The following is a 55,953-nucleotide window of genomic DNA, read 5'->3' as shown; positions in this document are numbered from 1 at the left end:
TCCCCCGCATTTCCCGAAGTCGAGCCGCACCATGCCCACAGCCATCGCCACCACTTTCCCCGAGCGCTTCGACGTCATTGTCGTTGGCGGCGGTCATGCGGGCACCGAGGCTGCCCTGGCTGCGGCACGCACTGGCTGCAAGACGCTGCTGCTGACCCACAACATCGAGACGCTTGGCCAGATGAGCTGCAACCCGTCCATCGGCGGCATCGGCAAGGGCCATCTGGTGAAAGAAGTCGACGCGCTTGGCGGCGCCATGGCCGAGGCGACGGACGAGGGCGGCATCCAGTTCCGCATCCTCAACGGCAGCAAGGGCCCGGCCGTGCGCGCGACGCGTGCGCAAGCTGATCGCGTGCTCTACAAGGCGGCCATCCGCAAGCGCCTCGAAAACCAGCCGAACCTCACGCTGTTCCAGCAAGCCGTTGATGACATCGTGCTGGAAGGCGATCGCGCCACCGGCGTCATTACGCAGATGGGCATCTGCTTCCATGGCAAGACGGTCGTGCTCACCGCCGGCACCTTCCTCAACGGCCTCGTGCACATCGGCCTGCAGAATCACTCGGCCGGCCGCGCGGGCGATCCGCCATCGATCACGCTGTCGCATCGGCTGCGCGAAATGTCGCTGCCGGTCGGTCGCCTGAAGACCGGCACGCCTCCACGCATCGACGGCAAGACCATCGACTTCTCCGTGATGAAGGAACAGCCGGGCGACACGCCCGAGCCCGTGTTCTCCTTCCTCGGCTCGCGCGAACAGCACCCGCGCCAGCTGCCGTGCTGGCTGACCAACACCAACACGCGTACGCACGACATCATCCGCGCCAACCTCGACCGCTCGCCGATGTACTGCGGCGTCATCGAAGGCGTCGGCCCGCGCTACTGCCCGTCCATCGAAGACAAGATCCACCGCTTCGCCGACAAGGACAGCCACAACATCTTCCTCGAGCCGGAAGGGCTGACGACGCACGAGTATTACCCGAATGGCATTTCCACCTCACTGCCCTTCGACGTGCAGCTGGAGACCGTGCACTCCATCAAGGGCATGGAAAACGCGCACATCCTGCGTCCCGGCTACGCCATCGAATACGACTACTTCGATCCGCGTAACCTGAAGAGCTCGCTCGAAACGAAGAGCATCAACGCCCTGTTCTTCGCCGGCCAGATCAACGGCACCACGGGCTACGAAGAAGCCGCCGCGCAAGGCCTGCTCGCCGGCCTCAATGCCGCACTGCAGGCGCAAGGCAAGGACGCCTGGTGCCCGCGCCGCGACGAAGCCTATCTCGGCGTGCTGGTCGACGACCTCATCACGCGCGGCGTCACCGAGCCGTACCGCATGTTCACCTCGCGCGCCGAATACCGCCTCAGCCTGCGCGAAGACAACGCCGACCTGCGCCTCACCGAACACGGCCGCCGTCTCGGCCTCGTCGACGACCGCCGCTGGGACGCCTTCTGCAAGAAGCGCGACGCCATCGCCACCGAAGTCGAACGCCTCAAGACCGTATGGACGCGCCCGCAAGCGCTGACGGAAGAAGAAATGCAAACGGCATTCGGCCAGCCGCTGGAGCGCGAGTACAACTACTTCAACCTCCTGCGCCGCCCCAACGTCACCTACGCGCAGCTCATGGCGCTGAGCGGCTCACCGACCGACGTGCTGATCGACCCGCAAGCTATCGAGCAAGTCGAAATCTCGGCGAAATACCAGGGCTATATCGACCGCCAGCTCGACGAAGTCGCCCGCACCGCCGCGCAGGAAAACACCCGTCTGCCAGCCGACTTCGACTACAACGACGTGCACGGCCTCTCGAAGGAAGTGCAGCAGAAACTCAACCAGCACAAACCCGAAACCATCGGCCAGGCCTCACGCATCCAGGGCATCACGCCTGCAGCGATTGGCATCCTGCTGGTGTGGTTGAAGCGTGGTGAGTTGCTGGCCAAGAGCGACGTAGCAGCGTAGGGCGGAACGCCTTTGGCGGGTCCGCCAGCCGCCCTTGGGGGGGCTCCAAGCAAGGCATGCGGATGCCAAACCGGCGGAAGAACCTCTTGTGGAGTTCCGCCCGGCTTTACTTACTTGATGAACCCCAGATAGATGTACCCGGCGAACTGCCCGCCGTTGAAGTTCGACCAGCCCAGGCCCGTGTACAGCGGCCCCATGAAGGTGTCGATGCCGAGCCAGACGGAAGCCGACGGGATCCATGGCGTGCTGGTGCCAGTGAGTGTCTGGTTGTACATGCGGCCGGTTTCCAGCGATGCGCCGAGGTAGGTGCCGCTGCCGAGGCCGGTGGTAAGCGGCGCGACCTGACGGTAGCCCATGATGCGCATGAAATCGCTCTTGTTGCCGATCAGCTGGTTGTTGCGCAGGCCGGAGAGTTGCAGGAAGCCGCCAAGCTGGGTGTAGTCGGGGCCTGTGCCGTCGGAGGCGGAATGGCGTAGCGATAGCCGCGTAGTGGTGTTGTCCAGCGTGAAGGCGGCATCGCCGTTGAGCGTCAGCTCGCGCGAGTTGGCGCGACCGTCCTGCGCGGACGTGGCCGAGCCGATGCGGTAGCTGAGGTTGGCGAGATAGCCCCGGCGAGGGAAGCGCGGGTTGTCGAGCTGGTCGATGGTCAGGCTGGTCTGCAAGCCGTAGTCGCGCCCGTTCACACGCGTGCCCGCGCCGGAGCCCGTTTCGATCTCGGCCACGGTGTAGCGCGTGTAGGGTCCGATGCGCGCTTCGCCGAAACGCCCGAGCGATAGCCCGAGGTCAATGGCCGACATGCTGCTGGTGTAGTTGACGTCCCAGATGTGCTTGCCGTCCTGATCGTAGATCGGAATGCTGTCCGACCTGGCCGATGCGTTTGGCGCGATAAAAAAGGCCGAGCGCGCAATGGGCTGGAAGAACTCGGTGGACAGGCTGTTGTTCAAGCCGAGCTGGATGTCGTTACGCCATTGCGCGCCCCAGCGGTTGAGCCAGGTCATCTGGTAATTGCCAAGGAAGGAGATATCCGCCGTGCGATGCGTATCGAAGCGCAGCTCCGTACCCAGGCGCAGGTAGTCGGGCCCGACCTCGCGTTCGATCGGCGTGATGGTGGCAATTCTCTGGCCGCCTGAGTCGCGCAGGAAGTAATTCACCTGGTCGAACTCGCCGGTCTTGAACAGCTCGTCGAGTCTTTCCATCAAGCCTTTCTGCGTCTTGGGGAGGTTGTCGCCGCCGAGAGCTTGTTGCACGATTTCCTGCGGCACGATCTTCGTCTTGGCGACCTCGATACGGTCGTAGTCGGTGCGCAGGTTGGCGAGGTAGCGCTCGTTCAGCCGGGCATGCCAGCGCGCGTAGCTGGCTTCGTCGACCGACAGTTCGCGCAGACGCGTCAGCGTGCTGTCGTCGAGCTTGCTGGCGCGATCGATGATGGCCGGTGCCTGGCCGAAGCTGCCCGCCGTGAAGCCCGTCAGGTCGGGCTGGATCAGGATGTCGCGCTGGCCGAGCAGTTTGCGTTGCTCGATGACGTTGCGATTGGTCGTCACGTTCATCGATTGCGTGACCACATCCAGCAGGCTGTGAATGTCGCTGGCCTTGAGCGTAGGCGTGCCGACGTCGACGGCGATCACCACGTCGGCGCAGTGTCCCTTCAGGTCTTCGATGGGCAGGTTGCGCACGAACATGCCGTCGACGAGATAGTCGCCATCGAACTCGACCAGGTCGAAGACTCCTGGCACGGCCATGCTGGCGCGCAAGGCCAGTGACAGGTCGCCGCTCTCGAAGACCTTTGCGTCCCCGGTGATGAGATTTGTCGAAACTGCCTTGAAGGGGATTGCGAGATCGTTGAACGAAGTTGCGTAGGCGTCCTGCGTCAATTCGCGCAGGAAGCGCTCGATGTTTTGCGAGCCGATGGCACGGCGCGGCAGGTGCAGACCATCCTTGTCGAGGCCGAAGGTCACGTCGGCCAGATTCTTGTAGTCGTTGATCTTCAGTGAGTAAGGCAGGGACTGACGTTGCGGGCTGCCGTTGAGGATCTGGCTCCAGTCGGCATTCCTTACCCTGTCCGTGATCTCGGCCAACGGGCGTCCCGTGGCGTATATGCCTCCGACGAGTGCCCCGGCACTGGTGCCGGCAATGCAACTGATCGGGATGCGCAACTCTTCCAGCTGACGCAAGACTGCCAGATGCGCCAACCCGCGTGCACCACCCCCGCCCAGTACCACGCCGATGCGCGGGCCGGGTGCCGGTTCGATTTTCTTTGCGCTGTCCTGTGCGCAAACCGGCAGGGCACACAGGCCGGTGAGGAGGCTACAAGCGATGCGGCAAGACCAGTCCATGCGAATCCCCCTGCTGACGACGCCACTCCACGATGGCTCGAATTGTTGAAACACGCTGTCAGCATATCAAGGCGCAGGCCAAAGTTCTGCCAAAAGAAACCAGCGGAAAGTGCTCGTCAGCGGGCGTTATGTGCCTTCCTGTCGATTTCTGGCTCGCATGATGCTATTTTCGCGCCCTGCCTTCTGAATTCCACGCATCACGCGTCGCTGTCCGTCAGCCGCGTGGCTGACCAGCGCGGGCCTGCCCGTTGCCCGCCATCAAGGATTGAACGTGACATCCGCCCAGCGCCTAGCCCAGCATATTGCCGCCCTCAACCTGGACCTCGATCAGGTCGCGCGCGACAAGCTGCTCGCCTATGTGGCCCTGATCCTCAAATGGAACAAGGTCTACAACCTCACCGCGATCCGCGACGAGATGCAGGCCATCGACCTGCACATCGCCGATTCGCTGACCCTCGTGCCGCATGTCAGCGAGGACCGCATTGCCGACATCGGCGCCGGCGCCGGCCTGCCGGGCATCGTGCTGGCCATCTGCAAGCCCGAGCTGCAGGTCGAGCTGGTCGATACCGTCGATAAAAAATGTGTCTTCATGCGTCAGGCGGCGGGCACGTTGGGCCTCAAGAACGTCAGCGTGCACCACGTACGCGTCGAGAAATGGCAGCCATCGGCGCCGTTCCCGGCGATTTCATCCCGCGCTTTCGCGGAACTCGTTGATTTCGTGAGCTGGACCGACCATCTGCTGGCTCCGGGCGGCCGCTGGCTGGCCATGAAAGGCGTGTATCCTTCCGACGAGATCGCGCGCTTGCCCGCCGGGGTTCGGGTCAGCGAGTCCATCCCCTTGAAAGTGCCGGGCATGGACGTGGAACGTCACTTGATCATCCTTCAAAAACACAGTTAACGAGGCTGCGATGGCCCGCATTTTTGCAGTTGCCAACCAGAAGGGCGGGGTTGGCAAGACCACGACGACCGTCAATCTTTCCGCCGCGCTTGCCGCTCATGGCCAGCGCGTACTGCTCGTCGACCTCGACCCGCAGGGCAATGCCACCATGGGCTCGGGCGTGGACAAGCGTGCCGTGCCGGCCACTGTGTATGAAGTGCTGGTCGGTCTCAAGAAACTGGTTGACTCGCGCGCCCGCTCCGAAGCGGGTGGCTATGACGTGCTGCCCGCCAATCGCGAACTCGCGGGCGCCGAAGTCGAGCTCGTCGAGATCGAGAATCGCGAGAAAAGACTGAAAGACGAATTGGCCACCGTCGATGCCGACTACGACTTCGTGCTGATCGACTGCCCGCCTTCGCTATCGATGCTGACCCTCAACGGCCTGTGCTCGGCGCATGGCGTCATCATCCCCATGCAGTGCGAATACTTCGCGCTGGAAGGTCTGTCCGATCTCGTGAACACCATCAAGCAGGTGCACGCCAAGCTCAATCGCGATCTCAAGATCATTGGCCTGTTGCGTGTCATGTTCGACCCGCGCAGCACGCTGGCCCAGCAGGTCTCGGCGCAACTCGAACAGCACTTCGGTGACAAGGTCTTCAAGGCCGTCATCCCGCGCAATGTGCGCCTCGCTGAAGCACCCAGCCATGGCCTGCCCGGCGTCGTCTTCGACAAGGCGGCCAAGGGCTCGCAAGCCTATCTTTCCTTTGCTGCCGAGATGATCGAGCGCATCAAGACCGTTTAACCGTACGAAGATCCAATCGTGACACCACCGAAACTCAAAGGCCTCGGCCGCGGCCTCGACGCCCTGCTTGGCGGCGACACCCTTCCTGCTGACAACGTCGGCAATCTCACTACGCTGCCGGTGATGGATCTGCAGCCCGGCAAGTACCAGCCGCGCACGCGCATGGATGCGGGCTCGCTCGAAGAGCTGGCCGCGTCGATCAAGGCGCAGGGCCTGATGCAGCCGATCACGGTTCGCCCCGTCGGCAGTGGCCGCCACGAGATCATCGCCGGCGAGCGCCGCTGGCGCGCTGCGCAGATCGCCGAGCTGACGGAAGTGCCGGTCATCATCCGCGACATCCCGGATGAAGCCGCGCTGGCGATGTCCCTCATCGAGAACATCCAGCGTGAAGACCTCAACCCGCTCGAAGAAGCGCTTGGCATCCAGCGTCTCATCGATGAGTTCGGCATGACCCACCAGCAGGCCGCCGACGCACTCGGCCGTTCGCGCCCGGCGACGTCCAACCTGCTGCGCCTGCTGCAACTCGGCGAACCCGTCCGCGAGATGCTGATGGTGGGCGACATCGAGATGGGCCACGCCCGCGCACTGCTGGCCCTGCCAGCGGCCGAGCAGATCCTTGTCGGCAACCAGGTCGTTGCGAAGCGTCTGTCCGTGCGCGACACGGAAAAGCTCGTGTCGAGCAAGCTGGCACCGAAGGATGAAAAGACCGTCAAGCGCGCTGCAGCCAGCCAGGATCTGCTGCGCCTCGAGACCGACCTTTCCGACAAGCTCGGCGCAACGGTGAAGATCAAGGCCAACAAGAAGGGCGCCGGTTCGGTGACCATCGATTTCGGTAGCCTTGATCAGCTGGATGGTTTGCTGGAGCGTCTCAAGTAAGCGCCACATGAGCGACCTGTGCGTCATCTTCGATCTCGATGGCACGCTGGTTGATAGCGAGGGCTTGTGCAATCAGGCCTACCTCGATCTGCTGCCACAACTGGCGGGGCACGGCATTACGCTCGATGAGCTTGTCCTGCGTTTTCGTGGTCGCAAGATGGCGCTTATCGTCAGTGAGCTGGAGCAGATTCTCGGCACGACGCTGCATTCGGACTTCGTTCCCGAATACCGTCAGCATGTCGCGCACCTCTTCTCTACCTGTCTGCAACCGATGCCGGGCGTGCCGGAGATGCTGGCGCAACTACGCTCGCCCTTCTGCATTGCCTCAAGCGGCCCGCTCGCCAAGATCCGTGATGCGCTGACCGTTACCGGCTTGCTGCATTTTTTCGAGGGCCGTATCTTCAGTGCTTACGAAGTTGGTTCGTGGAAGCCGGACCCCGGACTCTTCCTGCATGCGGCGCAAGCCATGGGTACCGAGCCGGGGCGTTGCGTCGTGGTCGAAGACAGCCCGGTGGGCGTGGAGGCTGCGCAGGCGGCAGGCATGTTCGCCTTGCAGTACCTGCCTGGCACCGAAGAGGCGCATCCTTACGCCACGCTATTCAACGATATGAGCTTGCTACCGACATTGCTGCATCAGCGGGTCATGCACCTGCATGAAGGAGCGGGTCTTGAGTCCTGAAGTCTTCAACCTGCTTGCCAGCCTGCCCGCCACCGGCGACAGCGAAGACTTCCAGACGCTTCTCGAAACCGACCTCGTGCGCATCGAGCGCATCGTGTCGGACGGCCAGCGCAGCGAGCCTGACTTCTGGTACGACCAGCCGCATGACGAATGGGTCATGCTGGTGCGCGGCGAGGCGGTGCTGGAGTTCGAAGGCGGCGAGATGCGTGAGTTGCGCCCGGGCGACAGCGTCAACATCCCCGCGCGCTGCGCGCATCGTGTGGCCTGGACTGGCCCGCGCACCGTGTGGTTGGCGATTCACGTCTTCGGCTGAAGACACGGCAAACATGGGTGGAGGCAAGCATGAGTGAAAGCTGGTTCCACTGGGCGCTGATGTCGGCAGTCTTCGCCGCACTCACCGCCATCTTCGCCAAGCTCGGTCTGCAAGGCATCGATTCCGATTTCGCCACCCTGATCCGCACCGTGGTCATCCTGCTGGTGCTCGGCGCCATCGTCCTCGCGCTCGGCAAATGGCGTAACCCGTTTGCGCTCGAACCGCGCACGCTGCTGTTTCTCGTGCTTTCCGGTCTCGCTACGGGCGCTTCATGGCTGTGCTATTTCCGTGCGCTCAAGCTGGGCGAGGCTTCGAAAGTGGCGCCGGTCGACAAGCTGAGCCTGGTGCTGGTCGCCATCTTCGCGGTGATCTTTCTCGGTGAGCGGCCGGATGCGCGCAGCTGGCTCGGTATCGCACTGGTCGCGCTCGGCGTACTCATCCTCGGCTTCAAACGTTGACCTGCCGCGGGCCGGCGTGGCCTCGGCGAACTCATGGAGACAATGAATATGCACCTCAAAAGACGCGTTTGTATCCTCGCCTTGCTGACAGCGCCGCTGCTGGCGGGCGCCGCAGGCTTGTTGGACTCCCTGAGCAATGCCGATGCTTCGTCGGGCCTCAAGCAAGCGCTCGAGCAAGGCGCGACCCAGGCCGTCGCCACCCTCGGGACCAAGGATGGTTTCCTGGCGAGCGACCTGTACCGCATCAAGCTGCCGAAGAACTTCAAGACGGCCGAGTCCATGCTGCGCATGATGGGGCAGGGCCAGATGCTGGACGACCTCGACGTGGCCATGAATCGCGCGGCGGAGAGCGCGGTTGCCGAAGCAACGCCGCTGCTTGTCGGCGCGGTGAAGCAGATGAGCGTGCAGGATGCCAAAGGCATTCTCACAGGCGGTGATGATTCGGTGACGCAGTACTTCCGCAGCAAGACCAGCGCAGCGCTGACGCAGAAATTCCTGCCCGTTGTGCGCCAGCAGACCTCACGCCTGCAGATCGCCGAGCAATACAACACGCTGGCGAAACAGGGTGCGGCGATGGGCCTCGTGAAACCGGAGGAAGCCAGCGTCGAAAGCTATGTCACCAACAAGGCGCTGGACGCGCTTTACCTGCGCATCGGTGAAGAAGAAAAGGCGATTCGCCAGAACCCGGCTGCGGCGGTCGGCAGCATCGCGAAGAAAGTGTTCGGCGCCATGGGTGGCAAATGAGGCGAAAAGTGACGGGCCGGTCTTCAGTCGATCACGCGATAGGTACGTAGCGACACCAGGTAAGCCGCAAGGCTTGCCATCAAGCCGACCACCATGCCCCATGCGAGGTGGCGCGTGCTGTCCCACAACAGTGGCGACACCACGCCGGCCACGGCCGACATGATCAGGGTCTGGATGAAACCCTGGCAGCTGGCCGCCATGCCGCGCCGGTGCGGGAACATGTCGAGCGCGCGCAGGGTGAGCGTGGGCAATGCGACGCTCATGCCGAAGGTATACAGCGTGATCTGCGGGATGCGCGTGGCGACGGAATCGGCCAGCGCGTAGTTCAGTGCGAGGTTGATCAGCATGGCGGCCGCAGCGATGCCGTAGGCAAGGGTGATCGTGCCTGCCGCGTGCAGGCGGCCTGCGAGTCTCGCCGATACCGCCGAGCCGAGGATCATGCCGGTCACGATGGGCACGAACAGGTAGCCGAACTGCGTCTCCGTCAGGCCGAGATGGTCGATCAGGAATACCGGTGCCGACATCACGTAGATGAAGAAGCCGCTGAAGAACAGCGCCATCGACAGGCACAGCATGATGAAGGGCAGGCTGCCAAGAATGCTCTTGTAGCCGGCCAGCAGGTGCGTCGGGTGCAGCGACTGGCGCTTCGCTGCTGGCAGCGTCTCCGGCAGCCATTTCCAGGTCATTGCAATCAGCAACAGGGCAATCACGCACAGCATGTAGAAGATCGCGCGCCAGCTCAGCGCGGTGGCCAGCCAGCCGCCGAGGATCGGGGCAATCGCCGGCGAGACGGCGAACACCATGGTCACATGCGACATCAGGCGCTGTGCGGCGATGCCATCGAACAGATCGCGGATCACGGCGCGCCCGACGATGACACCAGCGCCCGCCGACAGGCCTTGCAGGATGCGGCCGAGCCAGAACAATTCGATATTGGGAGCCGTCGCACACAGCAGCGAGGCCAGCACGAAAACGGCTTGGCCGACGATGATCACGCGCTTGCGCCCGACCGCATCGGAAATGGCACCGTGCCACAGCATCATGAACGAGAAGGGCAGCAGGTAGGCCGTCAGCGACTGCTGCAGTTCCAGCGGCGTGGCATGCAGGCCGGCCTCGATCGCGGGGAACGCCGGCAGATAGGTATCGACCGAGAACGGGCCAATGGTGTTGAGTGCCGCGAGCAGCAGCAGGAGCATTACGTAGGGGATCTTCATGAGGGGCCTGCCGGAGGACCGACCACTCTACGCTTCCTGCGTGCCTAGATAAACCCGCCAACGCGCACAACATTCATGCGCGGAGCGGGACAATTGACTCAGGTCATCCGCATCGATGGCTAGCGCGCATCGCCGCGCAGGCGCGCAACTTCCAGCTGCAGGCTGAACGGGTCGGCAAAGTCGCTGGCGCGGGCTGACCCCACATTCAGTTCGACACGGCTCCAGACCCCGCGGCGTAATGCCCGCAGCAGGCTTGAGCCCGGCTTGCGCGCGAAGGCACTGTCCCACAGGCCGCACAGGGCCATCGGCACGACCGGCACCGGCGTGCGCTCGAGGATTTTGGCGATGCCGTTCTTGAACGGCGCGATCTCGCCGTCACGCGTGAGGCCGCCTTCGGGAAAGATGCCGACCAGCTCGCCCGCGGCCAGCGCCGCGGCGATCTCGTCATAGGCCTTGTCGAGCTGTGTCGCATCTTCTCTGGCCGGTGCGATCGGAATGGCGCGGTTCTCGCGGAAGATGAAGTTGGCGACTGGCAGCTTGTAGATATTGTGGTCCATCACGAAACGGATCGGCCGACGGCAGGCTGCTGCGATGATCACCGGGTCGACATAGCTGACGTGGTTGCAGATGAGCAGCGCGGGGCCTTCTTCCGGAATGTTCTCGATGCCGTGGGTACGCAGCCGATATACCGTATGCATGAGCATCCAGGCGAGGAAGCGCATCAGGAATTCCGGCACCAGCTTGTAGACGTAGATCGCCACCGCTACATTCATCAGCGCGGTGATGAGGAAGATCTGCGGAATGCTGATACCGCTGGCCAGTGCTGCGCCGGCGAAGATGGCGGACACCACCATGAACGCGGCATTCAGGATGTTGTTGGCGGCAATGATGCGCGAGCGCTCTTCCGGCCTGGAGCGAGACTGGATCAGGGAGTAGAGCGGCACCGTGTAGAAGCCGCCGGAGACGCCGATCATCACCAGGTCGAAAATCAGGCGCCAGTGATGCAGGTCGGAGAAAAATGCGCCGACGCCGAGAGCTTGCGGCGGCACCGCCGGGCTGGCCAGCCACAGGTCGATGCCGAACAGCGTGAGCCCGATCGAACCGAGCGGCACGAGACCGATCTCGACGTGCTTGCCCGACAGGCGTTCGCACAGGAAGGAGCCGAGTGCGATGCCGACGATGAAGGTTGCCAGCAGGGCTGTCGCGAGTTGCTCGTCGCCGCCGAGTGTCAGGTGAACGAAGGATGGGAATTGCGTGAGGAAGATGGCGCCGTAGAACCAGAACCACGAAATGCCCATCAGCGAATGGAACACGGTGCGATTGCCGCGCGCAATGCGGATATTGCGCGCGGTCTCGGAAATCGGGTTGAGATTGATTTTCAGGCCGGGCGCCGAAGGGGGGGCTGCCGGAATGAAGCGGCTGGAGACGTAACCTGCAATCGCGACGACGATGCAGGTAACGCCTGCGAGCATCGGGCCTTCGGGTTTGATGGAGATCAGCACGCCGGCGGCGATGGAGCCGACGAGGATGGATACGAAGGTGCCGCTCTCGACCCAGGCATTGCCCGCAACGAGCTCATTCGCGTGCAGATGCTGCGGCAGGATGGAATATTTGAGCGGCCCGAAGAAGGTCGAATGCAGACCCATCAGGAACACTGCGGCCAGCAGCAACTCGATATGCGAGGTCGCAAAGCCGGCTGCGGCCGTAGCCGCAATACCGATCTCGATGAACTTGATGATGCGGATCACGCGCGCCTTGTCGTACTTGTCCGCGACTTGCCCTGCCATGGCTGAGAACAGGAAGAACGGCAAGATGAAGATGCCGCCAATCAGCGGCACGACAATGGCCGGCTCCAGCCCGAGCACCTTGCCGCTATGGAACGCAACCATCAGGCTGAGCGCGTTCTTGAAGACGTTGTCATTGAACGCGCCAAGGAACTGGGTCAGGAAGATCGGCCCGAAGCGCGGCGCGAAGAGGAGGCCGGAGGGGGATTTGTTGTCTGTCGTCATAGTAGGCGCCGTTAGCCCCCCTCTCCCGCTTGCGGGAGAGGGGCTGGGGGAGAGGGTTCGCTGCAACCCTCCACTGCAACTCTGATCTTCTCAAGTACAGCTTCTGTCTGGTCAAGTACTTCATTGTTCCAGAAGCGCAGAACCATGAAGCCTTGTTCATTCAGGTATTTGTCCCGGACATCGTCATAGGTTTTCGCTCCCGCATGTTGGCCGCCATCTACTTCGACAATGAGTTGCTTTTCAATGCAGATGAAATCGGCGATGTATGGACCGATTGGTTTCTGACGCTTGAACTTCAGGCCAATGAAACGATGGGCGCGCAGGCGATACCAGAGGCATTGTTCGGCTTTGGTCTGCGCAGTGCGCAAGCGCTTCGCATTATCAAGGTGTTCTGGGTCCATTGGTCGTTCCCTCTCCCCCGGCCCCTCTCCCGCGAGCGGGAGAGGGGAGTGGTTACGCCTTCTCCGCCCACACCTTCAAGGTCACATAGTCCGTCTTCCCCGTGCCCAGCAGCGGCAGCGCATCGACAACAACAATCTTCCGCGGTACGGCCAGCTCCGGCCAGCCGCCGGCCTTCGCCGCAGCCTGCAAGGCTTCGCGCGTCAGCGCTTTGTCCGTCGTAAACAACACCAGCGCCTCGCCCTTTGCAGCATCCGCGACAGCACTCGTCGCATGCACGGCGTTCGGCGAGGCCTGCGCAGCCAGTTTCTCGACCGACTCCAGCGACACCATCTCGCCAGCAATCTTGGCGAAGCGCTTCACGCGGCCAACGATCTTCACGAAGCCATCGGCATCGATCTCCACGACGTCGCCGGTGTTGTACCAGCCCTCACCGGCTTCGGACGCTGGCGTCTCCAGCACGCCGGGCTTGTCGACCTTGAGATAACCCGACATCACGTTGGGCCCGCTGACGTGCAGGATGCCGCCGTGCTCGATGCCTTGCACCGGCATCAGCCGTGACTGCAGGCCCGGCAGTAGCTGGCCGACGGTGCCTGTGCGATAGGCCATCGGCGTGTTGACCGCCAGTACGGGGGCTGTTTCCGTGGCGCCGTAGCCTTCGAAAATGCGCACGCCGAATTTCTCGAACCAGGCGGCGCGCACGGGCTCGGCGAGTTTCTCGGCGCCGGCGATCACGTAGCGCAGGCGGAAGAAGTCGTAGGGGTTGGCGTGCTTGGCATAGTTGCCGAGGAAGGTGCTGGTACCCAGCAACACCGTGCAGGCACGGTCATAGGCCAGTTCGGGAATGATGCGGTAGTGCAGGGGCGAGGGGTAGAGGAAGACGTTTGCGCCATTCAGCACCGGTAGCAGGCCACCTGCGTTCAGACCAAAGGAGTGGAACAGCGGCAGCGCATTGAGGATCTTGTCGTCGACCGAGAATTCGATGACGGCGCGGATCTGCGCGACGTTGGCGAGCAGGGCGCGGTGCGACAGTACGACGCCTTTCGGTTTGCCTTCCGAGCCCGAGGTGAACAAGACGACGGCCGTATCCTCCGGGTCGGCCGTCTGCGTGGCAAGGCGCGGGAAAAGCATGGCCCAGCCCATTAGCCAGAGCTTGTCGCCAAGGCCCATCCCGGCGCGCAGGTCTTCCAGGTAGAGGATGTGCACGCCTTGCAGCGCGGCGATCTTGTCTTCGAGTTTCGCCTGCGCGAGGAAGGCGCGCGAAGTGACGATGTGGCGGATTGTCGCGGCCGTGCACGCTGCCTGCATGCCGTCGACGCCGGCCGTGTAGTTGAGCATGGCCGGCACGCGGCGGAAGGCGTTGAGGCCGAAGATCAGCCCCAGCGTCGGTGCGAGGTTGGGCAGCAGGATGCCCACGCGCTCATCGAGCGCGGTCTTGCCGGCGACGAGGCGGCCGAGGGCCAGTGCCATCTTCAGCAGATCGTTGTAGCTGTACTCGGTCTGCTTCATGTCTTCGATGAGACGACGCTTGCGACCGTAGCGCGACATGGCGTCGAGCAGCGCGCCGAACAGGGTCTGCTGGGGGCGGCTGGAAAAAATCATGTTCTGCATCACCCGGCGCATTGCTTCGCCGGCACGGCGCCGACGCTCACGTGCGGTATTGCCCGCCGGCATGTCGATGTGCGCGGCTTCGCAAACGGTCAGGGAGATCTTCGGGAACAGGCGACGCGGGGCCTGGCCGGACAGGCGCGAGAAGAAGGTACGCGCGGCACCATCGATGCGGATCGGCAGGATCGTTGCGCCGGTCTTTGCGGCGACGAAGGCCGGGCCGTCGTACGTCTTCATCAGGCTGCCCGTCGTCGTGATGCGCCCCTCGGGGAAGATCACGACGGGACGACCGCTTTCCAGCAGGCGGATGACTTTCTTCATGGCCAGCGGGCTGGTCGGGTCCACCGCGAGGTAGTCGCAGAGCATCAGCACCAGCTTGAAGAAGGGATTGGCGGCCACGCCGGTATGCACGACGAATACCGGGTTCTGCGGCAGCCACAGGCCGAGCAGCAGGCCGTCGAGGAAGGATTCGTGATTGGCAATGATCAACAGGCGCTCGGCCTGCAAAGCCGGGTCGCCGCGCAGATCGACGCGGAACAGCACGCCGGTGATTCGGCGCAGGACGGCACGGATGATGGGACGAAGAAAATCAGGCATGGGTTTTCCGTTCAAGACTGCTTTTTTTGTGGTCAGTGCAGGTGGTCTGCACGTGCTGCGTCATTGCCGACCTTCCCCCCGGCAGCAAGAAGATACAGGCGAAGGCGGGCGCCGTGTTGCGCGATGCGAGCTGCATGTGACGATGCGTCGATGGCTGATGTCGGGACGTCAAACGCCGTATTTGTGATCGATAACAACTTTGTTTTTGGCGCTTGTGTGACCGGTTTGCGCGAGTAGAATCGTTCGCCGTGCTCGACAAGACATTCACGCAAGGCACATCCACAAACCGGAGGAGATTCCATGTTTGAAAACCGTTCAGCCTGTCGCTCGGCGCTGCTCGTATCACTGCTTACGCCACTGCTGTTTGCTTGCGCGAGTGGCCCTTATCCGTCGACGCCGACACGCCCCCAGCTGACCGCCGCCGAAGCTGCGCGCTACAGCTACGCCGAAGTGCTCAAGACCACTGGCACGGTGGGAGCCATGACGACTGACCCGTGGGATCCGCTGGCTGACACCTGCATGAGCGCCGGCAAGTGCGGCACCGACTACACGGTGGACAAGGCCGCAGCTGCCAGCGCCACCGTGCTCAACACCATCCAGGCCGCCGTGAACAAGGCCGTGATCGACGCGACGGCCGCCAAGCGCACGAGCCGCATCTACATCCGCGTCATGCCGGGCACCTACAACGAGCTGGTCTATGTGCCGGCCCTGGCCGCACCGATCACGCTGTACAGCACCGAAGCTGATGCCAGCAAGACGCGCATCGCTGCCAACATCGACGCCGGCATGCCGGGCGACGAGTTCACAGCCAAGTTCGGCGCGCAGTTCAAGGACGTCGATGCCAGCATCGCGGCGATGGCCAAGGTCCAGCTCGACAAGGGCAAGAGCAGCATCGGCACCAGCGGCTCGGCCATGGTGTGGATCAAGAATGACGGCTTCCAGGCAAAGAACATCACCTTCGAAGACACCTACAACGAAGACCGGGGTTGCAAGGAAAAGGCCAACGACAAGGGCCAGTGCCCGAGTGGCAACCATCAGGCCGTGGCTTTCCTGATCGACGCAGCTGACAAGGTGCAGGTCGAGAACGGTCGCTTCATCAGCAACCAGGACACGCTGTATTTCAAGTCCAGCGCCGTTGGCAAGACCAACCGCTCCTTCTACAACAACTCGTATGTGGAGGGTGACGTCGACTTCATCTTCGGTCGCGCCACGGCCTTCTTCCGCAACACCGAGATCAAGTCGCTGGGCGGCCGCAGTTCCTCGGTCTTTGCCACCGCGCCGAGCACCAACGTCGGTACGCCTTACGGCATCGTCTTCGACAACTGCGACTTCACCAGCGATGGCCTCGGCGTGGCGACCACGGCCGAGACCTACCTCGGTCGTCAGTGGTTTGAAAGCCAGCGTTGCAGCCCGTACGGCGACGCCAAGGCCACGTGCGTGATCGATGCGGCGAACACCGGCACCGAAAGCGCCACGTTGCTGCGCAAGTCCACGCTGGAGACAGTCGGCAAGGTCGTCGTCATGAATTCGCGCATCGGCAAGCACATCAACAAGTCGCCATGGGCCGACTGGGAAAGCAGCCCGGCCAAGAGCAACTTCCGCAAGGCGACCTTCAGCTCCGATACCTTCTTCGACAATCTGCAGGCTGCCGGCAAGGACCCTGCCGCGCTGGGCTACAAGAAGAAGGTTCCGGCCGAGCCCTTCCTCGCCGAGTTCAACAACACCGGTGCGGGCGCTTCGCCGAATTGAGTGTTGTGATGCATCAGGAAAAGAGGCCGCCGCGAGCGGCCTCTTTTTCATGGCGCGAGGCTCGCGCGCCAGCTGTGGTTCAGGGCTCACGGTGGACATCCCTGTACACAAGCATCTGCAGTAGTCGCTCTTCCTTTGGCGCGTCAAATCCGCAGGTGTGCGTCCACTCCCGGGGATTCTCGTATGTGCCGAACAACATGTCCCACCAGGTGATGTCGCCGTAGTTGTTCTTGTGCCGGCCGTATTGGTGGTGGATGCGGTGCATCTCGGGGCGCTGGAAGAAGAAGCCCACCCAGCGTGGTGTCTTGATATTCGTGTGATAGAAGAACTCGCCCAGCGCCGTACACAATGTGTAGATCGCGGCAGCTTCTGGTGACAGGCCCAGCAAGCTGTAGACGAGCACACTGCCGATAACGGAGTTCACGATCATCTCGCCCGGATGCTTGTAGAACGATGTGATGACCTCCAGACGTTGCGGGCTGTGATGGATCTGGTGAAAGCCGCGCCACAGGAAATCATGCTCGTGACGCCAGCGATGCCACCAGTAGAAAACGAAGGTCGCCACGAAATATGCGATTACGCCGCCAATCGCAGGCGATACGTGCGCGGAGAGTCGGAACAGGGAGGCTGATGCGAACCAGCGCTCCCAGGTGAGGCCGGCGAGCAATACCACGCCAAGCTGGATGGCATTGACCAGAAGCACGCGGGTCGGCCAGGTGCGTACCTTCGGCAACGGCCAGCCGGGCATGACACGTTCAAGCAGGAAGCAGAAAACAAATGCCGCGACGATGACGGTCAGCATGGCGCGTCACTGACCCTGATTCGCAATCGTCAGCAGGCGTGACGAGCGCAGCAGGCTGTCCGGCGTAATCGTCTCGCGTTGCCACGGGATGCGGCCGAAGTACCACACGCGCCAGAAGCGCAACGATACCTGCGGGTTACGCGCCAGCAGCGTTGCGAACGTCTCGACCTCACCGACTTCTTCGCCGCAGGCTTCCACCAGCACCTCGTGGACGAATTTCGAGCAGAACTGGCGCTTCGAGCGCAGTGCAAAACCAGTGTGATAAAGCGTGCCCATGCGTCGATCGGCTGCCGCGCGCAGCCTGGCCTGCTCGCCGTCGCTCAGGGCGCGATGCAGTCTGCGCACGACAAAGCTGCCCCTGTCGGAGCGTGCGATAAAGTCCGCGAAGCGCCCCGTGCGTGCGCGCGGCACGCAGCTTTCCGCCACCAGCCAGTCCGTACCGTCATGCCCGACGACGATGCCGACGTGGTTCGACCAGCTATTGCTGGCTTGGGCCACCTTGAGGAACAGGCCAACCGGGATGCGGATGAACACCACATCGCCGATCTGCAAGGCGGGCCGATCAGTTTGCGTTGAGTCGATATGTTTAAGCATTTCGTTATATTTCTCAAAAAAATTAGAGATGCTGTTCGAGGTAGTTCGAAACATCACCGAACACCCCACGCAGAAAGTCCTTGTTCACCCAGAAATAAACCTCCTTGCCGATCTTCTCGGAAGCCAGTACGCCTGCCGAACGCAGGATTTTCAGATGATGCGAGACGGTGGAGCGCGACAAGGTCGACACCTCGACCAGTTGGCCGACGTTCAGGCGCTCGCCCGGTTCGAAGCTCAAGACCAGACGCTGGCGGTGCACATCGCCCAAGGCTTCGAAAACCTGGGCCATATGACGCCAGCCGTCGGGGATTGCACGGGAATAATCACGATTCATGTCGATATATTTAGTTTTATGGTTATGTTCTGTCAAGCATTTTCGCTGCTTGAAACGGCCGTGAGAAATTGTGGGACCGGTACCAAAATTTGTTGTGCATCCAAAGATCTTGTCTTTAAACTGACGCCTGTTACCGATAACAATTTGCTGCTTTGCATCAAATTCCGGTGACGTATCAATAAAGCTGGCGCCTGCGAAGGCCGTTCGGCAATCCTTGGAGACAACAATGAAAAGTACCGGTTTTCTATTGGGCGGGCTGATGCTCGCTCTATCCGCTTGTGGCGGTGGTGGTGGCGATAGCGCGTCGGCGCCGGCCAGCAGCTCCAGCTCATCCAGCGTGGCCAGTTCAGCCAGGAGCTCGTCGAGCAGTGCCGCTGCCGTAACGACCTTCTTGCCGGTCTCTGGTGAAACGGCTGCTTACGCTGATACCCGGCTCCAGATCACGTTTGATTCGGCGCCAACGCTTGGCAGCAGCGGCTATATCAAGGTGTACAAGAAGAGCGATGACTCGCTCGTGGACACGATCAGCCTGAATGTCTTCAGCACAGGTAGTTCAGTGGCGCCGAGCTACACCAGCTCCACACTGACGTCGCATGACACGCAGACAGCACTTGCCAAGGCCAATGTCGAGATCGACAAGCTGGGGAGCACCTCAACGCTGACGCAGTGGCGATACATCTTCTACAAGCCTGTGGCTATCTCCGGCAACACGGCGACGATCCGCCTGCATGACGGCGTACTGAGCCCGTCCACGGCCTACTATGTCCAGATCGACAACGGTGTGCTGACGGGTAACCTCAGCGGCGCCGCGTTCGCCGGCATCGCCAACAAGACCTCATGGACTTTCACGACGCGTGCTGCACCCGTATCGACGACCAGCGTAACGGTCGATGACGACGGTACGACCGCTGACTTCCGTACGGTGCAGGGCGCCATCAACTGGCTGACGACGAATTGTGGCGGGAGCTCGGTTGATGCGTGTAACAGCGTCAGTGTCGCCAAGACCATCACGGTGAAAAACGGCACCTACGACGGGGAGCTGTTTATCCGTAGCCTCAACAACCTGAGCATTCAGGGTGAAAGCCGCGCAGGAGTGGTTGTGCGTTCGGAAAACTTCGAGCAATACAATCCCGGCACCGGGGGGAGTGCGACTGCACTTCCGTATTCGACACCGACCAACGCTGAAGTCGGCGGCAATCGTCCGCGTCTGAATGGCGGCCGTGCCGTGTTGCTGGTTGAAGGGGCCGATCTGCTGCAGCTCGTCAACTTCACCTTGCAGAACACCCACGTCAAGAATGTCTGGGAGGGTGCGACCGTTTCGATCAACAACCAGGCCGAAACGATCTACTTCAACAGTGCCACACTGACCGGCTCGCGTCTGGTCGGCAAGCAGATGAATTTCTACAGCACGCAGGACACCATCCAGGTGAAGGGCTGGGTGTGGCTCTATCAGTCGCTCGTCAAGGGTGACGTCGACTTCGTCTGGGGTTCGCCATTCGCCGCACTGGTTGAAGAAACCGAATTGCGTACGATCGTCGATACGACCAATACGGCCCTGGGTGGTTACGTCATCGAATCGCGCACAGGCAAAGGCTTCCCGGGCTTCGTTGTGCTCAACAGCCAGCTGACGCGCGAATCGGGTGTCCCCGACAACACAACCATGCTGGGACGCCAGGCCAGCAACTTCTCCAGCACGGCGACTTACTGCAACACCCAGTTCACTGGTTCCGGGTCGTTCGGCAATGCCAACCTTGGTTGCAACAATGTGGCCTACATCAACACCAAGATGGACACGCACATTGCAACCGCTGGTTGGCTCTACAGCAACGCGCCGCCCATTACCACGCCGAGCACGACCGAAGGCTATCGCGAAAGCGGAAGCATGACGCTGGCAGGTGGGGTGCTGGACGTGAGCGGACGTAGTCTGACTTATGCCAGCACGTCGATCGACCTCAGCGGATTGAATACCCGCACCAAGGTCTTCGCATCCTGGAACAGTAACGCCGGCTGGGTACCTGTGCCCTGAGCGGATCAGTCTCCTGTTGATGGAAAAGCCCCGCCCAGGCGGGGCTTTTTTCATTGCAGCTAGCAACGCAGATCGGACAAGGATCTAATTGGCGCCCGATTGTGGAGAGCCCAGCCTTTCATGCTTGAACGATCATGGTTGTCAGACATCTGTTGCATGGAAATATCGCCGTACATCGCTTAATGTGAAAAACCATGCCACTGCACCGCAGCGAGATTGACCTTGTGGAGCTAACTCACTAAGATCACCGGGTTTTTGGCGGACCTGTGTGTTCGCCCCATAACAATGCTAAAAGTGGTTTTGCTGCAGTTCGGCGCGGCGCTCATTGGAGCGTTGATCGGATGGGCCTTTTTTGGTCCCGTTGGCGCGGCTTCAGCAATATTGGGCGGGATTGCAATCGTAGTGCCATCCCTGTGGTTCGCCTGGCGGCTGACGCGCGTTGAGCGTCGCCCGGGTGCCAACTCACATGTCAGTGCTTTCTTGATCGGCGAGGCCATCAAGATCGTATCCGCGATAGGAATACTTGTTCTGGTGCGGCTCTTGTTTCCTGGAGCGCATTGGGGCGCAGTGGTGCTGGGCCTGATCTGCACGCTGCAAGCGAATTTCGTTGCTTTATTGGTAAATCCCAAATGTCTGCAGAACAAGGCGCGGCCGAACAAGGCCTGACCGCGGGCGAGTACATCGCTCACCACCTCACCTATTTCAATGGCACGGGTTCGACGCAGTCGAAGCTGGTAGATTTCAGCCTCATCAATTACGACACGATAGGCTGGGCGCTGTTCCTCGCCGTGCTCGGCTCGTTCTTCCTGTGGCGCGCTGCGGCCAAGGCAACTTCCGGCGTGCCGGGCCGTTTCCAGGGCGCGGTCGAGCTGCTCGTTGAAATGGTGGCAGACCAGGCCAAGGGCCTGATCCATAGCGTCGAGTCGCGCAAGTTCGTTGCGCCGCTGGCACTGACAGTGTTCGTCTGGGTGTTCCTCATGAACGCCATGGACTTCTTGCCGGTAGATCTGATCCCCCGCGTCTGGGCCGGCATCTACGGTGGCATGGGCCATGACCCGCACCACGCTTACATGCGCTCCGTGTCGACCGCCGACATCAATGCCACGCTGGGCATGTCGATCACCGTGCTGCTGATCTGTCTCTACTACAACGTCAAGATCAAGGGTCTGGGCGGCTGGGCGCACGAGCTGGTCAGCGCGCCTTTCGGCACCAGCAAAAACCCTGTGCTGGCCATCATTCTCGGCGTCGTCAACTTCGCCATGCAACTCATCGAATTCGGCGCCAAGACGATTTCGCACGGCATGCGGTTGTTCGGCAACATGTTCGCCGGCGAGCTGATCTTCATGCTGATCGCGCTGATGGGTGCTGCATGGACAGGCTATAACGCCTCCAGCATCATGCTTTTCCTGGGCCACTTCATCGCCGGCATGGCCTGGGCGCTGTTCCACATTCTCGTCGTGGCTCTGCAGGCCTTCATCTTCATGATGCTGACGCTTGTGTACGTTGGTCAGGCACACGACGCCCACTGATTCGATTCATGCCGGCCGCTTGCGGCCGGCATGGGTCAATGCTTCACCCCGGTTTTCTTTTACTTTCACTTTCACTACTTAGGAGTTGTCATGGAACAAGTTTACGGTCTGGTTGCACTGGCTTGCGGTCTGATCATCGGTCTGGGTGCTATCGGCGCTTGTATCGGTATCGCACTGATGGGCGGCAAGTACCTCGAAGCCTCGGCACGTCAGCCAGAGCTGATGAACGCCCTGCAAGTGAAGATGTTCCTGCTGGCCGGTCTGATCGACGCTGCGTTCATTATCGGTACCGGTATTGCGCTGTGGTTCGCAACCTCGACGTTCTTGAAGTAAGTCCTTCTTGATCACTAATACTCATCAAGAAAGGGCCCTGCCGTGAATCTGAACGCAACGCTTCTTGCCCAGATGGTGGTGTTCTTTGGTTTCGTGCTGTTCACGATGAAATTCGTGTGGCCGCCGCTGACCAAGGCACTCGACGAACGAGCAAAGAAAATAGCTGACGGGCTTGCTGCGGCGGACAAGGCCAAGACCGATCTCGCGCTTGCCGAGAAAAAGGTTGTTGAAGAACTGCGCAAGGCCCGTGAATCCGGCGCCGAGCTGCGTACCTCTGCTGAAAAGCAGGGTGCCCAGCTTATCGAGGAAGCACGTGCCGAAGCTCAACGCATCATCTCTGCAGCACGTGAAGCTGCCGAGAGCGAGGCTGCAGTTGCCTCACAACGCGCCAAGGAAGTGCTGCGTGACCAGGTCGCCCAATTGGCGGTCGCTGGTGCCGAGCGCATCCTGCGTCGTGAGATCAACAGCCAGGTCCATGCCGATCTGCTGGCAAACCTGAAACAGGAACTCAATTAAGCCATGGCCGAGAACGTCACCCTTGCGCGTCCTTACGCCGAGGCGGTGTTCGCCCTTGCGCGAGACGCTGGAACGCTTGGCCCGTGGGCCGATGCGCTGCAGCGTCTTGCCGCGGTCGCAGCTGATCCCGCCGCACGTGCCTGCCTGAGTAATCCGCGCCTGACGCCAGCCCAGCTGGCGCAGTTGTTTGCGGAGTCCTCGGGCGTTTCGCTTTCGCCGGAGCAACACAATTTCGTGTCGCTGCTGGTTGAAAACGAACGCGCCGCGCTCCTGCCGGAAATCAATACGTTGTTCAAACTGCAAAAGAACGTGCACGAAGGTGTGCGTGATGCGCAGGTGACCTCTGCTTTCCCGCTCGATGCCGACGCCCAGGCTCGCCTGGCCGGTGATCTTGAAACCCGTTTCGGTACCCGCCTCAATGTATCCGTAGCGCTCGACCCGGAACTCATCGGTGGTGTTCGCATCGCCGTGGGTGACGCCGTCATCGACGCTTCGGTACGTGGCAAGCTCGCCACCATGGCCGCTGCCCTACAGAATTAGGAGCATCCAATATGCAACTCAATCCCTCTGAAATCAGCGATCTCATCAAGAGTCGCATTCAGAACCTGCAACTGGCAGCTACCGCCCGCAACGAGGGTACGGTGGTGTCGGTGACCGACGGTATCGTCCGTATCCACGGGCTGACCGACGTCATGCAGGGCGAAATGCTTGAATTCAAGAACAACACCTTCGGCCTCGCGCTGAACCTCGAACGCGACTCCGTTGGCGCCGTGGTGCTGGGTGAATACGAAGAGATTTCCGAAGGCGACACGGTCAAGACGACCGGCCGCATCCTGGAAGTGCCTGTCGGTCCTGAAATGCTCGGTCGCGTGGTGAACGCGCTGGGTCAGCCTATCGATGGCAAGGGTCCGATCAACGCCAAGCTCACCGACAAGATCGAAAAAGTTGCTCCGGGCGTTATCGCCCGTCGCTCCGTTTCGCAGCCGGTGCAGACCGGCCTGAAGTCGATCGACTCGATGGTGCCGGTGGGCCGTGGTCAGCGTGAGCTGATCATTGGTGACCGTCAGACGGGCAAGACCGCCGTCGCTGTGGACGCGATCATCAACCAGAAGGGTCAGAACATGTTCTGCATCTACGTGGCGGTGGGGCAAAAAGCCTCGACCATCGCCAACGTGGTGCGCAAGCTGGAAGAAAAGGGCGCGATGGCTTACACCATCGTTGTCGCGGCTTCCGCTTCTGATTCCGCTGCGATGCAGTTCATTGCACCGTACGCAGGTTGCACGATGGGTGAGTACTTCCGCGATCGCGGCCAGGACGCACTGATCGTTTACGACGATCTGACCAAGCAAGCCTGGGCTTACCGTCAAATCTCCCTGCTGCTGCGCCGCCCACCAGGCCGCGAAGCGTATCCGGGTGACGTGTTCTACCTGCACTCGCGTCTGCTCGAGCGTTCCGCTCGCGTCAATGAAGAGTATGTCGAGAAGTTCACCAACGGTGAAGTCAAGGGCAAGACCGGTTCGCTGACCGCATTGCCTGTGATCGAAACACAAGCCGGTGACGTGTCCGCTTTCGTTCCAACGAACGTGATCTCGATTACCGACGGCCAGATCTTCCTTGAGAGCGACCTGTTCAATGCCGGTATCCGCCCCGCTATCAATGCCGGTATCTCGGTGTCGCGTGTGGGTGGTGCTGCGCAGACCAAGGTCATCAAGAAGCTCGGCGGCGGTGTGCGTCTGGCACTCGCCCAGTACCGTGAGCTGGCTGCGTTCGCGCAGTTCGCTTCCGACCTCGACGAAGCGACCCGCAAGCAGCTCGAGCGCGGCCGTCTCGTGACCGAACTGATGAAGCAACCGCAATACGCACCGCTGTCGGTGGCTGACATGGCCATCACGTTGTTCTCGGTGAACAAGGGTTTCTTCGACGACGTGGAAGTCAAGCGCGCACTGGCTTTCGAGTCGGCGCTGCAACAGTTCGTCAAGGCCAAGTACGCGTCCCTGGTCGAGAAGATCGAGTCCTCCAAGGATCTCGACGCTGATGGTGAAAAGCAACTCACTGCCGCCGTTGAAGAGTTCAAGAAGACCTGGGCTTAAGCGGAGACTCTGAACATGGCAAGCGGAAAAGAAATCCGTACCAAGATCAAGAGTGTGCAGAACACCAAGAAGATCACCAAGGCCATGGAAATGGTTGCGGCTTCGAAGATGCGCAAGGCGCAGGATCGCATGCGAGCAGCACGCCCGTACGCTGAAAAGATCCGTCGCCTCGCGGCTAATCTCTCGCAGGCTTCGATCGCCGACTACAAGCATTCATTCCTGAGCGAGCGCGACACGGTCACACGTGTCGGTCTGATTCTCGTGACGACGGACAAGGGCTTGTGCGGCGGTCTGAACACCAATGTGCTGCGTCTGGCTTCCACGAAGATTCGTGAATGGCAGGCCGCTGGCGTGACCGATGTCCGTGTTGCCGCATTGGGCAGCAAGGGCCTGGGTTTCATGCAGCGCGCGGGTGTCAATGTGGTCTCGCAGGTGGTTGGCCTGGGCGATACGCCGCATCTGGAAAAGCTGGTCGGTCCCGTCAAGGTGCTCATCGACGCGTATCTCGCTGGCGAGCTCGACAAGATCTACCTCGGCTACACCGGGTTCATCAACACGATGAAGCAGGAAGCCAAGGTTGAACAACTGGTACCACTTACCGGTGATCGCGTCGGCGCGCCCGAAGGCAGCTGGGACTACCTCTACGAGCCGGATCCGCAAGCCGTCATCGACGATTTGCTGCTGCGCTATGTCGAGGCTCTGGTCTACCAGGCTCTCGCCGAGAACATGGCGTCCGAGCAGAGCGCCCGTATGGTGGCCATGAAGGCCGCCACGGACAACGCCGGTACGGTCATCAAGGATTTGCAGCTGGTCTATAACAAGACCCGTCAGGCAGCGATCACGAAAGAAATTTCGGAAATCGTCAGCGGCGCCGCAGCGGTTTGAATTTAGTTATTGAGGATATGACAATGAGTCAAGGATCCGTTGTTCAGTGTATCGGCGCCGTGGTGGACATCCAGTTCCCGCGCGATGCGATGCCAAAGGTTTATGACGCACTGGTGCTGGATGCGTCGGAAGAAAATCCGCTGGTCGAGAAGGGTCTTACCTTCGAAGTCCAGCAACAGCTCGGCGATGGCGTCGTGCGTACCATTGCCATGGGCTCATCCGACGGCATCCGCCGCGGCATGAAGGTCAATGGCACGGGCGCCGGCATCTCGGTGCCGGTCGGTCACGGCACGCTGGGCCGCATCATGGACGTGCTCGGTCGCCCGATCGACGAAGTTGGTCCGATCGAAGCGGACGAGAAGCGCGAAATCCACCAGCCAGCACCGAAGTTCGACGAACTGTCGCCATCGGTTGACCTGCTCGAAACCGGCATCAAGGTTATCGATCTGGTCTGCCCGTTCGCAAAGGGCGGCAAGGTCGGTCTGTTCGGTGGTGCCGGTGTGGGCAAGACCGTGAACATGCTGGAGCTCATCAACAACATCGCCAAGCAACACTCGGGTCTCTCGGTGTTTGCCGGCGTGGGTGAGCGTACGCGTGAAGGTAACGACTTCTATCACGAGATGGCAGAAGCCGGCGTTATCAAGATGGACAACCTGAAGGACTCCAAGGTCGCGATGGTGTTCGGTCAGATGAATGAACCACCAGGCAACCGTCTGCGCGTGGCACTGACCGGCCTGACCATGGCCGAGAAGTTCCGCGACGAAGGCCGCGACATCCTGTTCTTCGTGGACAACATCTACCGCTACACGCTGGCCGGTACCGAAGTGTCCGCACTGTTGGGCCGTATGCCTTCCGCCGTGGGTTACCAGCCAACGCTGGCCGACGAAATGGGCAAGCTGCAAGAGCGCATCACCTCCACCAAGGTCGGTTCGATCACCTCCATCCAGGCCGTGTATGTGCCAGCGGATGACTTGACCGACCCGTCGCCTGCGACCACCTTCCAGCACTTGGACTCGACCGTCGTGTTGTCGCGTGACATCGCCGCTCTGGGTATCTACCCCGCGGTTGACCCGCTCGACTCCACCTCGCGTCAGCTCGACCCGCTGGTTGTGGGTGAAGAGCACTACAACGCAGCCCGTGGCGTGCAGCAAACCCTGCAACGCTACAAGGAACTGCGCGACATCATCGCGATTCTGGGCATGGACGAACTGGCTCCGGAAGACAAGCTGCTCGTCTACCGTGCTCGCAAGATCCAACGCTTCCTGTCGCAGCCTTTCCACGTTGCTGAAGTGTTCACCGGCTCGCCAGGCAAGTACGTCACGCTCAAGGAAACCATCCGTGGCTTCAAGGGCATCGTGGCTGGCGAATACGATCACCTGCCCGAGCAGGCGTTCTACATGGTCGGCGGCATCGACGAAGCGATCGAGAAGGCCAAGACGCTGCAGTAATCTGCAGCAATGGTGTGCGGAGAGCGGTCAATGACGGCTCTCCGACTCTGAAAGGTAATGATTATGGCAATGACCGTACACGTGGATGTCGTCAGCGCGGAAGAACAAGTGTTCTCCGGTCTGGCCGAAATCGTGTCGCTGCCGGGCGAGGCGGGCGAACTGGGCATCCTGCCCGGCCACACGCCGCTGCTGACCCGTATCAAGCCGGGCATGGTGCGTATCAAGCGTCCCAACCAGGAACAGGAAGACATCTTCTTCGTTGCGGGTGGTTTGCTTGAAGTGCAGCCGGGCTTGGTGACGGTACTGGCAGACACCGCGATTCGCGGCAAGGATCTGGACGAAGCCAAGGCCATGGAAGCCAAGCGTCGTGCCGAGGAAGCTCTCGCCAATCGCACGGGTGATCTGGATCTGGCCCAGGCACAGGCTGAACTGGGTGAGTCGATTGCCCAGCTCGCCGCGATCAACCGGATGCGCGGCAAGTACTGAAAGTCTCCCGCGCAGTATGGGCGGGCAAGTAGCAATGAAAACGGCACCTGCGGGTGCCGTTTTTATTGCTGGCCTCCATCCCCCTCGCTCACCACCTTTCAGTCCGCATTGCGAGGCGCCGAATGGCAGTTTCCGCTATACACCGACGTCTTGTAGTCACACATAGGGGGACCCGCCCCTCAAGGCTGTTGGCATTGTGCCGTAAGACCGCAGATTGGATTCCGTCCGGATGGGCCCAGTCATGCAACTCGAAAACGTGTCCCTGCGTACCCTGCTCACGGCGCTGGCCGTGCTCGGCTCCGCCTGCGTCGTCGTCAATGGCGGCGTCGCCCTGATGGGGGGGCGCGCCATGACGGGCGCGGTTACCGAGATCGTCAGCACGCAGAAGCACGTACGCGTCCAGATGGAAGTCGACATGATGCATGACGCGGTGCGTGCCGACGTTCTCGAGGCGCTGCTGGGTACTGCAACCCACAAGGACGATCTGCTCAAGGAGGCTGCCACCGAGTTCGGCCAGCACGAAGCCAAGATGCGCAAACTGTTTGCCGAAGTCGCGGGCGTGATTCCGGACACGGCCTTGCGCAAGGAAGTCGAGCCTGTGCTGGATCGCTACCTGCAGTCGGCCAGATCCATCATCGAAACGCCGCCGTCCGACGCGACCGCGGGCGATGCCAAGCTGCAGGCCTTCACCAAGGATTTCGACACTCTCGAAGATTCGCTCGCCAAGGTGACCGAGTCCATCGAGACCCTTGCCCAGGAGCAGGAAACGCTTGCCGCACACCGCAGCTCGCAGACGACGGTGGCTGCGCTGGGCATGATTGCCGTGGCCTGTCTGCTGATGCTGGCGGGGGCCTGGGCGGTGAATAACCATATTGGCCCGCCATTGCGCCGCCTCGTGAGTGTGGCCGATGGCATCGTGGCCTCCGGCAACCTTACACAGCGCCTCAACTCAAGAGCAGAAAACGAGATCGGCGTCGCCATGCGTGCCTTCGACCGCCTCGTCGAATCGCAGCAACGCATCGTCAGCGATGTCCGGCGGGCGGCTGACCAGGTAAATGACTCGGTCGGCAACGTACGCCGGCTCAGCGAAGACGTGCAGCGTGATGTGGCTGGCCAGCGCCAGCAGGTCAGCGCGGTGGTCAGCAGCGTAGAGGATCTCGCTGCCACTATCCGCCAGGTCGGCGCCGATGCTGAACAGGCGCTGTCCTCATCGACAGCGACTGGTCGCGATTCCGAGCACAGTGCCAGCGTGGTGCGCGAGGCGGCTGGCGACATGACGCGCATCGCCGAGACCGTGCAGGACACTGCCCGTGCAGTGGGCTCGCTGGAGACAGAGGCTCTGGCCATCGCCAACGTCATTGCTACCATCAAGGGCATCGCCGACCAGACCAACCTGCTGGCGTTGAATGCCGCCATCGAAGCCGCGCGTGCCGGTGAGCAGGGGCGTGGTTTCGCCGTGGTGGCTGACGAAGTGCGCAAGCTTGCCGAGAACACCTCCAAGGCGACCGACGAGATTTCCGCCACGATTGCCCGCGTGCAGGACACGATCCGCACCGCCGTGACGTCGATCGACCAGAGCGTCGAAGGCGTGTCTGGCGGCGTTGCGCGTGCGCAGCAGGCGGGCGATTCCGTCGCGGCCATTCCGCAGGCCGCCGCCGGCATTGCCGCAGCCATGCAGGAGATCTGTACGGCGGTCCAGCACCAGCAGAAATCCGGCAATCAGATCGCGCAGCTTGTGCACGCCATGAAGGAAGTGGCCGACCGCAACGCCGATCGTGCCACGCAAGTGGCCAGCAGCTCGGCAGCGGCAGGCTCCTCCATGGATGCGCTGCTGCAGTCGACGCGGCGCTTTACGGTTTGAAGCGGTTTTGCAGCACCAATAAAAAAGGGCCGCGAGGCCCTTTTTGCTATGTGCTCACTTCTCGATTCTTCATGAGCCGAGGCGCGCAACCCGTGCCTCGAGGCGTGCAAGATTTTCCTGCGCTGCTGCCATTTCACCGCGCCACGCAGCCAGCTCGTCCTGCTGTACTACCAAGCCCTGCTCATCCCGCACATACTCGACGACATTGGCGCCAAGGTTACGGGCCAGCTGCCTGGCACCCGCATTGGCGCGCGCCAAGCCACTTTCGACACGCGCTGCGAGTACGTCACCCATGAGGGGGCTGAGCGCCGCGCCGACATCTGGCCGCAGGTGCTTGAGCAGCACCGAGATCGTCTCAGCAAAGCCCGCATCGCCACTGATGGTGGCAAGCTTGCTCAGCTGATCGGGCCCGTCCTGCAGGCTGACCAAGGCCGATGCCGGCAAGGCGATACGCACATCCGGCACCGCATCACCCGCCAGCGCATCTACCTGCCCGGCGTCCGTTACCCGCATACGGAGGGTGACGCCACCGAGGCTCAGCTCGGCGCTCTTGCCGGCGTGCGGCTTGAGCATGTCACTGGCCCACGCCTCGCCCTTCAGCAGGCGATTGAGTGGGCCGAGCAGGAACGCTTGCAGCATCGGCTCAGGCAACCTGCTGGATGCCCGAGAGTACCCAGCCACTGTTGCCGTCGACCGGCTTGGACAAGTGCCAGACTTCGTCGAAAGGCGCCGGTGCGCTGTTCGCAGCTTCACGCAACATGCCGTTGAAGCGCACGCTGGTGATGTAGCGACCCGACTCTTCCACGACTTCCAGCACCTGTGCGTCGAGGCTTACCACGTCGGTCTTCTGTGCGGCGCCGCGGCGATCATCGATGTCCAGCTTGATCTCGGCAAACATCTCGGGCGAGGTGAACTCGCGGATGTCCTGAAGATTGCCGGCATCGTTGGCTGCCTGCAGGCGGATGAAGTTCACCTTGGCCTGACGCGTGAAGCCATCGACATCGAAGTCAGCCGGGATAGTGGCCGCTGCTGCGGGCGCTGCGCCGCCACCGTAGGCCTGCTGTGCTTCGTACTGCGCCGGTTGCTGTTGTTGCCAGTTGGCAGGTCCGGAAGCCATTGCCGGTTGCTGTGCCCGGTTGCCGCCCATGAAACGACGAATCAGCACAAATGCGAGCACGCCGCCGATGACCAGCAACAGGATGCCTGCCATGTCACCGCCCATGCCGAAGTGCGACATCAGTGCGGCCAGACCGATACCGGCAGCCAGGCCGGCCAGAGGGCCTGCCCACTTGCGCCAGCCACTGGCGGGTGCGGCTGCAGGCGGCGTAGCCGGTGCAGGACGTTGATAAGCAGGTGGTGTGGCCTGGCGCTGCGGCATCGTGCGTTGCATGCCGGTTGAGCGACCGCCACCCAGACGTGCGGCTTCGGCGTAGTCGACGGACATGCCGACGGTGCTGAGGGCGACGAAGGCCATCAACAAGGCGCGCTTGAAAAATCCGGATTTGAGCATTTCTTTCTCCACTATGGCGGGACGAAACCCCGACGAACCTGATTCTAGATCGGGGGATATCGGAAAGGTTCAAGTAAAAGAGAACTGACGATCAGGAAAAAGCTGAGCAATTGATCAAAACCTTCCGGCAAATCGCGTGCTGAGCGGACGCCCTGCGTGTCAGGCAGGAAGTGGCTGGCGCGATACAGGCGCCTCGCGGATCGGCAGATTGCACAGGGCTGCCAGCGATGCCAGCGCGATGTCTGCCCACCACATCAGGTCGTAGCTGCCCAGATTGCTGATCGCCAGACCGCCGAGCCAGGCGCCGAGGAAGCCGCCGACCTGATGACTCAACAGGGTCAAGCCGAACAGGGTGCCGAGATAACGGCTACCGAACAGCTTGCCGACCATGGTTGCTGTGGGTGGCACGGTCGCCAGCCAGGTCGCGCCCAGGCCTGCTGCAAAAAAGTAAAAGGTCAGCGCGGTTTTCGGTGCGGCGAGATAGGCCAGCACCAGCAGGGCGCGCGAACCATACATCCAGAACAGCACGTACTTGCTGCGATAGCGCTGCACGGCCCAGCCCGCGACCAGACTGCCCACGATATTGGCGAGGCCGATGATGGCCAGCGACCAGCTCGCCACGCCCGCGGGCAGCCCGCACAGCGCGACCTCGCCGGGCAGGTGCGTCACGAGGAAGGCGATGTGGAAGCCGCACGTGAAGAAGCCGGCATGCAGCAGCAGGTAGCTGCGGTCCTTGAGGGCGTCGCGCACGCTGCTGCCCAGACTCGGTCCGTCATTGCGGGCGGCGTGTTGCTCGGCTGTCTGGTGCGGCCGGCGCAGCGTGAACGCCATTGGCAAGGCGGCCAGCGTGACGACGGCCAGCGACCACATCGCGCCCATCCAGCCAATGCTCTGGATCAGTTTCTGCAGCACTGGCGCAAACACGAACTGGCCGAAGGAGCCGCCGGCATTGATGACGCCGGAAGCCATGCCGCGTCGTTCCGCTGGCAGGCGGCTGGCGGCTGCGCCGATCAGCACCGAGAAGCTGCCCGAGCCCGAACCGGCGGCCGACAGCAGGCCGATCGAAAAACACAGGCCCCAGGTGGAGTGCATCAAGGGCGTCAGCGCGCTGCCCAGCGCCAGCATCAGCACGCCTGCTGCAATCACGCGTCCCGGGCCGTAGCGGTCGGCAATGGCGCCGGCGATCGGCTGCACCGCGCCCCATACGAACTGCGCGACCGCCATGGCGAGGCTGATGCTGGCGATGCCGAGGCCGGTCGAGGTATTGAGCGGCGAGACGAACAGCCCGAGCGACTGGCGCGCGCCCATGGTGATCATCATCGTCGAAGCAGCGACAAGGGTGATGAGCCAGTAGCTCTGCGCGGCGCGGGTCTTCATGGTTTGCTCCAGGTTTCGAGCACGCGGGTGCGCTGCTCGGTCGCGGCTTGTAGGCAGGCATGGAATTCCAGCGGCCAGATCGAACCTCCTTCGTACTCGCGGACCTGCGCCTTGCACTGCGGATCGCGTTGCTTGAGCCAGGCGCGTTGCAGGTTGCGCAGCTCGCGCTTCTTCGCGTCGGACAAGCCTGCCATGACGCGCTTGTAGGTGTCGTTCAAAGCCCGGTCGGCCGCCTGGTAATTGCGCAGCGCGCAGGCATTCATCTCCTGCTGATTGCCGCTGTAATTGCAGACGGGTGCGTCATTTTCCGCCGCCACCGCACTGTTGGCGACAACGAGAGTCAGCAGGGCAACAAGGCTTGCACTTCGCATGGCGAATCCCGTCTCAGGTGCCGGCCGGATTGCCACGGGCCTCGAGGATCAGACCCAGCAACTTGCCGAAACTGGTGTAGCCCACTTCGCGAGCGGCGCGCTTGTTCTCGCGGTCGACGGTGTGCGTGACGACCAGCTGCAATTCAGGATTGACGAACACGTACTGGCCGCCCGCACCGAGCGCGGCAAAGCTGCGGCCGGGCGGTTTGTTGCCGAAAAAAGTGACCTGCTGCGAGCGCTCGGCCACCCACCACAGATAACCGTAGTCGAGATTGCGCACCGTGGTTTTCGAGATCGGCCGCGTGCTGCGCTCTACCCATTCACGCGACACGATGCGCTTGCCGCACCAGTCGCCACCGCGCGCCATGAGCAGGCCGATGCGCGCCAGATCGGCATTCGAGATGCGCATCTCATAGAGCGGGAAGCGTGACTCGACGCCATTCCGGTAGCGCGTGTCGATCCACTTGCTGAAGTCTTCGAATTGCAGCGGCTCGGCGAGATCGGTCTTGAGCGCATCGAACAGGTCGCTGCCGCTCTGCTGGCGGAACACTTCGGCGAGCGCATTGAAATCCCAGTTGTTGTAGTACCAGCGCTCGCCGGGTTTGCAGCTGCTGCGCGCAGGCATGCCTGCCACCCAGCTTTCCGGCAGGCCCACCGAGGGCAGGTAGATGCAGCCACGCGCCTCCAGCAGTTGCTCCGTGGTGGCGCCTTGCTCGTCGGCGGTGAGCGCGCCGGTCTTGTCCTCGACGATGCCCATCTGCGCCAGCGTCTTGTCGAGCTTGATCTTGCCGCGGTCGTGCTGGATGCCGACGAGGATGCTCAGCACGCTCTTGCGCATCGAAGCGATCTCGCGCGAGGCGTGTGGCTGGCCGTATTCGTAAATGACACGCCCGTCTTGCACGATCACCAGGCCCTTGGTGTCGAGGGTCTTCAGATAGTCCTCGACGCGCGCAAGACCTTCGCCCGACCAGCCAGCAGAGGCGGGCGCAACGTACTCCCATTTCTCCTGCGGGCAGACGTCGCCGGCGGACGCGGTGCCGCCCGGCACTGCAACAGCCAGCGCCAGCAGGGCGGCACGCAGGCATCCGGCCTTACTTGCGCCGGACACAGGTCTCCGTGCCGCTATTGCCGCCCTTGAACTCGGGCTCGTAGTAGAACTTGCGGAAACCGACGCGTCCCTGTTTGTCCTTGAACACGGTGGCGATGCCTGTGCCGTAGTCCTTGGGGGTCGGGTCGGTGAGGGCGAAATGGATCGCCAGCTGCTTGCCCAGCGACACCGCCTGCCCGGGGTAGGTGCCATAGCCCGGCACTTCCAGCTTGAAGTCGTAAGCGCCGTATTCACCGCTGCTCTGCGCGACATTGCGCACCAGGGTCACGGTGCCCGAGTAGGGGCCTTCATGCTGGTCGACGCCCTTGCAGTCATACACGCCGCTGTAGTCGGGGCCGCTGAAACTGGCGGCGTTGGCGAGCGTGGCCGCGCATGACAGCAGCCCGGCAACGAAGGTGGCGAACAGGGGGCTATGCCAGGCGCGTGCAGTCACATGAGTTACCGGTGGTTCGTTAGGGGGATCAGCGATCTGCCACTTTCTGGCAGGGGCGAAGGACATCCGTGTCCGGCGCACTGGCCTGTCCGCGCAGCGCAATTGCAACGGCACCCAGACAGTGTTCAAGGCTGTCAGCCTCGATATCGAAGATGATTTCGAGCCGCCCGTTCCGCAGCGTCGACTTGAACGGCAGCCGGCGACTTTCCGAAGTCTGGCCGCAGGACGCGAGCGTATCGGGGAAGCTCGGATTGTCGAATTGATAGCGAAGGCGGTCGAGCGTGTCAGTGCACTCCGGGCCGTTCTTCAAGGCAATCTGGACCAGCGCCGGCCCCTCCGCCTTGGGGCGGATCTGCAGGAACCGCGCAGGCTCGAACGGCGGGGAAAATGTGCAGGCCGATGCAAGGATCGCGATCGACAGTGCGGCCAGGGCTCTCATGCTGCGACTAGAACTTGTAGCCGCGATGCAGCGCCACGGCACCTGCCGCAAGGTTGAAGTACTCGGCGCGCTCCAGCCCGGCATCGGTGAGCATCTGCTTCAGCGTGTCCTGGTCCGGATGCATGCGGATCGATTCAGCCAGGTACTTGTAGCTGTCGGCATCGCCGGCGACCTTCTGGCCGAGCCAGGGCAGGACCTTGAAGGAGTAGACGTCGTAGGCCTTGGCCAGCGGCTGCCAGATTTTCGAGAACTCCAGCACCAGCAGGCGGCCACCGGGGCGCAGCACGCGGCGCATTTCGGCCAGCGCCTGATCCTTGTGGGTCATGTTGCGCAGGCCGAAGGCCACGGTGACGAGGTCGAAATGGTTGTCGGGGAAGGGCAGCTTCTCGGCGTCGCACTGTGCGGTCGGCAGCAGGTAGCCCTTGTCCGTCGTGCGGTCGCGGCCGACGCTGAGCATCGCGTGATTGATGTCGGTGAGCCACACCTGGCCGGTCTCGCCCACCTGTTTGGCGAAAGCCAGTGACAGGTCGGCCGTGCCGCCGGCCACGTCGAGCACGCGTTCGCCCGGGCGCACCGCGGCGATCTGGATGGTGAAGGCCTTCCACAGGCGGTGCATGCCGGCCGACATCAGATCGTTCATCACGTCGTACTTGCTGGCGACGGAGGAGAAGACGCCTTCGACGCGCTTGGCCTTTTCATGTTCAGCGACGGTTTCGAAGCCGAAATGGGTCTTGCCGCCTTGGGGTGCGCTGGTGTTTTCGCTCATGGCCTATGTCCCTGCAGGGGTCTGCATGTCCGTAATCTGTCCGACCTGCATTGTAATGGGCTCCGTGCTCCGGGGCCTGTTCCCGATCATCTGATCTGCCCGATATATGGGAACAGACCCAAGGCTTCGTTACAATGGCCGGTTCTGCCTCATGCGATTGACTACATGTCCGTAACAACAACACCTGCCCGCAACTTCACCAAGAGTGATGTGCTGCGCTGGTTTGGCAAGGCCGGGTACACCAAGGGGCTGGGCTACGTCGGGGCCGTGAATGGTCTGCAGCTGAGCGACAGCCTGATCCGCGCCTCGGTCAAAGGGACGGCCCTGTCGCCTTACAAAGTGCGTATCGCCTTTGGCGCCAAGGACGATGTGCAGGCGATCTGCTCCTGCCCGGTCGGCTATACCTGCAAGCATGGTGCAGCGGTATTGCTGGCGGCCATCGAGGCGCGTAACGAACTGGCGGTACAGCCCGACCCGCAGGTGCTCGACTGGCTGAGCATGCTGCGCGACCTCAGCGACGCCAACGGCAGCAAGCCCGCCAAGCCGGGCAAGCCGGTAAAGATTCGCGAGCAGTTGTTCTACGTGATCGATCATGACGCTGCCCAGCAGCGCGTGACGGTCTCGCTGCGCAAGGGACGCACTGACGCCTCGGGTTTCCTCAGCGATCTCGCTGAGCCCTGGGACAGCATCGAGCGTGCGCTGGCCAAGCCGCCCAAGTTCGTCAGCGACGAAGACCTGGTCATCCTGCGCCTGCTGTGGATGATCCGCTCGCACGAGTTCTACGCCACTTTCGAATTGCAACGCCGCCCGAGTGATGACCTGTTGTCGCGCATGCTGGCGACCGAGCGCTGCCTGTTCGACGACGCCCAGTGGTTGCCGCTGCATCGCGGCCTGCCGCGCAACGGACGCCTGCTGTGGCAGGCCGGGGATGACGGCCGCATGCACGCCAATGCCGTGATCGAAGGCGTGGCGCAGGCCAGCGTGCTGCCTTGCGAGCCGCCCTGGTACGTCGATCTGGCGAGCGGCGAATGCGCGCCGCTGGATCTCGGCATCGGCGCGCGCATGGCCTCGCGCCTGCTCAGCGCGCCGCCGCTGCGTCCGCTGGATGCGGCGCTGGTGGCCATCGAGCTCAGCGAAATCGCGCCCGACGTGCCGCGTCCGGATACGGATACGGCAGCGCGCCTGCGTCGCATCGAGGTTGCACCTGGCTTGCGCCTGCGCCTGCTTACCGGCACGGTCAGCATCGCGCAAAGCTGGCGCGGCTACCCGCAGGCGTATCAGTTCCCGATGGATTTCGCGCAAGCTTCGTTCGACTACGCCGGCATCGTCGTGGGTGCCGACGAGACACGCGATTTCCACATCATCGACGGCGAGACCGTACAGCTGGTGCGCGACAAGGCAGCCGAGGCTGCGGCCATTGCCGGCTTGCAGGCGCTGGGCCTCGAACGCGTGCCGGCCGAGACCTTCGCCAGCTGGAGCAATCCACCGGGTGAAGGCCTTTATGGCCTCGCCGATGCGCTCTCCTGGAGCGAGTGGATGCCGCGCCTCGTACCCGCATTGCATGCGGCCGGCTGGGTGCTGCAGATCGACGAGAGCTTTCACCACCACGTCGTCGAGATCGACGAGCTGCTCGCCGACGTACAGGAGGGCGAGGCCGGCTGGTTCGACCTGTCGCTCGGGTTCGATCTCGACGGGCAACGCATTGCACTGGCGCCGCTGCTCGCCAATTTCCTGCACCAGCATCCGCATCTGGCCAATGGCAAGGGCCTCGATACGCTGCAGGACACGGCGCGCATGGACATCATGCTCGACGACGGCCAGCGTGTGCGTTTCGCCGCGGGCCGCCTCAAGCCCGTGCTGCGCCTGTTCATCGACCTGTTTGACGGCAAGCTGTCTGGCGGTGCCGGCCTGCGCATTTCCAAGCTGGACGCACCACGCCTCGAAGGCCTCGGCAACGTTGCCAATACCACTGGCCTGAAAGCGGTCGAGGCGGCAGCCCAGCGCCTGCGCGGCAGTGTCGGCGTAACGCAGATCGCGGCACCCGAGGGGCTTGGCCTGACCTTGCGCCCCTACCAGGTGGAAGGCCTGTCCTGGCTGCAGCATCTGCGCCAGCATGATCTCGGCGGCATCCTTGCCGACGATATGGGCCTCGGCAAGACGGCGCAGACGCTTGCGCACCTGCTGGTGGAAAAGAATGCCGGCCGGCTCGACCGGCCTTGCCTGGTCGTCGTGCCGACCTCGCTGGTGTTCAACTGGCGGCGCGAGGCGGCGCGCATTGCGCCAGACCTGTCGGTGCTCACCCTGCATGGGCCGCAGCGCGACTTCGCTGCGATTCCGAAGCATGACGTCGTGCTGACCACCTACCCGCTGGTGTGGCGTGATGCCGAGCCGCTACAGCAGCACCAGTACCACCTGCTGATCCTCGACGAAGCGCAGACCGTGAAGAATGCGGCCAGCCGTGCGGCGGCAGTGATCCGCACGCTGGAGGCGCGTCATCGCCTGTGCATCACCGGTACGCCGATGGAGAACCACCTCGGCGAGTTGTGGACGCAGTTCGACTTTCTGCTGCCGGGCTTTCTCGGTGACAGCAAGGACTTCACGCGACGCTGGCGCACCCCCATCGAGAAGGGCGGCGACAGCCTGCGCCGCGAGCTGCTGGCACGCCGCGTCAAACCCTTCCTGCTGCGCCGGCGCAAGGACGAAGTGGCGAGCGAATTACCGCCGAAGAACATCGTGCTGCGCACCACCGAACTCGAAGGTGGCCAGCGCGATCTTTACGAAGTCGTGCGCAGCGCGATGGACGAGAAAGTGCGCAGTGCAGTCGCCGAGAAAGGCTTCCGCCGCAGCCAGATCGTCATCCTCGACGCGCTGTTGAAGCTGCGCCAGGTGTGCTGCGATCCGCGCCTCTTGAGCATTGCCAGCGCGCAGCGCGTGAAAGAGCGCGCCAAGCTCGACCTGCTCATGAACATGCTGCCCGAGCTGGTCGAGGAAGGGCGTCGCATCCTGCTGTTCTCGCAATTCACCAGCATGCTCGAGCTCATCGTCGAGGCGGTGGAAAAGGCCGGCATTCCCTACGTGCTCCTGACCGGCCAGACCACGGGGCGTGAGGCCGTCGTGCAGCGTTTCCAGAATGGTGAAGTGCCGCTGTTTCTGATCAGCCTCAAGGCCGGCGGTCTCGGCCTCAACCTGACGACGGCCGACACGGTGATCCACTTCGACCCGTGGTGGAACCCGGCAGTCGAGGACCAGGCCACCGATCGGGCGCACCGTATCGGCCAGACGAAATCGGTCTATGTTTACAAACTGATCGTCGCCGGCAGCATTGAAGAACGCATCGTCGCCTTGCAGGAGAAGAAGGCCGCACTGGCCACCGCCGTGCTCAGTGGCGATGCCGAGGGTGATGTGAAATTCAGCGAGGAAGACCTCGCCAACCTGTTTGCGCCATTGCCGGAAGTCGACAGCAACAAGTCGCGCTTTGCAGCCAGGGAGAGCCGGCGCTGAACCCGAAGCGCCCGGGTGTGTCGAACAACTACGGTATTGAAGGAGTGCTCCATGTCGAAGATGTTGTACACACTCACGGCGGCCATCGCCTTCGCGGCCAGCGGCATTGCGCAGGCGGATGTATCCGGTGCGGTCACGGAAGCGAAGGACGCCACCGTAAATGCAGCCCACAAGACGGGAGAGGTCGTATCCGAAGCGGCCAGCGCCACGGTCACGACCAGCAAGCAGGTCGCTCACAAGACGGCTGACGGCGCGGTCTGGGTCTATCGCAAGACCGTACAAATCACCAGGGATGCGCTGGGCAGCGCTGCCGCCAAGACCCGTGAGGTGGCGGGCAAGGTGGAAGACTCGGTCAGCAGATAAGATCGGCAAGCGCAGGACATCTGCATGCCCGGCCGGACGGTTTCCGGACGATCAGGCCAGGGGCATCAAGGACATCGCCAGCACTGTCGCGCTGAAATCCTCGGCGAGCGGGCAGCCGATGTCCAGCAGCTCGCCACTGACGGGATGGCGCAAACGCAAGCCCGTACACGCCAGCAGCAGCCGTTGATGTCCGCTGAACCCGGCGATCGCGCGGTTATGCGGGCCCTTGCCGTAAGTCGCGTCGCCGATGATGGGATGGGCGATGTGCTTGAGGTGGCGCCTGATCTGATGACGGCGCCCCGTCTGCGGTTGCAGGGCGAGCAGGGCGTAGCGGCTTGTCGCGAAACGGCCGTCAGGTAGCGGCAACTCGCAGCGCGCCAGGCACTGGTAGCGGGTGCGGGCTTCCTGTGGCGCGTTCAGCGCATCGGGATGACCCCGGTCCTTGTCGTCGAGGATGCGCGGCAGCGGGTGATCGATCAGACCTGAATCCGCCGGCCAGCCGCGCACCACGGCGCGATATTCCTTCTCCACCGTCCCGCGCTCGAACTGCGCGGCCGTCGCGCGCAGGCTGTCCGTGTCCAGCGCGAACAGCAGCACGCCTGACGTGCCCCGGTCGAGGCGATGCACCGGCCACACGTGCCGGCCGATCTGGTCGCGCAGCAATTGCACGGCAAAGCGCGTCTCGTGGCGGTCCAGCGCCGTGCGATGGACCAGCAGGCCGGCGGGTTTGTGGATGGCGATGAGCTGGTCGTCGCGATGGAGAATTTCGAGCATGGCGAGGCTTGTACGCGCTCGGGCGCATCCGGGCAAGCAAGCGCTGCAGATGCAACCGAATTGCAGAAGCAACGCAATTGTGCTCCAATCCGGCCCTATGAGTGCAGACGACCTCACCCCCGCCGACCGTATCCGCGCCTTGGGCGCACGCGCCACACCAGCGCGCGTGGCAGTGATGCGCCTGCTCGATGCGGCCGAGCGCGCGCTGACCCACCACGACATCGAGCTGGCGCTGGAGGGCAGCGGCTTCGACCGCGTGACGCTCTACCGCGTGCTCGACTGGATGGTGGAGAGCGGCATCGCGCATCGCGTGACGGACGCACAGCGTGTGTTCCGCTTCAGCAAGGCGGCAACGGACGCGCCGGCGCACGACCGCCACGCGCATTTCCGTTGCGAAGACTGCGGCAAGGTCTTCTGCCTCGACGATGTACCGGTGACGCGGCCTGCATTGCCCAAGGGCTTTTCCAGCAGTGCCGTGGAACTGTCCATCACCGGTCATTGCGGACACTGCGGCAAGCACAGCTGAGCGCGGCCGGCGCATCGAACAACGAGACAATCACAAGGACTCTCCCCGCATGACCCTGCTTAACATCGTTCTGGCCACGCTGATGGGCGGCCTGCTCAGCGTCTTTGCGGCAATGCTGCTGCTGGCGGGCTTTCCGCAACGCTGGATGCCGCGTCTGGTGGGTTTCGCCACCGGCGTGCTGCTCGCCGTGGCGCTACTGGATGTCTTGCCGGAGGCCTTCGAGTCGGGCGTCGAACCGCACAAGCTGTTCGCCACCCTGCTCATTGGCCTGCTGAGTTTTTACGGGCTGGAGCGCATTGCGCTGTGGCGGCACTCGCATCCGGATGAGGAGGGGCACGACCACCACTGCCCGACGCATGACCACCATCACCACCACCATCACGGCCATGGCGTCGGCCACAACACAGTGGTGTCGGTGATGATCGGCGACAGCTTCCACAACTTCGTCGATGGCGTCCTGCTGGCGGCTGCCTTCCTCGTCAGCCCGGCACTGGGCTGGAGCACGGCCTTCGCCGTGATCGCGCACGAGATTCCGCAGGAGGCGGGCGATTTTGCCATCCTGCGTGCATCCGGCATGTCGAATGCGCGGGCCCTGTTGTTCAACGCGGTGTCGAGCCTGGCAGCCGTGCTCGGCGGCGTCATTGCCTATTTCGCCCTGTCGCAGACGCAGGCAATGCTGCCCTATATCCTCACCGTCGCTGCGGCGAGCTTCCTCTATATCGCCATCTCGGACCTGCTGCCTATGCTGCGTCGTGAAGGCCATCGTGCCACTTCGATGTGGCAGACCGGCTACATGGTGGCGGGTGTGGTCATGATTGCAGTGGTCTCTTTGTCTCATGGGCATTGAACAAGCCGGAGAGAGCATGCAGCCAGACAGCAGCCATGTGAATTTCGTTGATGTGTTACGAGTGATTCTCTCTGATCATCGTGAAGGGCTCACTCCTCAACAGATTCGGGACATCATAAAAACCAGCTATCCGGCTTTTTACGGAACAGCGTCCCACGTTCGCAACGTAGAGAAAGGTCATTACACCGATCTGGACCATGCGCTTCTGGCGCAAATCTATGTGACTTCACGCAACGCTCCAGAGGTGTCCGTTGATAAGTCGGTTAAGCCGCAACGGCTGAGCATGTATTCCGATGCGCTGCCCGACGAAGAGAGCGATGAAGAAATCGGGACTGAAGATCTCGACAGGCTGGAGAAAGGGGTAGGGTTCTTGTATGTCCTGGGTACAAACTTGTTTGACCCGAATGGAAAAGAGATCGTAAAGATAGGTATCACGACCGGTGACGTGCAGGCCCGCATTACGCAGCTTTACACCACCGGAGTTCCCCTTCGCTTCCGCGTAATTGAAGTGTTCGAGACGAAGAACTACGCGGAGCTTGAACACGCGCTCCATAAATTGCTGGATCCGTACCGCATTAACAAGTCCCGAGAGTTCTTCACCAGTAGTTGTCTGAAGTATGTGAAGCCGATAGTGGAGATTCACATGGGTATTCAGTCGAGCCTCTGACTGGACCGGACACATCAGTGCAGGAGCAGTTCTTGACCCACAAGCATGACCCCCGCATCCCGGTCACGCTGCTGACCGGTTTTCTGGGCAGCGGCAAGACCAGCTTGCTGAAGACACTGCTCAGCGACCCGGCGATGGCGGGCAGTGCCGTGCTCATCAACGAGGTGGGCGAGGTGGGTCTCGATCATCTGCTGGTGCAGCAGGTCAGTGAAGAGATCACCCTGCTTGAGTCCGGCTGCCTGTGCTGCACGGTGCGTGGCGATCTGGCGCGCAGCCTGCGCGACCTGTTCATGCGCCGCCTGCAACGCGACATCAAGGCCCTCGACCGCGTGGTGATCGAGACCAGCGGCCTGGCCGATCCGGCGCCCATCATCCACACCTTGATGCGCGACTTCTTCCTTGCCGAGCGCTTCCGCCTGGAAGGCGTGGTGACGACGGTGGACGTCCGCAACGTGCATTGGCAACTCGGCCAGCATGACGAGGCGGTGAAGCAGGTGGCCATGGCCGACCGCATCGTGCTGACCAAGTGCGACCTCGCCGACAGCATGCAGATCGCCGAAGCGGAGGAACGCGTGGTGGCGCTCAACCCGGCGGCGCAATGCTGGCAGAGTGAGCCTGGCAAGCTGCCGACAGGCTTGCTGGAAGGCATGAGCCTCTACGACCCCGTGAGCAAGACAGCCGACGTGGGGCGCTGGCTGGGCGAGGTGGCGATCGACGAGCAGGAACGTCTGCGCGCGCGCGGTGGCGTTTTTGCACGTCCCGCCCTGCATGACGAAAGCGTGAGCACCTACCTGCTGCGTTTTGACGAGCCCTTTGCCTGGGCCGACTTTTCGCGCGCCATGGACACCCTGCAGTCCGTCGTCGGTGACCGCATCCTGCGTGTGAAGGGCCTGTTGGCCGTGCGTGGCGAAGACGTGCCGCGCGTCATCCATGCCGTGCAACACGAGCGCTACCCTGACAGCAGCCTGCCGGCGTGGCCCGATGACGATCACGATTCGCGACTGGTGTTCATCGTGCGCGACCTGCCGCGCAGCGTGCTCGACAAGGCTTTTGCGGCGTTCTGTGGCCCCTCCGATCCCTTGCCCGGCAGCCGTGACTGAGTGCGCACACCGTCCCGAAGCGAGTGCGATGCCGGTCGGGCCTTCGTCCGAGGCGGTGGGCATCAGGGTTGTGCAGCCAGGCGGTCACAAGAAATTGCAGAACGAATCCGGAAAGTGTCGGCCAAACCGCACATGAAATTTCTCTGGCGCACGACTCTCATCATTGCCAGCGCTTTCGCGCTGCTCGCGGCCTGTGCGCCGCTGCCCTGGGCCAATAGCCCGCAGGCTACTTCCAACACGCCGGTCTTCTCGCGCTACGCCGCGGCGTACGAAGTCATCGATCTGGACTGGTTCGACCAGTCGCGCCAGCGCGCCGTGCCGGTACGTCTGTACCTGCCGAAGGCGTCTGCAAAGAGTGAGCGTGTGCCATTGGTGCTGTTCTCGCATGGCATGGGCGGCTCGCGTAACGGCTACAGCTATCTGGCGGACGACTGGGCCAGCCACGGCATTGCCAGCCTGCATGTGCAGCACGTGGGCAGCGATCGCAGTGTGTGGCAAGGCAGTCGCATCGGCGTGCTGTGGCAGTTGCAGCAGGCCGCAGGTGCGGGCGAGGCGATGGCACGCGCGCAAGACATGCGCTTCGCGCTCGACCAGTTGCTGGCGTCGCCCCAGGCCTCTCGTATCGCCAGCGACAGGATTGCCGTGGCGGGTCATTCCTATGGCGCCAACACGGCGATGCTGGTGGCCGGCGCGCATGTGGTGCACAACGGCGACACGCTCGCGCTGAGCGATGCGCGCATCAAGGCGGCGATCCTCATTTCGTCGCCACCATTCTATGGTGAGGACGATTTCACGCCCATCCTGCAAACCATCCGCGTGCCCAGCCTGCACATCACCAGCACGGCCGACGTCATCGAGATTCCCGGCTACTATTCCGACGTCAGCGACCGCATCAAGATCTTCAACGCCATCGGTAGCCAGGACAAGACCCTCGCGGTGTTCAAGGGCGGCTCGCACAGCATGTTCACCGATCGCAGCAACACCGGCGGCGTGGCCCTCAACCCCCTCGTCAAACAGGCCACCAGCGAGCTTACACGCGCCTTCCTGCGGCAACAATTCGTCGATGCCAATGCCTGGCAGGGCGTGACGGGCTGGCAGCGCCAGCACGCCGACATACTCGATAGTTTCCAGGCACCGTCCTTGCTGCCATTGGCCGTAGCGACGCACTAGCCACGTCCGCGGAGTGTTCGCGGAGCGTGGATCCGTGCCACCATACATCCCCTTCCGATTCTGTCTGACGCGAACTGCACCATGACCCAGAACACCACAGCGCTGCGCATCCATACCTTTGCCGGTCTGCAGCCCGGCCCGAAACTGCTCGTGCTGGGCGCGGTGCATGGCAACGAGGTGTGTGGCGCGCGCGGCATCGAGCGCATCGTGGCCGAGTTCGACATCGGCGAGCTGACGCTCAAGTGCGGCCAGGTCACGTTCGTGCCGATCACCAATCCGCTGGCTTACCAGCTGCAGCAACGCATGGGCGACCGCAACCTCAACCGCAACCTGCGCCCGAACACGGAGCCGGTCGACTACGAAGACCGCATCGCCAATGTGTTGTGCCCCTTGCTGGCGAGCAATGACGTGCTGCTCGACCTGCACTCCTTCCACACGCCCGGCGAAGCGTTTGCCATGCTCGGCCCGCGCAATAACAGCGGCGATCTCGAGCCTTTCACGCACGCCAAGGAGGAGGAGGCGCTGGCCGTGCGCCTCGGCCCGCGCCGCATCGTCGAAGGCTGGCTCGATACCTATGCGCGCGGCGTCGCCAACCGCCTCGCCTATGCCTCCGCCGACATGCGTGCGCAGATGCTCAGCACCGACCCGAGCTACGGCGTCGGCACCACCGAGTACATGCGCAGCAAGGGCGGCTATGCCATCACGCTGGAATGCGGCCAGCATGCCGACCCCGCTGCACCGGAAGTGGCATACCAGGCCATCCGCAACACCCTGGCCTTGCTCGGCCTGATCGATGCACCGACGCCCGAGCCACATCCCGCACCAGAAGTGTTGCGCCTCGCCGAAGTTATCGACCGTCTGCATCCGGAAGATGCTTTCATCAAGCCCTGGAAGAGTTTCGACCCGATCAAGAAGGGCGAGCCGATCGGCAAGCGCCATGACGGCAGCATCGTCGGTGCGCCGGGCGATGGTTTCGTGGTGTTCCCGAACCCGAATTCGCTGCCGGGCAACGAGTGGTTCTACTTCGCTGAGCCGAGCGATCGCGCGGTGTAATTCCCCCAAAGGACGTCATCCCGGCGAAGGCCGGGATCCAGTACTGGACGTGCGATCTGGATCCCGGCTTTTGCCGGGATGACGAACATCTTTCGGAGATCGTGGACAGACGTTTAATGCAGCGGCGCCAGGCTGGCGCTGAGGCCGTTGAGGATCTTCATCCAGCCCGTGTGGGTGCGCTCGGCATACTCCTCCGGCACGCCGGCGTGGGTCAGGCTCAGCACGCAGCCGGTGCCTTGCGCTTCGATCTCGACGGCGACACGTGTCTTCAACGCGCTGTACTTCGGCACGGCGAAATCGAAGACCAGGCGATGCGGTCGCTCGATCACGATGTACTCGCCGACATGCTCCACGTCCTCGCCATTGCGGTGGTCCACGAAGCGGAAGGTGCCGCCTACGCGCGCGTCGATCTCGGCATTCAGCATCTGGCCCGTGTCAGTGGCGAACAGCCACTTGCCCGCCTGATCCGGGATCAGCCAAGCATTGAAGACGCGTTCTGCAGGCTGCCGCAGGGCATAGATCACCCGTACATCGGTCGGGTCGTTTGAAGTCGTCAGATCACTCATCTGTCCATCCTCATATCCATGCCTTGCAACGCGGGCCGCGTTGCCCGTGCCAGGGTTGTGCGCCAGATCCAGTAGATCAGCGGCAGCTGCATTGGCAGGCGCAGCCAGAGCAGCGTTTGCGCCACGGGCGAGGCGTGTGCCGCCTGTGCATTGAGCAACATCTGTACGTTGGCAGGAAATACCGCCAGCGACAATGCAATCAAACCCAGCCCCGCCAGGCGCTGCCAGCGCGCCTCGAGCACGCCCAGCCCACCGGCAATCTCGCAGGCGCCGCTGAGCCAGACCATGACCAGTGGCAGTGGAACCCACGGCGGCACGATGCGCGCATAGGCCTGCGGCCACAGGAAATGCAGGCTGCCGGCGACGACAAAGAACACGGCCAGAAGCTTTGCAGAGCCCGTGCTGGCGTATGGATACCTGAGCTGCCGCATGCCTGTCTCCCGTCCCGGTATGAGTCGGCCGCGGCCAGTCCGGTTCCCGCTGCCCTCTTGCCTGTTACGGGCGGAAGCGGCAGGTGGATTCAGTCCTCGCAGGCAGAAGCTATCGTGGCGGGAAGAACAGATAGGCCATGCATATGGCTGCGATGGCGCCGACGAGGTCGGCAATCAGGCTGCAGGTCAGGGTGTGGCGTGTCTTGCGGATGGCGACTGAGCCGAAATACACGGCGATGACGTAGAAGGTGGTGTCCGTCGCGCCCTGGAACAGGCAGGAGAGGCGTCCGGCGAAGCTGTCGGCGCCGAAGGTCTTCATCGTGTCGATCATCATGCCGCGCGCACCGCTGCCCGACAGCGGCTTCATCAAGGCGGTCGGCAAGGCCGGCACGATGTCGGCCGGCGCACCCAGCGCGATGAGCCCGGCGGCGAGACCCTGCATGAGGAAATCCATCGCACCGCTGGCGCGGAACACGGCGATACCGACGAGGATCGCGACGAGATAGGGCACCACCATGATGGCCGTGTTGAAGCCCTCGCGCGCGCCTTCGATGAAGCTCTCGAAGGCATTGATCTGCTTGCGCACCGCCATGCTCATGAAAGCCACGATGAGCCCGAGCAGCACCAGCCCGCTGATGAGCGCACTCGTCGCGCCAAGCTGTTCGGCGGAGAGGCGCATGAAGTACCAGAGTGTGCCGAGCACCGCGACCGTCAGGCCCACCAGCCAGGCCATGACGACAGGATTCCGCAGGCGGATGTTCTGGAAGAAACTCACCGACACCAGGCCAGCCATCGTGCTGAAGAAAGTCGCCAGCAGAATGGGGAGAAAAACGTCAGCCGGATTCGCCGCGCCGAGCTGCGCGCGGTAAGTCATGATGCCCACCGGCAACAGCGTCAGGCTGCTCGAATGCAGCACCACGAACAGCACCTGCGCGTCTGACGCAGCTTCCTTGTCGCCACCCGTGCGCGCCGCCTCCTGCTCGTTGAGCTCTTGCAACTCCTTCATTGCCTTGAGGCCCATCGGCGTCGCCGCATTGTCGAGCCCCAGCAGATTCGCGCTGATGTTCATCAGCATCGAGCCCGTCGCCGGGTGGCCCGAAGGAATGCCGGGAAAGAGTCGCCGGAACAGCGGATCGACGAGGCGCCCGAGCATCTGCACCGCACCGGCCTTCTCGCCGATCTTCATGATGCCCAGCCAGAAACACAGGATGCCCGTCAGCCCCAGCCCGATCTCGAAAGCCGTCTTCGACATCTCGAACGAGCCCTGCACGACCTTGTTGAAGATCGTCGCATCACCGAGCACCAGCCAGTGGAAAAGGCAGGCGACGAAGGCGCCGAAAAAGAAGAACAGCCAGATGAAGTTGAGGACCATGGGCGCAGTGTAAATGCGCTGCCCGGCTTTCGTGGTTTTTGTAGCCTGGATGCAGCGAAGCGGAATCCGGGGATGCGCACGGACCACAGGAAAGGCCCCGGATTTCGGCTGCGCCTGCATTCGGGCTACTTGCTGCGTGATTTAATCATGCAGCGCCCAGTGGAATTATTTGTTAGGCGGGAAGATTTGGCACGACATTCTTAAAGTCAGTAGTGTTGTAGAGGCCATACAAAGTCTTCGCTGGTGCCGTAATGACTAGGTCGAGCGCTCGCTGCAAATGGACGTTCGTGTGTTTGGCCTTCAAATTCGTTGCTAAATCACGGACTCGCTTATCTGGTGTGCTTCGTGAAAGAGGGCTGGCAAACTCGGGTTCAAAAAAAAGCTTGATGAATTCGACTGCATCCCCTTCGGTGAAATTATTTATGTAGTTTTGGTAATACGGAAGGCCCTGTTCATCAACTCCTTGCCGGTATCCATATCCGTTGCCGACATAGCAAATAGAAATTACCTTGACCCACATTGTCCGTGCCGCACGAGGAATTTTCCCCGTCGCTGGCAAGCTATCATTCAGTGCTTTCGCGTGAGGATACTCGTTGTAAAAATTGTTTGATCCAAAGTGCGCACGATAAAGGTTTTCAAGCTTCTCTATAAGTTCTCCGGCAAGGCTGTCTTCATCTTTATATGCGAGGCCGCCCACCACTTCCAAAAATTTCTGGCATGCGTCCTTCTTTGCGACTTCACCATTTTTCCTGAGCACTCCAAATCGGGCGCCAATTTCATATTTTCTGTCTTCGGTTGCTGCAATCCAGACGGACGGACTAATGCCTTCAATATTGTCTCTAGCGTGCTGAGCGGATTTATCATCCGTGTAGATGCCAAATAGCGTCCAAAGGAAGTCATCTATCCGCTCCTGCGGTTGTTTTGCCAAATCGGAGCAGATTACCGAAAAGTCATCACTAGGGATGGTTACCGTCCGGATGTTTTGGAGAAGTTGCTTAATGGAAATCAGAGAATGGTCAGGCTCTGCGGTGATGGCATGTTTAAGACATACCGTTAGCCATCCAAGCATTTCGTAGCCATCGATTTCATTGTCGTTCGGATGGGCTGCACTAGCATGATTGCGCATGTAATTCACATGCTCCAATCTTTGGTAGTTGACATCAGTTACTAACCCTATCCGGCGGCACCCTTCCAGTAAATCGTGTTCGCTGACTTGATCTATTTCTTCTGGCTTTGATAATGACTTGTAACGGGAGCTGATTTTCTCAGCGACCGAGTAAAAATATTGAATATCAAAACTAATGACTTGGCGACGAAGGGCCCTGACAGTTTCGTCCCAAAGATAATTCAATGCACCGTCAAATAGTCCGGCAGCAATCGCAATCGTGAAACGCGATAGATAGTGGGCCTTTCCACGATCGGCCCGCGGAAGAATTTCCAAAGCATCAGCGAGTTGTGCAATGACCTTTTTTCTTTCGGCAATTGGAGCAACAACATCACTTACCGGGAGCCCAACATTCACCAGATACCCCTCTAGCTGTGCATTGAGTTCACCGATTGGTGAAACGAGGTGACCTGCATCAACTACAACTATTTCCTTCTTTTCTGTCATTTCTTTATTCCCGGTGGTGACGGAGGTAAATCGTGAAGGCCAACCATAAATTTAACGGCAATATTGCTGGATAACATTCCAGCACGAATGCGGCGGAAGTAGCGTCCTTCGTGGATCAGCGACGACTGCCTGCGGTTTCTCGCTGCATTAAACAGGAATAAAATCAGCAGCCCGCCGATACGGCATAAGCATACGCCATATGCATCTGAAAGGCCGTCTTGGGAGGTTGGTCAAGCGTCCGCTCCTGGCCGGTCGAGCAGATGAAAGAGTGCCCGCTTGGCTGAGGCACGGGAAATGACCGAATTTCTCGCTACATGGAGGCGCGGCATCTCGTACGCCCAGCTCCCTTGCCGAGCCGCAAGGCTTGCCCGCCGGCTGCGAACTGCCTACCATCCTTGCCCTGCAAAGCATTTTTGCGGGCAGTTCGATCGCCGTCATGCTGCCTGCAATCTTTCACGGGCAGACTGACATGCCCGCACTTATCAGAATCCCTCTCCCGAGAACAAATACGCCATGACCAAACTTTTCATCGAAGACCTGCAACTTGCCGGCAAGCGTGCGTTGATCCGCGTCGACTTCAACGTGCCCGTCAAGAACGGCGTTGTGGAGAGCGACAAGCGCATCCGCGCTGCGCTGCCGACCATCAAGTACGCAATCGAGCAGGGCGCTTCGGTGGTGCTGATGTCGCACCTCGGTCGCCCGAACGGCGAGAAGATCGCCAAGTACACGCTGGCGCCGGTCGCCAAGCGCCTCGAAGAACTGCTCGGCCGCCCGGTGCAGTTCCTCAACGATTGCGTTGGTGCCGAAGTGGAAGCCGCCGTCGGCAAGCTCAAGGCCGGTGAGGTCGTGCTGCTGGAGAACGTGCGCTTCTACCTCGAGGAAGAAGGCAAGGCCAAGGACAAGGACGGCAATAGCGTGAAGGCGGACCCGGCCAAGGTGACGGAATTCCGTGCCGCGCTGTCGCGCCTGGGCGACGTGTTCATCAACGATGCTTTCGGTACCGCGCACCGCGCGCACTCCTCGGTGGTTGGCATCGACCTGCCGCGCGCGTCGGGCTACCTGCTCAAGAAGGAGCTGGACTTCCTCGGCGAGGCCGTCAACAAGCCGGTGCGCCCGCTCGTGGCCATCATCGGCGGCTCGAAAATCAGCGGCAAGATCGACGTCGTCGAAGCCCTGCTGCCGAAGGTCGACAAGCTGCTCATCGGCGGCGGTATGGCCTTCACCTTCTTCGCTGCCAAGGGTCTGGAAGTCGGCAAGTCGCTCTGTGAGCGCGACAAGATCGACCTCGCTCGCGCACTCATGGAAAAGGCCGGCGACAAGCTGGAACTGCCCACCGACACCATGGTGACCAAGAAGCTGGACTTCGATGCCCGCACGCTGGACGGCCTCGTGCAAGTGGCTGCCACGGCCATCCCGGCTGATCAGGAGGGCGTGGACATCGGCAGCGAGACGCGCGCCCGCTATGCCGAGATCGTGCGCAATGCCAAGACCGTGTTGTGGAACGGCCCGATGGGCGTGTTCGAGATCGATGCCAGCGCCGAAGGCACTTACGCCGTGGCGCACGCCCTGGTCGAAGCGACCGCCAAGGGTGCGATCACCATCGTCGGCGGCGGTGACTCGGTTGCGGCTGTCGAGAAGGCTGGCCTGGAAGACAAGGTCTCGCACGTTTCCACAGGTGGTGGCGCTTCGCTGGAGTTCCTCGAAGGCAAGGCACTGCCTGGCGTGGAAGCTCTGAGCGACAAGTAATCGCGCGCTAGTACGGCGACAAAAAAACGTCCCGTCTCGACGGGGCGTTTGCATTTGCGCAGTGAGTTCGTGCGCTGGCACAAGCTCAGCGCGGGCCTTTTGTAGGAGCGGGCCCTGCCCGCGACATCACGCGTTCGAACCAGCGCCAGGGCAACGATGAGCGCTGCGTGGTCGCGGGCAGGGCCCGCTCCTACATCGCGCGCTCTGTGCCTAGCGCCGCGAAACGAATGCATTCCCCTCGATGTAGAAGCGCAACAACTCGTGCGCCCAGTCGCCGGCGTAGTCCACGCCGATGCGTGGCCGTTTGATGATGCCGATGCGGTCCGCTGTCTCCGGCTCGGCGATGAAGAAATCATCGCTCGTGAGCTCATGCGCATCGCGTTCGCGTGTGATGCCCATGGCCTTGCACAGCAGGCCCGGCCCCTTCGTGTTGCCCGGCAGGTTCGCCACCGGTTCGAGCGCGCGGATCAGCACGGCTGCGCCGTTGCCCTCCGGTTCGGTGACGACGTTCATGCAGTGATGCATGCCGTAGATGAGATAGACATAAGCGCGACCGGGCGGGCCGTACATGACCTGCGTGCGTTTCGTGATGCCTTTCGAGGAATGTGCGGCGAGGTCGTGCGCGCCGAGATAGGCCTCGACCTCGACGATGCGGCCGATGCGTTCGACACTTTCCATGCGATGCACGAGCAACTTGCCGAGCAGGTCCTGCGCGACGGTGATGGTGTCGCGCACGTAGAAGTCGTGCGTGAGTTTCTTCATTGCTTGATGTTGTGTGTGGGGGCGCGCCTGAATGTCGATCTCCTTGAGGTCCGCGCCCGATCGGTGCACGGGGGCAGCCGCGGGAAGCGGCATGCCTGATGGCGTGCCCGCAGGGTCTGCGCTCAGCGCAATGGAGGTGGAACCGCAAAGCCGTCGGGAAGTTCCGTGATCACGAATTGCCAACGCATCTGGTCGGCGTAGGGCGCATCCAGCGAGAGCGAGTCGACGTAGCCTTTGAGTGCCCACAGCAATTGCGTGACGCTGGGACGCGAAGCGGGGGCGTCGCCACCGGGGAGCAGGCGCTCGAGACCTATCGCAAAAAGAACCCGCTTTATCTCGTTCCAGACGTTCGCCAGCTGCATGGTCGTCATGCCGACTACGGCCGCGCTCAAATAGGATGCAACGCGGCCAACGACCTGCGCGACGCTTGGTGAAAGCACTTCGACAGGCGTCGCGGCAATGTCGCCCCCTGCGCCGGCTGAGGCAAAGCACCACCAGCGCATGAACCAGTAGTGCTCGGCGTTGGCCAGTTCCGGCACGGTGCTCATGTCGCCCGAATCGCGATAGTGGCGGCAACACGCCATCGCAACCTCCAGGAACATCTGATGATCGGTGCTCCAGTATGGCAACGCAGCGGTGCGTGCCCATTCCACCCATTCTTCTGTCGATGCCATCTTCGTCTCCGTTTGCAGGGGGTCGGCCCAGGGACTTTCAATCTGGGCCGGACTTGATGGATTCACAACTGTACATACGGCCGTAACCGCTCCGCGCAGCTGGCGCAGCGGGTGGGTCTGTCCATGGCGCGAGCCGTCGCGTCATGTCGTGCCGTCGGGGGTCGGGACGAACGCCTGTGGATTGCCACCCCCGATCAGGTGGAGGCGGGCTCAGCACGGGAATGGCCATCGAACATGGCCGCGGCGGTGAGTACCGTGGTGGCGTGGATATCCACGATGTCATCGATCTCGTCCGCATAGCCGCCCGCCATCGCAATCGACAGTGGCACGCCTTCGCCCAGGCAACGCTGCATGACGATTTCATCGCGCTGGCGCAGACCTGCCTTGCTCACGCCAAGGCGGCCGAGGCGGTCGCCGCTGTAGGGGTCGGCGCCCGCGAGGTAGAGGATCAGCTCGGGCCGGCAGCGCGTGAACACCGTATCCAGCCCGCGCTGCAGGGCATCGAGGTAGGCCGTGTCGTCGCAGCCGTCGTCGAGTTCGATGTCGAGATCGCTTTGCTGTTTGTTGGCGGGGAAGTTCTTCGCGCCATGCATGCTGAAGGTGAAGATGCTGGCATCCGCGCCGAGGATCGCCGCCGTGCCGTCGCCCTGGTGTACGTCGCAGTCGATCACTGCGATCTGGCCGACGCCTTCTTCGGCCTGCATGGCGCGCGCGGCGACGGCCGAGTCGTTGAACACGCAGAAGCCGCTGCCGAAATCGTAGTGCGCGTGATGCGTGCCGCCGGCGAGGTTCGCCGCGCAACGATGTCCTCGCAAGGCGGCGCGCGCGGCCTCGATGGTGGCGCCGGAGGAGCGTCGTGAGCGCTCGACCATGGCCGGTGTCCAGGGAAATCCGATGCGTCGTACTTCAGCCGTGCTCAAGGCGCCTTCGCTGACGCGGCGGATGTAATCCGCGTCGTGCGCGCGGCCCAGCTGCACATCGCTGGCAGCCGGCGGCTCGCGGAAATCCGCCGCCGCGAAATGCCCGCTCGCCATCAGGCGTTCGCGCAGGCGCCGGTACTTGTCCATCGGGAAACGGTGCTCCGGCGGCAAGGGCAGGACGAAATGATCGGCATAGAACAGCAGCATGGGAAAACTCTTGGCAATCCGGATCGGGTTCTCAAGGGCGCGGGCCTGGGTGTGGTTTGTCCGCTTGCGTGAGAGGGGTTTGGTGCGAAGGCTCCGGCGGGAGTCTTGCGACTTTGCGCCAGCGCGCGAACGTTCGCGAGCGAACCGAGCCTGTCTTCGCAGGCCATCAGAGTCTGCAACACTTGCGCGCTATCGTATCAAGGCCGCAAGCTCCCGACTGTCTGCGCTCACTTCTTCATGACCATGCCCATAGCTGTTCCGCTTAGCGACGAAGACCTCGCCGACTACTTCACCCGCATTGCCTACAGTGGCGACGGCAAGCCGACACTGCAAACGCTGGCGACCTTGCATGCACTGCATCCGCAAGCCATTCCCTTCGAGAACCTCGACCCGCTCAGCGGGCGCGTGGTGAACCTCGCGCCCGACGCAGTGTTTGCCAAGCTGGCGCGCAACCGCCGCGGTGGCCATTGCTATGAACACAACGGCCTGCTCAAGCGCGTGCTCGAGAAACTCGGCTTCACGGTGAAAGGGCTGGTCGCGCGCGTGATGTGGTTTGCGCCGGAAGGCACGCTGACGCCACGTACGCACATGGTGCTGCGTGTCGATCTCGAAGGGGTCAGCTACCTTGTCGACGTGGGTTTTGGCGGGCTGGTGATGAGCGCGCCGCTGCGGCTGGATACGCAGGATGAACAGGCAACGCCGCACGAACGCTTCCGCCTGGTACGGACTGACGCAGACATCTGCGTGCAGGCCGGCCTCGGCCACGAATGGCGTGCGCTTTACCGCTTCGACCTGACCGAGCAGCTCGCCATCGACTACGAAGGCCCCAACTGGTTTGCCTGCACGCATCCCACTTCGCGCTTCGTGAACGACTTGCTCGTCGCGCGTGCGCCGGCTGGTGCGCGCTACACCCTGCTCAACAACCACCTGTCGCTACGTGATGCGGCGGGCAAGAAGAAGCAGGTATTGCATGACGCGGGCGAGTTACGCCGCGTGCTCGAAGAGGTGTTCGCGATCGCCGTCCCGCAGGACGAAGCGACGGATGCGGCGCTGGCGCGCGTCGTCTTGCGTGGCGGGCACATCTGACAAAACCAGCCCCCCGGCGTTACAGCCGGGTGCCGGTGCGATGAATGCTCAGGCTTGCGTCACGGCAGCCGTGCGCAGGCCGGCCGCTGCGCTGGCTTGCGCGCGTGGCGCAATCTGGTTGAGGACCAGACTCGCCAGCACCAGTACGGCACCCACCAGCTCCCACATGCCGAATGCCTGGCCGCGCAGCAGGCCGACGAAGAGGGCGGTGAGTGGCACCACGTTGATGAACAGCATGCCCTTCTGCGCACCGATGCCGCGAATGCCCTTGTTCCAGCACAGCACCGCGAGGAAGGCGGCGAGCAGGGTGATGTAGCTCAAGGCGGGCAGCATGGACGACATCACCTCTGCCGAGGGAATGCGCAGGCCGCCTGCTGCACCCACGATCAACCACAGTACGCCCAGCACCAGCACGCCGCCGGTGCTGGTCAGCGCCGTGTAGCGCAGCGGCGACCAGTCCGGGTAACGGGCAGCGCCGGTCGAATACAGCACCCAGCAGGTGCCGCCGGCAATCATCATCAGCGTGGGTATTACGGCGGCATGTTCGGCGAGTCGAGAGACATGGCCGTCGGTGACCAGCAAGACCACCCCGGCAATCGCCAGCGCCAGCGCGACGAAGCTGCGACCGGCGGGCCGCTTGCCGCTGCGTGCCCACAGGATCATGGCGGCGATCAAGGGCTGCAGCGCCATCACCACGGCCCCGTGTTCCGGCTTGGTCTGCGCGATGCCATAGAACATCAGCAGGTTGAAACCGGCGAAGCCCAGCCCGCCCAGCCCGATCAGCGGCCATACCGAGGTCTGCGGCCGCAGCGTGGCCAGGCCCTCCCGCCACACCAGCATGAGCAGGAAGACCGGCGCCGCGATGCCATAGCGCAGCAGCGTCATGGTCAGCGCGTCCATGTCGTGCAGGATCGATTTGGCGATGGGAAACATCGCGCCCCAGATGGCGGTGGCCAGCACCAGCGCCATGATTGCGCGCGTCGGCGGGGAGGTGTTGCTCGGTGCCGTCATGACGGTCCTTTCAATCAGGCCTCCGCGTTTTGGGCGAAAGCGCCAGAG

General features: G+C 62.3%; 55 protein-coding genes. 30 read left to right on the top strand and 25 right to left on the bottom strand.

The window, feature by feature from the left end:
- Positions 1-31 precede the first annotated feature (31 nt).
- Positions 32-1,951 carry a tRNA uridine-5-carboxymethylaminomethyl(34) synthesis enzyme MnmG gene (gene mnmG, locus VVD49_RS04800; protein ID WP_327597993.1) on the top strand — a complete coding sequence of 640 codons (1,920 nt, stop codon included), beginning with the start codon at positions 32-34 and terminating at the stop codon, positions 1,949-1,951.
- Between the two features lie 110 nt (positions 1,952-2,061).
- Here mnmG and VVD49_RS04795 read toward each other — a convergent pair whose 3' ends face one another.
- Positions 2,062-4,284: a patatin-like phospholipase family protein gene (locus tag VVD49_RS04795; RefSeq protein ID WP_327597992.1), complete on the bottom strand. Its 2,223-nt coding sequence runs from the start codon at positions 4,282-4,284 to the stop codon at positions 2,062-2,064.
- 271 nt (positions 4,285-4,555) lie between these two features.
- Between VVD49_RS04795 and rsmG the strand changes: the two genes are divergently transcribed.
- From rsmG to VVD49_RS04760, 7 genes are read left to right on the top strand one after another with little or no spacing between them, the layout of a single operon-like run.
- The gene (gene rsmG / locus VVD49_RS04790; RefSeq protein ID WP_327597991.1) at positions 4,556-5,182 is read left to right on the top strand and encodes a 16S rRNA (guanine(527)-N(7))-methyltransferase RsmG; all 627 of its coding nucleotides are present in this window, start codon (positions 4,556-4,558) and stop codon (positions 5,180-5,182) included.
- Positions 5,183-5,192: 10 nt separating this feature from the next.
- Complete coding sequence (locus VVD49_RS04785; RefSeq protein ID WP_327597990.1) at positions 5,193-5,963, top strand: ParA family protein; 771 nt, start codon at positions 5,193-5,195, stop codon at positions 5,961-5,963.
- A gap of 18 nt (positions 5,964-5,981) precedes the next feature.
- On the top strand, positions 5,982-6,839 hold the full coding sequence (locus VVD49_RS04780) for a ParB/RepB/Spo0J family partition protein (RefSeq protein WP_327597989.1): 858 nt from the start codon (positions 5,982-5,984) through the stop codon (positions 6,837-6,839).
- Positions 6,840-6,846: 7 nt separating this feature from the next.
- Positions 6,847-7,518: an HAD-IA family hydrolase gene (locus VVD49_RS04775; protein ID WP_327597988.1), complete on the top strand. Its 672-nt coding sequence runs from the start codon at positions 6,847-6,849 to the stop codon at positions 7,516-7,518.
- On the top strand, positions 7,508-7,831 hold the full coding sequence (locus VVD49_RS04770; protein ID WP_327597987.1) for a cupin domain-containing protein: 324 nt from the start codon (positions 7,508-7,510) through the stop codon (positions 7,829-7,831). Before VVD49_RS04775 ends, VVD49_RS04770 begins: the two co-directional genes overlap by 11 nt.
- A gap of 29 nt (positions 7,832-7,860) precedes the next feature.
- Positions 7,861-8,289, top strand: a complete 429-nt coding sequence (locus tag VVD49_RS04765; RefSeq protein WP_327597986.1) for an EamA family transporter — start codon at positions 7,861-7,863, stop codon at positions 8,287-8,289.
- A 48-nt stretch (positions 8,290-8,337) separates the two neighbouring features.
- Positions 8,338-9,033 (top strand): DUF4197 domain-containing protein, encoded by a 696-nt coding sequence (locus tag VVD49_RS04760; protein ID WP_327597985.1) that lies wholly within the window; start codon positions 8,338-8,340, stop codon positions 9,031-9,033.
- A 23-nt stretch (positions 9,034-9,056) separates the two neighbouring features.
- Here VVD49_RS04760 and VVD49_RS04755 read toward each other — a convergent pair whose 3' ends face one another.
- The 4 genes from VVD49_RS04755 to aas all read right to left on the bottom strand — a co-directional run bounded on the left by VVD49_RS04755 (position 9,057) and on the right by aas (position 14,860).
- Complete coding sequence (locus VVD49_RS04755) at positions 9,057-10,247, bottom strand: multidrug effflux MFS transporter (RefSeq protein ID WP_327597984.1); 1,191 nt, start codon at positions 10,245-10,247, stop codon at positions 9,057-9,059.
- A gap of 119 nt (positions 10,248-10,366) precedes the next feature.
- Positions 10,367-12,256: an MFS transporter gene (locus VVD49_RS04750; RefSeq protein WP_327597983.1), complete on the bottom strand. Its 1,890-nt coding sequence runs from the start codon at positions 12,254-12,256 to the stop codon at positions 10,367-10,369.
- An 11-nt stretch (positions 12,257-12,267) separates the two neighbouring features.
- Positions 12,268-12,657 (bottom strand): endonuclease domain-containing protein, encoded by a 390-nt coding sequence (locus VVD49_RS04745; RefSeq protein WP_327597982.1) that lies wholly within the window; start codon positions 12,655-12,657, stop codon positions 12,268-12,270.
- A 52-nt stretch (positions 12,658-12,709) separates the two neighbouring features.
- Entirely contained in the window at positions 12,710-14,860 is a 2,151-nt protein-coding gene (gene aas / locus VVD49_RS04740; RefSeq protein WP_327597981.1) for a bifunctional acyl-ACP--phospholipid O-acyltransferase/long-chain-fatty-acid--ACP ligase, read from the bottom strand.
- 300 nt (positions 14,861-15,160) lie between these two features.
- On the opposite strand from aas, the gene VVD49_RS04735 reads away from it, so the two are divergent.
- Positions 15,161-16,609 carry a pectinesterase family protein gene (locus VVD49_RS04735; protein ID WP_327597980.1) on the top strand — a complete coding sequence of 483 codons (1,449 nt, stop codon included), beginning with the start codon at positions 15,161-15,163 and terminating at the stop codon, positions 16,607-16,609.
- 79 nt (positions 16,610-16,688) lie between these two features.
- Here the strand turns inward: VVD49_RS04735 and VVD49_RS04730 are convergent, their stop codons facing one another.
- From VVD49_RS04730 to VVD49_RS04720, 3 genes are read right to left on the bottom strand one after another with little or no spacing between them, the layout of a single operon-like run.
- Positions 16,689-17,411, bottom strand: coding sequence for a sterol desaturase family protein (locus tag VVD49_RS04730; protein ID WP_327597979.1), 723 nt, complete (start codon positions 17,409-17,411; stop codon positions 16,689-16,691).
- 6 nt (positions 17,412-17,417) lie between these two features.
- Positions 17,418-18,005, bottom strand: a complete 588-nt coding sequence (locus VVD49_RS04725) for a YebB family permuted papain-like enzyme (protein WP_327597978.1) — start codon at positions 18,003-18,005, stop codon at positions 17,418-17,420.
- Positions 18,006-18,027: 22 nt separating this feature from the next.
- Positions 18,028-18,339 (bottom strand): ArsR/SmtB family transcription factor, encoded by a 312-nt coding sequence (locus VVD49_RS04720; protein ID WP_327597977.1) that lies wholly within the window; start codon positions 18,337-18,339, stop codon positions 18,028-18,030.
- 226 nt (positions 18,340-18,565) lie between these two features.
- Between VVD49_RS04720 and VVD49_RS04715 the strand changes: the two genes are divergently transcribed.
- The 11 genes from VVD49_RS04715 to VVD49_RS04665 all read left to right on the top strand — a co-directional run bounded on the left by VVD49_RS04715 (position 18,566) and on the right by VVD49_RS04665 (position 29,513).
- Complete coding sequence (locus VVD49_RS04715; protein WP_327597976.1) at positions 18,566-20,365, top strand: pectate lyase; 1,800 nt, start codon at positions 18,566-18,568, stop codon at positions 20,363-20,365.
- Positions 20,366-20,650: 285 nt separating this feature from the next.
- On the top strand, positions 20,651-21,031 hold the full coding sequence (locus tag VVD49_RS04710; RefSeq protein ID WP_327597975.1) for an ATP synthase subunit I: 381 nt from the start codon (positions 20,651-20,653) through the stop codon (positions 21,029-21,031).
- Complete coding sequence (atpB, locus tag VVD49_RS04705; protein WP_327597974.1) at positions 20,995-21,894, top strand: F0F1 ATP synthase subunit A; 900 nt, start codon at positions 20,995-20,997, stop codon at positions 21,892-21,894. The genes VVD49_RS04710 and atpB overlap by 37 nt, the downstream gene beginning before the upstream one ends.
- Positions 21,895-21,984: 90 nt before the next feature.
- On the top strand, positions 21,985-22,227 hold the full coding sequence (atpE, locus tag VVD49_RS04700) for a F0F1 ATP synthase subunit C (RefSeq protein WP_101940759.1): 243 nt from the start codon (positions 21,985-21,987) through the stop codon (positions 22,225-22,227).
- 42 nt (positions 22,228-22,269) lie between these two features.
- Positions 22,270-22,743: a F0F1 ATP synthase subunit B gene (locus VVD49_RS04695; protein ID WP_327597973.1), complete on the top strand. Its 474-nt coding sequence runs from the start codon at positions 22,270-22,272 to the stop codon at positions 22,741-22,743.
- Positions 22,744-22,746: 3 nt separating this feature from the next.
- Complete coding sequence (locus VVD49_RS04690; protein WP_327597972.1) at positions 22,747-23,283, top strand: F0F1 ATP synthase subunit delta; 537 nt, start codon at positions 22,747-22,749, stop codon at positions 23,281-23,283.
- An 11-nt stretch (positions 23,284-23,294) separates the two neighbouring features.
- Positions 23,295-24,833, top strand: coding sequence for a F0F1 ATP synthase subunit alpha (atpA, locus tag VVD49_RS04685; protein WP_327597971.1), 1,539 nt, complete (start codon positions 23,295-23,297; stop codon positions 24,831-24,833).
- A gap of 15 nt (positions 24,834-24,848) precedes the next feature.
- Complete coding sequence (atpG, locus tag VVD49_RS04680) at positions 24,849-25,718, top strand: F0F1 ATP synthase subunit gamma (protein WP_327597970.1); 870 nt, start codon at positions 24,849-24,851, stop codon at positions 25,716-25,718.
- Positions 25,719-25,741: 23 nt separating this feature from the next.
- On the top strand, positions 25,742-27,166 hold the full coding sequence (atpD, locus tag VVD49_RS04675; RefSeq protein ID WP_327597969.1) for a F0F1 ATP synthase subunit beta: 1,425 nt from the start codon (positions 25,742-25,744) through the stop codon (positions 27,164-27,166).
- 63 nt (positions 27,167-27,229) lie between these two features.
- Positions 27,230-27,652, top strand: a complete 423-nt coding sequence (locus tag VVD49_RS04670; RefSeq protein WP_327597968.1) for a F0F1 ATP synthase subunit epsilon — start codon at positions 27,230-27,232, stop codon at positions 27,650-27,652.
- A 241-nt stretch (positions 27,653-27,893) separates the two neighbouring features.
- A complete protein-coding gene (locus VVD49_RS04665) occupies positions 27,894-29,513 on the top strand; it encodes a methyl-accepting chemotaxis protein (protein WP_327597967.1) in 1,620 nt (539 codons plus the stop codon).
- A gap of 69 nt (positions 29,514-29,582) precedes the next feature.
- Here the strand turns inward: VVD49_RS04665 and VVD49_RS04660 are convergent, their stop codons facing one another.
- The 8 genes from VVD49_RS04660 to ubiE form a co-directional block, all read right to left on the bottom strand.
- Positions 29,583-30,152, bottom strand: a complete 570-nt coding sequence (locus tag VVD49_RS04660; RefSeq protein ID WP_327597966.1) for a ubiquinone biosynthesis accessory factor UbiJ — start codon at positions 30,150-30,152, stop codon at positions 29,583-29,585.
- 4 nt (positions 30,153-30,156) lie between these two features.
- Positions 30,157-31,023, bottom strand: a complete 867-nt coding sequence (locus VVD49_RS04655; RefSeq protein ID WP_327597965.1) for a Tim44 domain-containing protein — start codon at positions 31,021-31,023, stop codon at positions 30,157-30,159.
- 159 nt (positions 31,024-31,182) lie between these two features.
- Complete coding sequence (locus VVD49_RS04650) at positions 31,183-32,400, bottom strand: MFS transporter (RefSeq protein WP_327597964.1); 1,218 nt, start codon at positions 32,398-32,400, stop codon at positions 31,183-31,185.
- Positions 32,397-32,771 (bottom strand): lysozyme inhibitor LprI family protein, encoded by a 375-nt coding sequence (locus tag VVD49_RS04645; RefSeq protein ID WP_327597963.1) that lies wholly within the window; start codon positions 32,769-32,771, stop codon positions 32,397-32,399. The genes VVD49_RS04650 and VVD49_RS04645 overlap by 4 nt, the downstream gene beginning before the upstream one ends.
- Before the next feature lie 13 nt (positions 32,772-32,784).
- Entirely contained in the window at positions 32,785-33,879 is a 1,095-nt protein-coding gene (locus VVD49_RS04640) for a serine hydrolase domain-containing protein (RefSeq protein ID WP_327597962.1), read from the bottom strand.
- Positions 33,863-34,312, bottom strand: a complete 450-nt coding sequence (locus VVD49_RS04635; RefSeq protein ID WP_327597961.1) for a hypothetical protein — start codon at positions 34,310-34,312, stop codon at positions 33,863-33,865. Before VVD49_RS04635 ends, VVD49_RS04640 begins: the two co-directional genes overlap by 17 nt.
- Before the next feature lie 28 nt (positions 34,313-34,340).
- The gene (locus VVD49_RS04630) at positions 34,341-34,751 is read right to left on the bottom strand and encodes a hypothetical protein (RefSeq protein WP_327597960.1); all 411 of its coding nucleotides are present in this window, start codon (positions 34,749-34,751) and stop codon (positions 34,341-34,343) included.
- 7 nt (positions 34,752-34,758) lie between these two features.
- On the bottom strand, positions 34,759-35,517 hold the full coding sequence (gene ubiE, locus VVD49_RS04625) for a bifunctional demethylmenaquinone methyltransferase/2-methoxy-6-polyprenyl-1,4-benzoquinol methylase UbiE (RefSeq protein WP_327597959.1): 759 nt from the start codon (positions 35,515-35,517) through the stop codon (positions 34,759-34,761).
- 165 nt (positions 35,518-35,682) lie between these two features.
- Here ubiE and VVD49_RS04620 point away from each other — a divergent pair, with 165 nt between their 5' ends.
- Together VVD49_RS04620 and VVD49_RS04615 are read left to right on the top strand one after the other, a co-directional pair.
- On the top strand, positions 35,683-39,018 hold the full coding sequence (locus VVD49_RS04620) for a DEAD/DEAH box helicase (protein WP_327597958.1): 3,336 nt from the start codon (positions 35,683-35,685) through the stop codon (positions 39,016-39,018).
- 51 nt (positions 39,019-39,069) lie between these two features.
- Positions 39,070-39,381, top strand: coding sequence for a hypothetical protein (locus VVD49_RS04615; protein WP_327597957.1), 312 nt, complete (start codon positions 39,070-39,072; stop codon positions 39,379-39,381).
- Positions 39,382-39,432: 51 nt separating this feature from the next.
- Here VVD49_RS04615 and VVD49_RS04610 read toward each other — a convergent pair whose 3' ends face one another.
- Positions 39,433-40,155, bottom strand: a complete 723-nt coding sequence (locus VVD49_RS04610) for a pseudouridine synthase (RefSeq protein ID WP_327597956.1) — start codon at positions 40,153-40,155, stop codon at positions 39,433-39,435.
- A gap of 97 nt (positions 40,156-40,252) precedes the next feature.
- Between VVD49_RS04610 and VVD49_RS04605 the strand changes: the two genes are divergently transcribed.
- From VVD49_RS04605 to VVD49_RS04580, 6 genes are all read left to right on the top strand, one after another.
- Positions 40,253-40,681, top strand: coding sequence for a Fur family transcriptional regulator (locus VVD49_RS04605; protein ID WP_327597955.1), 429 nt, complete (start codon positions 40,253-40,255; stop codon positions 40,679-40,681).
- A gap of 49 nt (positions 40,682-40,730) precedes the next feature.
- A complete protein-coding gene (locus VVD49_RS04600) occupies positions 40,731-41,528 on the top strand; it encodes a ZIP family metal transporter (RefSeq protein ID WP_327597954.1) in 798 nt (265 codons plus the stop codon).
- Between the two features lie 16 nt (positions 41,529-41,544).
- Positions 41,545-42,195 carry a GIY-YIG nuclease family protein gene (locus VVD49_RS04595; protein WP_327597953.1) on the top strand — a complete coding sequence of 217 codons (651 nt, stop codon included), beginning with the start codon at positions 41,545-41,547 and terminating at the stop codon, positions 42,193-42,195.
- A gap of 32 nt (positions 42,196-42,227) precedes the next feature.
- Complete coding sequence (locus tag VVD49_RS04590) at positions 42,228-43,295, top strand: CobW family GTP-binding protein (protein ID WP_327597952.1); 1,068 nt, start codon at positions 42,228-42,230, stop codon at positions 43,293-43,295.
- Between the two features lie 132 nt (positions 43,296-43,427).
- The gene (locus VVD49_RS04585) at positions 43,428-44,465 is read left to right on the top strand and encodes an alpha/beta hydrolase family protein (RefSeq protein ID WP_327597951.1); all 1,038 of its coding nucleotides are present in this window, start codon (positions 43,428-43,430) and stop codon (positions 44,463-44,465) included.
- An 81-nt stretch (positions 44,466-44,546) separates the two neighbouring features.
- Positions 44,547-45,518: a M14 family metallopeptidase gene (locus VVD49_RS04580; RefSeq protein ID WP_327597950.1), complete on the top strand. Its 972-nt coding sequence runs from the start codon at positions 44,547-44,549 to the stop codon at positions 45,516-45,518.
- A 113-nt stretch (positions 45,519-45,631) separates the two neighbouring features.
- On the opposite strand, the gene VVD49_RS04575 is transcribed toward VVD49_RS04580, so the two are convergent.
- From VVD49_RS04575 to VVD49_RS04560, 4 genes are all read right to left on the bottom strand, one after another.
- On the bottom strand, positions 45,632-46,084 hold the full coding sequence (locus tag VVD49_RS04575; RefSeq protein ID WP_327597949.1) for an SRPBCC family protein: 453 nt from the start codon (positions 46,082-46,084) through the stop codon (positions 45,632-45,634).
- The gene (locus VVD49_RS04570) at positions 46,081-46,515 is read right to left on the bottom strand and encodes a DoxX family protein (protein WP_327597948.1); all 435 of its coding nucleotides are present in this window, start codon (positions 46,513-46,515) and stop codon (positions 46,081-46,083) included. The genes VVD49_RS04575 and VVD49_RS04570 overlap by 4 nt, the downstream gene beginning before the upstream one ends.
- 109 nt (positions 46,516-46,624) lie before the next feature.
- Positions 46,625-47,887, bottom strand: coding sequence for a nucleoside recognition domain-containing protein (locus VVD49_RS04565; protein ID WP_327597947.1), 1,263 nt, complete (start codon positions 47,885-47,887; stop codon positions 46,625-46,627).
- Positions 47,888-48,059: 172 nt separating this feature from the next.
- A complete protein-coding gene (locus VVD49_RS04560) occupies positions 48,060-49,499 on the bottom strand; it encodes a hypothetical protein (RefSeq protein ID WP_327597946.1) in 1,440 nt (479 codons plus the stop codon).
- Positions 49,500-50,012: 513 nt separating this feature from the next.
- Here VVD49_RS04560 and VVD49_RS04555 point away from each other — a divergent pair.
- Complete coding sequence (locus tag VVD49_RS04555) at positions 50,013-51,245, top strand: phosphoglycerate kinase (protein ID WP_327597945.1); 1,233 nt, start codon at positions 50,013-50,015, stop codon at positions 51,243-51,245.
- A gap of 210 nt (positions 51,246-51,455) precedes the next feature.
- On the opposite strand, the gene VVD49_RS04550 is transcribed toward VVD49_RS04555, so the two are convergent.
- The 3 genes from VVD49_RS04550 to VVD49_RS04540 all read right to left on the bottom strand — a co-directional run bounded on the left by VVD49_RS04550 (position 51,456) and on the right by VVD49_RS04540 (position 53,808).
- Positions 51,456-52,007: a DNA-3-methyladenine glycosylase gene (locus tag VVD49_RS04550; RefSeq protein ID WP_327597944.1), complete on the bottom strand. Its 552-nt coding sequence runs from the start codon at positions 52,005-52,007 to the stop codon at positions 51,456-51,458.
- Positions 52,008-52,129: 122 nt separating this feature from the next.
- Positions 52,130-52,681, bottom strand: a complete 552-nt coding sequence (locus tag VVD49_RS04545; protein ID WP_327597943.1) for a hypothetical protein — start codon at positions 52,679-52,681, stop codon at positions 52,130-52,132.
- A 194-nt stretch (positions 52,682-52,875) separates the two neighbouring features.
- Positions 52,876-53,808, bottom strand: coding sequence for a histone deacetylase family protein (locus VVD49_RS04540; RefSeq protein ID WP_327597942.1), 933 nt, complete (start codon positions 53,806-53,808; stop codon positions 52,876-52,878).
- 237 nt (positions 53,809-54,045) lie between these two features.
- Here VVD49_RS04540 and VVD49_RS04535 point away from each other — a divergent pair, with 237 nt between their 5' ends.
- A complete protein-coding gene (locus tag VVD49_RS04535) occupies positions 54,046-54,894 on the top strand; it encodes an arylamine N-acetyltransferase family protein (protein WP_327597941.1) in 849 nt (282 codons plus the stop codon).
- A gap of 48 nt (positions 54,895-54,942) precedes the next feature.
- Here the strand turns inward: VVD49_RS04535 and VVD49_RS04530 are convergent, their stop codons facing one another.
- On the bottom strand, positions 54,943-55,905 hold the full coding sequence (locus VVD49_RS04530; protein ID WP_327597940.1) for a DMT family transporter: 963 nt from the start codon (positions 55,903-55,905) through the stop codon (positions 54,943-54,945).
- Positions 55,906-55,953 lie beyond the last annotated feature (48 nt).

Origin of the sequence: Uliginosibacterium silvisoli (genome assembly GCF_036017035.1) — a bacterium.
GTDB classification, from domain to species: domain Bacteria; phylum Pseudomonadota; class Gammaproteobacteria; order Burkholderiales; family Rhodocyclaceae; genus Viridibacterium; species Viridibacterium silvisoli.
Note: the sequence above shows the minus strand (reverse complement) of the source record. Positions and strands in the feature narration are given on the sequence as shown.

Coding starts and splice junctions, on each gene's coding strand:
- VVD49_RS04720 (WP_327597977.1), bottom strand. CDS start 18,339: ATGAATCGTGATTATTCCCGTGCAATCCCCGACGGCTGGCGTCATATG.
- VVD49_RS04530 (WP_327597940.1), bottom strand. CDS start 55,905: ATGACGGCACCGAGCAACACCTCCCCGCCGACGCGCGCAATCATGGCG.
- VVD49_RS04585 (WP_327597951.1), top strand. CDS start 43,428: ATGAAATTTCTCTGGCGCACGACTCTCATCATTGCCAGCGCTTTCGCG.
- VVD49_RS04775 (WP_327597988.1), top strand. CDS start 6,847: ATGAGCGACCTGTGCGTCATCTTCGATCTCGATGGCACGCTGGTTGAT.
- VVD49_RS04655 (WP_327597965.1), bottom strand. CDS start 31,023: ATGCTCAAATCCGGATTTTTCAAGCGCGCCTTGTTGATGGCCTTCGTC.
- VVD49_RS04745 (WP_327597982.1), bottom strand. CDS start 12,657: ATGGACCCAGAACACCTTGATAATGCGAAGCGCTTGCGCACTGCGCAG.
- VVD49_RS04725 (WP_327597978.1), bottom strand. CDS start 18,005: ATGCTTAAACATATCGACTCAACGCAAACTGATCGGCCCGCCTTGCAG.
- VVD49_RS04610 (WP_327597956.1), bottom strand. CDS start 40,155: ATGCTCGAAATTCTCCATCGCGACGACCAGCTCATCGCCATCCACAAA.
- VVD49_RS04565 (WP_327597947.1), bottom strand. CDS start 47,887: ATGGTCCTCAACTTCATCTGGCTGTTCTTCTTTTTCGGCGCCTTCGTC.
- VVD49_RS04760 (WP_327597985.1), top strand. CDS start 8,338: ATGCACCTCAAAAGACGCGTTTGTATCCTCGCCTTGCTGACAGCGCCG.
- VVD49_RS04785 (WP_327597990.1), top strand. CDS start 5,193: ATGGCCCGCATTTTTGCAGTTGCCAACCAGAAGGGCGGGGTTGGCAAG.
- VVD49_RS04710 (WP_327597975.1), top strand. CDS start 20,651: ATGCTAAAAGTGGTTTTGCTGCAGTTCGGCGCGGCGCTCATTGGAGCG.
- VVD49_RS04580 (WP_327597950.1), top strand. CDS start 44,547: ATGACCCAGAACACCACAGCGCTGCGCATCCATACCTTTGCCGGTCTG.
- atpD (WP_327597969.1), top strand. CDS start 25,742: ATGAGTCAAGGATCCGTTGTTCAGTGTATCGGCGCCGTGGTGGACATC.
- ubiE (WP_327597959.1), bottom strand. CDS start 35,517: ATGAGCGAAAACACCAGCGCACCCCAAGGCGGCAAGACCCATTTCGGC.
- VVD49_RS04555 (WP_327597945.1), top strand. CDS start 50,013: ATGACCAAACTTTTCATCGAAGACCTGCAACTTGCCGGCAAGCGTGCG.
- VVD49_RS04715 (WP_327597976.1), top strand. CDS start 18,566: ATGAAAAGTACCGGTTTTCTATTGGGCGGGCTGATGCTCGCTCTATCC.
- atpB (WP_327597974.1), top strand. CDS start 20,995: ATGTCTGCAGAACAAGGCGCGGCCGAACAAGGCCTGACCGCGGGCGAG.
- VVD49_RS04575 (WP_327597949.1), bottom strand. CDS start 46,084: ATGAGTGATCTGACGACTTCAAACGACCCGACCGATGTACGGGTGATC.
- VVD49_RS04795 (WP_327597992.1), bottom strand. CDS start 4,284: ATGGACTGGTCTTGCCGCATCGCTTGTAGCCTCCTCACCGGCCTGTGT.
- VVD49_RS04570 (WP_327597948.1), bottom strand. CDS start 46,515: ATGCGGCAGCTCAGGTATCCATACGCCAGCACGGGCTCTGCAAAGCTT.
- VVD49_RS04645 (WP_327597963.1), bottom strand. CDS start 32,771: ATGCGAAGTGCAAGCCTTGTTGCCCTGCTGACTCTCGTTGTCGCCAAC.
- VVD49_RS04550 (WP_327597944.1), bottom strand. CDS start 52,007: ATGAAGAAACTCACGCACGACTTCTACGTGCGCGACACCATCACCGTC.
- VVD49_RS04535 (WP_327597941.1), top strand. CDS start 54,046: ATGACCATGCCCATAGCTGTTCCGCTTAGCGACGAAGACCTCGCCGAC.
- VVD49_RS04540 (WP_327597942.1), bottom strand. CDS start 53,808: ATGCTGCTGTTCTATGCCGATCATTTCGTCCTGCCCTTGCCGCCGGAG.
- atpE (WP_101940759.1), top strand. CDS start 21,985: ATGGAACAAGTTTACGGTCTGGTTGCACTGGCTTGCGGTCTGATCATC.
- VVD49_RS04560 (WP_327597946.1), bottom strand. CDS start 49,499: ATGACAGAAAAGAAGGAAATAGTTGTAGTTGATGCAGGTCACCTCGTT.
- VVD49_RS04650 (WP_327597964.1), bottom strand. CDS start 32,400: ATGAAGACCCGCGCCGCGCAGAGCTACTGGCTCATCACCCTTGTCGCT.
- mnmG (WP_327597993.1), top strand. CDS start 32: ATGCCCACAGCCATCGCCACCACTTTCCCCGAGCGCTTCGACGTCATT.
- VVD49_RS04545 (WP_327597943.1), bottom strand. CDS start 52,681: ATGGCATCGACAGAAGAATGGGTGGAATGGGCACGCACCGCTGCGTTG.
- VVD49_RS04605 (WP_327597955.1), top strand. CDS start 40,253: ATGAGTGCAGACGACCTCACCCCCGCCGACCGTATCCGCGCCTTGGGC.
- VVD49_RS04735 (WP_327597980.1), top strand. CDS start 15,161: ATGTTTGAAAACCGTTCAGCCTGTCGCTCGGCGCTGCTCGTATCACTG.
- VVD49_RS04690 (WP_327597972.1), top strand. CDS start 22,747: ATGGCCGAGAACGTCACCCTTGCGCGTCCTTACGCCGAGGCGGTGTTC.
- VVD49_RS04665 (WP_327597967.1), top strand. CDS start 27,894: ATGCAACTCGAAAACGTGTCCCTGCGTACCCTGCTCACGGCGCTGGCC.
- VVD49_RS04730 (WP_327597979.1), bottom strand. CDS start 17,411: ATGCTGACCGTCATCGTCGCGGCATTTGTTTTCTGCTTCCTGCTTGAA.
- atpA (WP_327597971.1), top strand. CDS start 23,295: ATGCAACTCAATCCCTCTGAAATCAGCGATCTCATCAAGAGTCGCATT.
- VVD49_RS04630 (WP_327597960.1), bottom strand. CDS start 34,751: ATGAGAGCCCTGGCCGCACTGTCGATCGCGATCCTTGCATCGGCCTGC.
- VVD49_RS04765 (WP_327597986.1), top strand. CDS start 7,861: ATGAGTGAAAGCTGGTTCCACTGGGCGCTGATGTCGGCAGTCTTCGCC.
- VVD49_RS04615 (WP_327597957.1), top strand. CDS start 39,070: ATGTCGAAGATGTTGTACACACTCACGGCGGCCATCGCCTTCGCGGCC.
- VVD49_RS04595 (WP_327597953.1), top strand. CDS start 41,545: ATGCAGCCAGACAGCAGCCATGTGAATTTCGTTGATGTGTTACGAGTG.
- VVD49_RS04755 (WP_327597984.1), bottom strand. CDS start 10,247: ATGAAGATCCCCTACGTAATGCTCCTGCTGCTGCTCGCGGCACTCAAC.
- VVD49_RS04750 (WP_327597983.1), bottom strand. CDS start 12,256: ATGACGACAGACAACAAATCCCCCTCCGGCCTCCTCTTCGCGCCGCGC.
- VVD49_RS04670 (WP_327597968.1), top strand. CDS start 27,230: ATGGCAATGACCGTACACGTGGATGTCGTCAGCGCGGAAGAACAAGTG.
- VVD49_RS04660 (WP_327597966.1), bottom strand. CDS start 30,152: ATGCTGCAAGCGTTCCTGCTCGGCCCACTCAATCGCCTGCTGAAGGGC.
- VVD49_RS04600 (WP_327597954.1), top strand. CDS start 40,731: ATGACCCTGCTTAACATCGTTCTGGCCACGCTGATGGGCGGCCTGCTC.
- VVD49_RS04620 (WP_327597958.1), top strand. CDS start 35,683: ATGTCCGTAACAACAACACCTGCCCGCAACTTCACCAAGAGTGATGTG.
- atpG (WP_327597970.1), top strand. CDS start 24,849: ATGGCAAGCGGAAAAGAAATCCGTACCAAGATCAAGAGTGTGCAGAAC.
- aas (WP_327597981.1), bottom strand. CDS start 14,860: ATGCCTGATTTTCTTCGTCCCATCATCCGTGCCGTCCTGCGCCGAATC.